The organism is Sphingomonas sp. CFBP 13706 (genome assembly GCF_014842355.1).
Taxonomy (GTDB): Bacteria; Pseudomonadota; Alphaproteobacteria; order Sphingomonadales; family Sphingomonadaceae; genus Sphingomonas; species Sphingomonas aerolata.
Genome location: NZ_JACYVM010000007.1, coordinates 56,246 through 113,365, shown reverse-complemented (window position 1 = coordinate 113,365; position 57,120 = coordinate 56,246). Strand labels below are relative to the sequence as shown.

The following is a 57,120-nucleotide window of genomic DNA, read 5'->3' as shown; positions in this document are numbered from 1 at the left end:
CGGCTGTCGGCGTGGATCGGCACCTATGCGCTGTCGGGCGTGACGATCGTCGCGGCGGGATCGCTGTGGATGCTCAGCCGTCGTCGCGTCGCGATGCCCGCGATCGTCGTCCCGCTGCTCGCGCTCGCCGCGCTGTCGGCGCTGTGGACCGACGCCCCCGCCGCGCCCGCCAACGCCCCGCACGTCCGCGTCGTCCAGCCCGATATCGGCCAGGAGGATCGCAGCGAATCGGACGGCGAACGCGTGCTGTCCGCACTCGAAAAGCTGTCGGGCACCCCCGGCGCCACCCCCCGCCTCGTCGTCTGGCCCGAGGGCGTGGTGCGCGACTATCTGGAGGATGGCTATCCCTTCTACGCCTATGACTGGTCGAGCCCGGCCTCTCTGCGCCGCCGGATCGCGCGGCTGCTCGGCCCCGACGACATATTGCTGACCGGCGGCACGTCGCTCTCGTTCGACCGCGAGGACCGGATTGCGGGCGCGACCAATTCGGTGTTCGCGATCGACGCACAGGCGCGGCTGCGCGGTCGCTATGACAAGGCGCATCTCGTCCCTTACGGCGAATATTTGCCGATGCCGTGGCTGCTGAAACCGCTCGGGCTCGCGCGGCTCGTCCCCGGCGACATCGACTTCACCTCGGGCGACGGGCCGGGCAACCTGACGCTCGCGGGCTTCGGCTCGATCGGCATCCAGATCTGCTACGAGATCATCTTCTCGGGCCAGACGGTCGACCGCGCGCACCGCCCGCGGCTGTTGTTCAACCCCTCGAACGACGCCTGGTTCGGCAGCTGGGGCCCGCCGCAGCATCTGGCGCAGGCGCGGATGCGCGCGATCGAGGAGGGGCTGCCGATCGTCCGCGCGACCCCGACCGGCATCTCCGCGATCATCGCCGCGGACGGCCGCCTGCTCGCCACCGTCGCGCACGAGACCGCGGGCGCGGCCGAGCTGCCGATGCCGCCCGCGCTGCCCGTTACGCTGTTCGCGCGGCTCGGCAATCTGGCGGCGGGGCTGGTCATGGCGGCGATGATCGCCTTGGCCGTTGCCCTGCGCCGCCGCGAACGCTAGAAGGACATATAAAGCTTTCCTTATATGATGCTCCGCGGTGCCCCACCGCCGGGCCTTTTGCGAAGAGGTTTCATGCGCAAGTCCTTTCTCTTCACCTCCGAGTCGGTCTCCGAAGGCCATCCCGACAAGGTCGCCGACCAGATCAGCGACACGATCGTCGACCTGTTTCTCGCCAAGGATCCCGAGGCACGCATCGCCTGCGAGACGCTGACGACCACGCAGCTCGTCGTCCTCGCCGGCGAGATCCGCGGCAAGGGCATCTATGAGAACGACCAGTGGGCCGACGGCGTGCTCGACGAGATCGAGGCGGCCGTCCGCAACACCGTCAAGGAAATCGGCTACGAGCAGTCGGGCTTCCACTGGAACGAGTTCCGCTTCGAGAACAACCTCCACGGCCAGTCCGCAGAGATCGCGATGGGCGTCGACGAGAGCGGCAACAAGGACGAGGGTGCCGGAGACCAGGGCATCATGTTCGGTTACGCGACCGACGAGACGCCGGGCCTGATGCCCGCGACGCTCTACTACAGCCACAAGATCCTCGAGCGGATGGCCGCCGATCGCCATTCGGGCGCAGCCCCGTTCCTCGAGCCCGACGCCAAGAGCCAGGTGACGCTCGCCTATGAGAACGAGAAGCCGGTCCGCGCGACCGCGCTCGTCGTCTCGACCCAGCACGCGCCGGGCTATTCGGAAAAGGGCAAGAATCCCGATCCGGCCAAGTACGCCGAGCTGCGCGACTATGTCATGGGCGTGTTCACCGACGTGCTGCCCGCAGGCTTCATCTCGGACGAGACCGCGATCTACATCAACCCGACCGGCGCGTTCGAGATCGGTGGCCCCGACGGCGACGCAGGCGTCACCGGCCGCAAGATCATCGTCGACACCTACGGCGGCGCAGCCCCGCATGGCGGCGGCGCATTCTCGGGCAAGGATCCGACCAAGGTCGATCGCTCAGCCGCCTATGTCGCACGCTATCTGGCGAAGAACGTCGTCGCCGCCGGGCTCGCCCGCCGCTGCACGATCCAGCTGAGCTACGCGATCGGCATCGCCGAGCCGCTGTCGGTCTATGTCGACACGCACGGCACCGGCACGGTCGAGGAGGCCAAGCTCGAGGCGGTCCTGCCCAAGCTCGTCCGCCTGACGCCCAAGGGCATCCGCGAGCACCTCAAGCTCAACGCGCCGATCTACAAGAAGACTGCGGCGTACGGCCATTTCGGCCGCGAGCCCGAGGGTGACAGCTTCACCTGGGAGCGCACCGATCTGGTCGACAAGCTGAAGGCCGCAACCGCCTGACGCACTTCGCCCGATAGGTGATACAGAAAAGCCTCCCCCGGACCGTCCGGGGGAGGCTTTTTCATGTCCGCTACGCCGGATCGAGAGCAATCAGCCGGGTGCCGACCGGTCGATCCCCGCCGCGTCGCCGACCATCGGCGCGCTCGCGCGCTGCCGATGCCGCTGCTCGGTCAGGATCTGCCACGACGCCAGGAACAGCGCCGCGACCATCGGCCCGACGACGATGCCGCTCAGGCCGATCAGCTCGATCCCGCCCAGCGTCGTGACCAGCACGACGAAATCGGGAATCCCCGTGTCGCGCCCGACCAGGATCGGTCGCAGGATATTGTCCGCCATGCCGATCACGACGACGCCCGAGATGATCACCACCAGCCCCTGCCAGATCGCGGTGGTCGCCAGCAGATAGACCGCGACCGGAACCCACACGATCGCCGGCCCGAGCGCGGGCAGCAGCGAGGTCAGCGCCATCAGCAGGCCCCAGAGCAGGGCCGCGGGCAGCCCGACGATCCAGAAGGTCGCCGCACCCAGCCCGCCCTGGACCAATGCGACGATCACCGTGCCCTTGATCGTCGCGCGCACGACCGACACGAACTTGTCGACCAGCGCGGCGGTGACCGACCGCTCGAGCGGCAGCGCGTCGCAGATCTTTGGCCCGATCGTCTCGCCGTCACGCAGCAGGAAGAACATAACGTACAGCGCGATACCGAAGGCGAGCAGGAAGGCGGCGGCGTTGCGCCCGATCGACAGCGCCTGGCTGGCGATCGTCCGCACGCTGTTGCCCATCGTCTGCGACAGCCGCGCCTGGATCCGCTCGATCGAATCGAACCCGGCCTTGTCGAGCAGCGTCTGCAGACGCGTCGGCAACGCATCATGCACCTGGTTGAAATAGGCGGCGAAATTGATCTCGCCATTCTGGATGCGGGTATAGACCGTGCCCGCCTGGTCGACGATCATCCCGCCGATGATCATGCTCGGCACGACGACCGCGAACAGGATGATCAGCAGCGTCAGTGCAGCGGCGGTGTTGCGACGCGTCGGCATCCGCTCGAGCAGACGCTGGAACAGCGGCTGGAACAGGATCGCGGCAAGCGCGGCCCATAGCAGCGCCAGGGCGTACGACCAGACGACCACGACGAGCGCGATCGTGATCACCACCAGGAATATCAGGAATCCGCCCGTTTCGAGCCGGCGCCGGTTGATCATCATGCATCCCCCCAACATCGTCGGTCGGCCCCAGGCGCCGCCGACGATACCGCCCCCGCCCGAATCGGCGGGGACGGCATCATTGTACTTAGCGCAGCGCGGCGCTGCCGTTGACGAGGGCCGCCTTCTGCTCCTCCGACATCGCGGCGGCGTTCACGTCCGCGTCGTCGACCGCCTCGCCCTGCTTCTCGCCCTGATCGCGAACCGCCTCGGCGCGATCCTCGAGATTGTCGGCAGCCGCCTCGAGCGCGTCGGCGCGGTTCTCCGCGGCGCCCTCGACCTGGCTGCCCAGCTTGTCGTCACCCTTGCCGCCACAGGCTGCGAGCGGAATGGTCAGCGTTGCGAGCATGAGCGCGGTAGCAATGGTCTTCATGTATAAATCCCTCTTGTGAGGCCAACCAAACCGTCACGCTGACGAAACGGTTCCCTCGACCCCGTTCGGTACCGTCGCGGGGTCGTGATCCGCGGATCTTTCCCTGTTTTCAGTAACATGCTCGACGACCGGCGCGACGCGGTCGAACAGCGCGCTGACCGCCGCCTCGGCGATCCAGCCGACCGCCGCGCCGACGACCAGGTCGGACAGATAATGCTTGCCGTTGACCGGTTGCGCCGCCGCCACCGCGACCGTCGCCAGCGCCGACGGCATCGCCGCGCCGTCGATATCGCGCGACGCCGCACGCGCGACCGCGACCGCGCCCGCGGTATGGCCCGACGGGAAGGACGTCTGCTTGTGGTCCTGGCTGTCGCCCGTCTCGAACCGCGCCTTGCCGGTGTCGAGCGCATGGCCCGGCCGCGTCCGGTCAACCGAATGCTTGATCACCGATTTCGCCGCGGTCGCCGCCAGATGCGAGGCGAGCATCCGCGCGCCGCCGCGGATCAGGTCGGGCCGCCGCGCGACCAGCCCGATCACCAGCGTGCCGATCGACGTCGCGATCAGCTGCGGCTGGTCGGCAACCTCGGCGAGGAAGCCGGTCGCCTTCACCACCGGCGCGTCGCGGTGTTCGGCCAGCTTGTAGGTCGCCTTGCGGTCGGCCTCGGCGATCTTGGCCGCCGCACTCTTGCTCTTGCCCGTCATCATCAGTCCTTCTGTCGCATTTCGCCGCGCACCTGCGCATGCGCCAGCAACGCGAACACCCCCGCGCCACCGACGAGATTCCCCATGATCGCCGGCAGCAACAGCCCGGCAAAGGTCCGGACCAGGTCGACATGCCCAGTGAACAGCAGCAGGAACGCCTCGTCCGATCCGACGATCGAGTGGCTGAACCCGCCGATCGCCACCACATAGGTCACCGCGAAGATCACCATGAACGCCTCGCCGCGCGCATTGGGCAGCGACCAGGCGAGGATCGCGATCATAAACCCCGCCGGGATCGCGTTGACGAACGTCGCCCAGGCACCAAGCTCGGTGATCCGCATCGACACCGCGATCATCGCTTCGCGCAGCTCCGCCCCGCCGAGCACACCGCCCGCGATCGCCGCCGCGGTCAGCGCGGTGCCGAGCAGGTTGGCGCCCAGCACGATGCCCCACAGCCGCAACGTCCGCCGCAGCGCCCAGCGCGACGGCTTGGTCACCAGCGGCAGCATCGCGCTGATCGTGCTTTCGGTGAACAACTGCATCCGCCCGAGAATGACGACCAGGAACCCCGCCGGATAGCCGAGCGACACGACCAGCTCGCGCCACGGCGTATCGGGCAGCGCGGCGTGGAGCGCACCCTCGGCGACCAGCGACGCGGTGATCGCCAGTCCCGCCGCGAGCGCGGAGAAGAACAGCGAGACCCCGGGCCGCGCGAGTTCGTCCTCGCCCGCCTCGCGTACCGCGCGGTGGAGATCGCCCGCGTCCGCCGCCTTGAGTTCCTCGACGTCCTGCTCGGGCCCCTCGGGTGCGGACCCGGTGTCCGACGTGGTGGTGCTGTTTTCGGCCATTACGGCCTTGTAACGGACCGCTACGTGCTTTGCTCCCGCGCAATCGACCGCTAAAGCGCGCGGCGATGAACGATCCCGCCACCATTCGCCGCCTCTATGGCCGTCGCCAGGGCCACAAGCTTCGCCAGGGCCAGTCCGCGCTCGTCGAGGAGATGCTTCCGCGTCTGTCGGTTCCCGAGACGGGGATCGTCGACGCCGCGACCCTGTTCGGCGACGACCGTCCGCTGCATGTCGAGATCGGCTTCGGCGCGGGCGAACATCTCGCCGGCCAAGCATCGGCCAATCCGGATGTCGGCTTCATCGGCTGCGAACCGTTCCTCAACGGCGTCGTCGGCGCGCTCGGCCATATCCGCGACGGCGGGCTGACCAATGTCCGGCTCTATATGGGCGACGCGCTCGAGGTGATCGAGCGGCTGCCCGATGCCAGCCTCGACCGGCTCTACCTCCTCCACCCCGATCCCTGGCGCAAGGCGCGCCACGCCAAGCGCCGCATGGTCAATCACGGCCCGCTCGACACGATCGCCGCCAAGCTGAAGCCCGGCGCCGAATTCCGGCTCGGCACCGACGATCCGACCTATTGCCGCTGGTCGATGATGATCATGGACCAGCGCCGCGACTTCACCTGGCAGGCGCGCGTACCGCAGGACTTCCTGACCCGCCCCGACGACTGGCCCGAGACGCGCTATGAGCGGAAAGCCCGGCGCCAGGGCCATGAGGTCTGGTATTTCCGCTATATCCGCGACTAGCGCCCGCCGCTGCGCCGCCACCAGCCGGCCAGCGCGCGACCGGCGAGCGCGGGCAGCCCGGGCCTGAGCAACAGCCAGTCGCGGATCGGTGCGCCCTCCGCCGCGCCGATCACCCGCTTGTAGCCGCTGTCGCCCGCGCCCCAGTCGACCCTGGTCGCGCCGCGCGCCATCGCCGCGACCAGGTTGCGCCAGTAGAGCAGCTTGCCCGGCGAATGCTTGGCGAAACGCGGGTCGTAGCTGTTGGCGATCGCGTAGATCAGCGCCCCCGTGTCGATGTCGAACGAGAAGGCGGCGGGCACGCCGTCGACGCGGAGCAGCGCCGCGCGGAACATCCCTGCCAGCACCGGGTCGACCGCCGCCGCCTGCCAGAAGGCGAGATGGCCGTCGGTCGTGAACTTCATGTCGCGGCGATCGGTCTCCTGCGCGACCCAGCTCGTCTGCTCGACCGCGCCCAGATCGGCGAACCGCGCCGGCCAGTCCGCCCCCGCCAGCGCCTGCCAGTCGAGCGCGCCATGCTCGGCCAGATGCTTTTCGTGAAACCGGTTCTTGCGCAGCGTCGAGTTGCGCGGCCAGCGCTCGCCATCGACGCTCGGCGCGAGGTCGAGCACCCAGGCGTCGCCGAGGTGCCGGTCGATCGCGCACCATCCCGCCGCCCGCGCGCTCGCGATCAGCGCGTCCGCCGCCGGATCGCCGTCCTGGACCGGCCCGATCCGCAGGCCGTTGCACTGCGCGGATAGCCCGCGCAGCGCCGCCGCGCGTGCCGCCTCGCTCGCGCCCATCGCCATGCCGAAACTGCGGAACGGCCAGTAGCAGCCCGGCACCGTCGCCAGCCGCAGCCACGCCGGGCCGAGCGCGACGAACGGCAGCGCGATCGCCGCGACGCCGTCCTCCTCGACCACCAGCGTCTTCGCGCGGCCGCCGTAGGCGCTCAGCGCAGCCGCATACCAGCCATAGCGCAGGAACCGGTGGCTCGGCGCCGCGCGCGCGGCGACCGCGTCGATCGCGATGCTCAGGCCCTCGACCACGCTTGCCTGCACGCTCGGTGGCACCGGCACGCGGTCGGACAGGAGCATCGGTTTCGACATCGCACGCCCCCTAGCAGCAATCCCTTACCAGGTAGTGCAGGATCGCACCCGTCGCCGCGGGGCTTCAGGGCGGGGGCGGGATTGGCTTCCCTCCGGCGCGGTTATTCCGCATGGTGATCAGGATGATACCGCTTCCCGCCGTTTCGACGATCGCGCAGACGATCCAGCTGTCGCTTGCGCCCGTCTTCATGCTCGCGGGCATCGGCCAGCTGCTCAACGTGCTCGCCGGTCGCCTCTCGCGCGTGATCGACCGCGCCCGCCAGCTCGAAAAGCTCCATCCCAGCAGCGCGGGGCCCGAACGCATCCGCCATATCTGGGAGTTGCGGCTGCTCGACCGGCGGATGACGATCATCAACGCCTCGCTCTTCCTCGCGGTGTCGAGCGCGATCATGACCTGTATCGTCATCGCGCTGCTGTTCATCGCCGAACTCGCCAAGCTGCACTTCGGGACCTATGTCGCGGTCTCGTTCATCCTCGCGATGATCCTGCTGATCGCCGCCTTTGCCAGCTTCATGATCGAGGTGCGGATCTCGCTGGTCGCCTTCCGCATCCGCCCCGAACTGCTCGACAACCCCGAACTGCTCGACAAGTTGACATGACGCTCGAACACCGCCTGCTGCAGGGCGTCGTCGCGATCGCCTGCCTCCTGCCGCTGCTCGTCGGCGGTCAGGGGATCGTCCACGGCCCAGCCCCGTTCGGCCACCTCGCCGACGTGCCCCGCGATCTCGACAGCCATTTCCGCTATATTTCGGGCATCTTCTTCGCGACCGGGCTCGGCTTTCTCAGCTGCATTCCGCATATCGAGACAAAGGGCCCGCGCTTCCGGCTGCTCGGCGGGCTGATCGTGGTCGGCGGCCTCGCGCGGCTCGTCTCGCTGATCGATGTCGGCATGCCGTCGCGCGGACATGTGCTGGGGCTCGGCATGGAGATCCTCGTCGTGCCGCTGCTGATGCTCTGGCAGGCGCGCCTCGCCCGTCGGGCCCTTTCCAACGCCGGACCGAATCCCTAGACGAGGCTTGACCATACCCGGTCCTCGAAAGGTCCAAGCATGCGTGAAGCCGCCATCGTCTCGACTGCCCGTACCGCCATCGGCAAAGCCTATCGCGGCGCGTTCAACGCGACCGAGGCACCGGTGCTCGGCGGGCACGTCATGAACGCGGTGGTCGAGCGCGCCGGGATCGATCCCGCGCGCATCGACGAGGTGTTCTGGGGGGTCGGCAACCAATGGGGGACTCAGGGCGGCAATGCCGGGCGCATGGCGCTCTTCGCCGGTGGCCTGCCCGAATCGGTTCCCGCGGTCACGCTCGACCGCAAATGCGGCTCGGGGCTGACCGCGGTCGCACTCGCCGCGCGCACGATCATCTGCGACGAGGCCGATGTCGCGCTGGCGGGCGGGATGGAATCGATCAGCTACACCGTGACGAAGGACGCGCCGCGCTACGTCAACCAGAGTGTCACCGCGCGCGAGCCCGCCGCCTATATCCCGATGATCGAGACCGCCGAGATCGTCGCGCGCAAATACGGCATCAGCCGCGAGGCGCAGGATGCCTATGCCGCGATGAGCCAGCAGCGCGCCGCCGCCGGCCTCGCGAGCGGCGCGTTCGCGGAGGAGATCGTCCCGATCACCGTCGAGAAGGCGCTGTTCGACAAGCAGGGCGCGCGCACCGGCAGCGAGCACGTCACGCTGACCCAGGACGAGGGGATCCGCGCGGGCACCACCGCCGAGGCGCTCGCCGGGCTCAAGACGGTCTGGCCGGGCGGCGATTTCTCCAGCCCGGGGACCAGCGTCACCGCGGGCAATGCCAGCCAGCTCTCCGACGGCGCGTCCGGGCAGCTGCTGATGGACCGCCGGACCGCGGAGGCCGAGGGCAAGGAGATCCTCGGTATCTATCGCGGCTTCCAGTCCGCGGGCTGCGACCCCGCCGAAATGGGCATCGGCCCGGTCTTCGCGATCCCCAAACTGCTCGACCGCGCCGGGCTGACCGTCGCGGACATCGGCCTGTGGGAGCTGAACGAGGCGTTCGCGTCGCAATGCCTCTATTGCCGCGACCATCTCGGCATCGATCCGGAGAAGTACAACGTCAATGGCGGCGCGATCGCGGTCGGCCACCCCTTCGGCATGACCGGCTCGCGCCTCGTCGGCCACGCACTGATCGAGGGCCGCAAGCGCGGCGTCCGCTATGTCGTGGTCTCGATGTGCACCGCGGGCGGCATGGGCGCCGCCGGCCTGTTCGAGATCGTCTGACGCGACGGGGGCGGGAGGGATGACGCACCCTCCCGTCGCTCCGCACCATCCACCCCGCCCCCTCCTGTCATCCTGCCGAAAGTCAGGATCCAGGGTAACCGGCCACAGCGCTCCTGGCTCTGGATCCTGACTTTCGTCAGGATGACGGCGGGTATAGAGGCTCAGCCTGTCCGCGATCGCCGACCCGGCGAAGGCCCCGAATGACAAAGGTCGTGCCCCGTACATGCGTTTCCTCCTCCCGGCCCTAGCCCTGCTGGCCGCCCCGGCCGCCGCCGCCCCCCAGAAACCCACCCCCGCGAAACCCGGCACCGTCCGCGTCCGCCTCACCACGTCCGAAGGCCCGATCACGCTCGCGCTCGACACGCGCCGCGCGCCCAAGACCAGCGCGAACTTCCTCGCCTATGTCGATGACGGCCGCTTCGACGGCACCGATTTCTACCGCGCCGCGCGCGGCAAGAAGGCGCCGAAATTCGGCTTCATCCAGGGCGGCATCCGCACCGATGCGCGGCGCATCCTGCCCGCCTTTCCGCTCGAGACGACGACGCAGACCGGCATCCGCCATCTCGACGCGACGATCTCGATGGCGCGCGGCAGCGAGCCCGGCTCGGCAGGCGGCAATTTCTTCATCACCGTGGGCCCGACCCCCGCGATGGACGCGCGCCCGGGCTATCTCGGCTATGCGGCCTTCGGCCATGTCGTCGGCGGCATGGACACGGTCCGCCGCATCCTCGCCAAGCCGACCGGCGGCGGGCTCGACGCGTTCAAGGGCCAGATGATCCTCAACCGCGTCGCGCTGATCAGCGCGAAGCGGCTCGACGGCACGCCCCGCCCGACCAGCGGCCCGCGACCATGGCTGTTGAAGACCCGCCCCACCCCGCCACGGCCGCGCTGAACCTCAGTCCGCGAACAGCAGGACCGGCGTCTCGAGATACTTTTTCAGCCCCTGGACGAAGCTCGCCGCATCCCAGCCATCGACGACGCGATGGTCGCAGCTGATCGACAGGTTCATCAGCTTCGCACGAACCACCTCGTCGCCCTTAAACACCGGGCGTTCGACGATCTTGTTCGGCCCGATGATCGCGACCTCGGGCCGGTTGATCACCGGCGTCGTCGCGATCCCGCCGAGCGGCCCGAGCGAGGTGACGGTAATCGTGCCGCCACCCATCTCGTTCGGCGCGAGCTTGCCCGCGCGCGCCGCCTCGGCAAGCCGCGTGATCTCGGTCGCGAGCTGCCAGACGTTGCGGTCCTGCGCATCGCGGATCACGGGGACGGTCAGCCCCGCATCGGTCTGCGCCGCCATGCCCAGATGGATCGCCCCGTGCCGCGTCACCACGCCCGCCTCGTCGTCATAGCGCGCGTTGAGCATCGGGAAGTCAGGAATCGTCTTGCAGATCGCGACGATCATCAGCGGCAGCATCGTCAGCTTGGGCCGCCCGCCACGATTGGCGTTCAGATCCGCACGCATCGCTTCCAGCGCGGTGACGTCGATCTCGTCGACATAGGTGAAATGCGGGATCGCGCGCTTCGACGCGGCCATGTTCTCGGCGATCTTGCGCCGCATGCCGATGACCTTGATCGGCTGGTCCGCGCGCGCCCGGCTCGCCCCCGGCGCCTGATAGCCCTGCCCCGCGCCATACCGCAGATACGCGTCGAGATCGGCATGACGGACCCGGTCGGACTCGGTCTTCACCGACGCCAGATCAATCCCCAGATCCCGCGCCCGCGCCCGCACCGCCGGCGACGCCAGCGCATGCGCCTTCGGCTCCGACTCGTTCCCCGGCGCAGGCCGGGGCCCAGTTGGAACGTCCGCAGTAATGGGAGGCCGAGGCTCGTCATCTGCCGCCCCCACCTGGGCCCCGGCCTTCGCCGGGGAACCGAGTGGAAGTGGTAGCGGCGTATCGACCACCTCCTCGACCCCCGGATTCTCCGCCTCATACTGCTCCGCCGTCTCCGCCTGCGCCGCCGTCAACGGCGCCGCCACGACCTCGCCCCCGGCGTCGACCGCATCCGTCTCGATCACCACCAGCGCGGCCCCGATCGACACCTGATCCCCGACCTCGCCCGCCAGCTCGACGACGACGCCCGACACGGGCGACTCCATCTCGACCGTCGCCTTGTCGGTCATCATGTCCGCGACCGGCGAATCCTCCTCGACGCGGTCGCCGATCGCGACGTGCCATGCGACGATCTCGGCCTCCGAGATGCCCTCGCCGATATCCGGCAGTTTGAAGGTAAAGCGAGCCATCAGAAAATTCCGTTCGTTTCGAGCGAAGTCGAGAAACTTGTGTGAGGGATTCCGAAGGCTTCTCGACTGCGCTCGAAGCGAACGGGGGTGGGTGAACGCATCATTATGCGTCCTTCATGATCTTCTTGAGGGCCTCGGTGATACGGACCGGCCCCGGGAAATAGGCCCATTCCAGGCTGTGCGGGTAGGGCGTGTCGAACCCCGTCACGCGTTCGATCGGTGCCTCGAGATGGTAGAAACACCGCTCCTGCACCAGCGCCGACAGTTCGGCGCCGAACCCGCTGGTCCGCGTCGCCTCGTGGACGATCATGCAGCGCCCGGTCTTCTTCACCGACGCCTCGATCGTCTCGATGTCGAGCGGAACGAGCGTGCGCAGGTCGACGATCTCCGCGTCGATCCCCGTCTCGGCGATCACCGCCGCGCAGACATGCACCATCGTGCCGTAGGCGAGGATCGTCAGCGCCTCGCCCGCCCGGACGATCTTCGCCTTGCCGAGCTCGATCTTGTAGTACCCGGTCGGCACTTCACCGGCCGGATGCTTCGACCAGTTCTGCGACGGCCGATCCCAATAGCCGTCGAACGGCCCGTTATAGATGCGCTTGGGCTCGAAGAAGAGCGTCGGGTCATTGTCCTCGATCGCCGCGATCAGCAGGCCCTTCGCATCATAGGGCGTCGACGGAATGACCGTCTTGATCCCCGACATGTGCGTGAAGAGCCCCTCGGGCGACTGGCTGTGCGTCTGCCCGCCGAAGATGCCGCCGCCGAACGGCGATCGCACCGTGATCGGCGAGGTGAACTCGCCCGCCGAGCGATAGCGCAGCCGGGCGGCTTCCGACACCAGCTGGTCGAGCGCGGGATAGATGTAGTCCGCGAACTGGATCTCGGGGACGGGACGCAGGCCGTAGGCGCCCATCCCCACCGCGACGCCGATGATCCCGCATTCGGTGATCGGCGTGTCGAACACGCGCGTCTTGCCGTGCTTGGCCTGCAACCCCGCGGTCGCGCGGAACACGCCGCCGAAATAGCCGACATCCTCGCCCATCACGATCACGTCGGGATCACGCGTCATCATGATGTCCATCGCGGAATTGATCGCCTGGATCATGTTCATCCGGCTGGTCTCGCCGCCGTCCGCTGCGTCGGACCCGGGTGCCTCGATCATGTCGCTCATGCCTTGCGATCCCATGGACGGCCGCTTGCCGCCTCTTCATCGAGCATCTGCTGACGCTGCTCCTTCAGATGCCAGGGCAGTTCCTCGAACACGCCGTCGAACAGCGATTCGAGCGGCTGGTGCAGCCCGTGGCCGAGGATACCGTTCTTCTCGGCCTCCTTCTGCGCGGCCTTCACCTGCTCGGCGAGCTCCTTGTCCTGCGCGGCGTGGCGCTCATCGTCCCATTCGCCGATCGCGATCAGATGGTCCTTGAGGCGCTTGATCGGATCGCCGAGCGGCCACGCATTGGGCTCGCCCTCGCTGCGATACTGGCCCGGATCGTCCGAGGTCGAATGCCCCTCCGCACGATAGGTGAAATGCTCGATCAGCGTCGGCCCCTGATTGGTCCGCGCCCGCTCGGCGGCCCATAAAGTCGCGGCGTACACCGCCAGCGCGTCGTTACCGTCGACCCGAAGCCCGGCAATGCCATAGCCGACCGCGCGCGCCGCAAAGGTCGTCGCCTCCGCGCCGGCGAACCCGGAGAAGCTCGAAATCGCCCACTGGTTGTTGACCACGTTGAAGATCACCGGTGCGCGGTAGACCGCCGCAAAGGTGCACGCCGAATGGAAGTCGCCCTCCGCGGTCGATCCCTCGCCGCACCAGGTCGCCGCGATCCGCGTGTCGCCCTTCGCCGCCGACGCCATCGCCCAGCCCACGGCTTGCGGATACTGGGTCGTGAGGTTGCCCGAGATCGAGAAGAACCCGGCTTCTTTCACCGAATACATGATCGGCAGCTGCTTGCCGCCCAGCCTGTCCGCGGTGTTCGAATAGATCTGGTTCATCATGTCGACGAGGCTCCAGCCCCGTGCGATCAGCAGCCCCTGCTGGCGATAGGAGGGGAAGCACATGTCCTCGTAATCGAGCGCATAGGCCGCCGCGACCGCGACCGCCTCCTCGCCCAGCGCCTTCATGTAGAAGCTCGTCTTGCCCTGCCGCTGCGCGCGGAACATGCGTTCGTCGAACGCACGGAGCAGCGCCATGCTGCGCAGCATACGGCGCAGCATATCGGGCGAAAGCTTGGGATCCCATGGCCCGACTGCGTTGCCCTCGTCGTCGAGAACGCGGACCAGCGTATAGGCGAGATCAGTGAAATCGCTCGCCTTGTCCGCGGTATCGGGGCGCCGCGCCTGCCCCGCGGGCGGCACGTCGACTTCGGCGAAATCGACCGGATCGCCGGGTCGAAACTTCGGTTCGGGCACATGCAGCGTCAATCCGGGTAGATTGCGCAGCGGCTGCGAATCGGCGCGAGGGTGCTCGCTGGCCATCGTCACTCCATCTCCATCGCCCGGCGGCGTACGCGCCGGATCGCTCTTCGCGGCCTTGTTATAAAATTTCAACGGCATTGGCGAGAGGGAGTTTTGCCCGGTTGCCGCATTCGCACCGGCCACGTGCAACGCCGTGCGATCAATGCGATAGCATGAGCCTGCGGGCGCGGGCAGACAGGGGGAGACAGGGCGACATGCTGCAGGACTGGAACGCCGTCGTAGCGATCGGATGCACGCTGCCGGGTGTCGAGCCGGGCACCAGCTACGGCCGGCCCGCACTCAGGTTCCGCGGCAAGACGCTCGCCTCCACCACCGCGCCCGATCCCGGCAGCTTCGTGCTCCATATCGGTCTCGACGAGAAGCAGATCCTGCTCGACACCGACCCCGCGACCTTCTGGCAGACCGATCATTATGACGGCTGGCCGGCGGTGCTGGTCCGCTACGGCACCGGCGCGGGCGAGCGGATCGCGGATCTGCTCGCCCGCGCCTGGTGGGACCGCGCTACCGCGGCTCAGCGCAAGGCCTATGGCGAGCGCCCCTAGCGGGCTCGCGCGCTACTCCACCGTCTGCTCGATCACCCCGAAGATCGGCCGATGCCGGTCGTCCTCCGCCCAGATCCGCACCGTGTCGCCCTTTTTCAGGAACGGGGTCACCGCCGCGCCGCCCGCGATCGTCTCGATCGTCCGCACTTCGGCCAGGCACGAATAGCCGACCCCGCCCTCTGCGATCGGCTTGCCCGGCCCGCCATCCTCGCCGCGGTTCGACACCGTGCCCGACCCAACGATCGTCCCCGCGCCCAGCTTGCGCGTCTTGGCGGCGTGCGCGATCAGCGTGCCGAAATCGAACGTCATGTCCTCGCCCGCCTCGGCGCGGCCAAAGGGCTGGCCGTTCAGGTCGACCATCAGCTTGCGGTGCAGCTTGCCGTCCTGCCACCAGTCGCCGAGCGATTCGGGCGTCACGAACACCGGCGAAAACGCACTGGCGGGCTTCGACTGGAAGAAGCCGAATCCCTTGCCCAGCTCGCCCGGGATCAGGTTGCGCAGCGACACGTCGTTGGTCAGCCCGACCAGCCGCACCGCCGCCAGTGCCTCGTCGCGGCTCGCGCCCATCGCCACGTCGCCGGTGACGACGACGACCTCGCCCTCCATGTCGCAGCCCCAGCTCTCGTCGGAAAGCGGGATCGGGTCGCGCGGCCCGAGAAACCCGTCCGATCCGCCCTGATACATCAGCGGATCGTGCCAGAAGCTGTCGGGCATCTCGGCGGCGCGCGCCTGCCGGACGAGCGCGACATGGTTCACATAAGCCGAGCCATCCGCCCACTGATAGGCGCGCGGCAGCGGCGATGCCGCGTCATGCTCGTGGAACCGCCGCATCGGGATCATCTCATGCTCGAGATCGGTCGACAGATTCTCGAGCATCGGCGCAAGCCGGTCCCAGTCGTCGAGCGCGGCCTGCAGCGTCGGCGCGATATGCGTCGCATCGGCATACCAGGCGAGGTCGTTCGACACGACGACGAGCCGGCCGTCACGGCCCCGGGCTGGATCTGCGTCCTTCAGGCTGGCCAGTTTCATTGCGGATCCTCTCAATGTTTTCACCACCCTACGCCCGCCCGCCGCCGGAAGTCGAGACCGACGGTCCCACGCGCATCCCGACCGCCCGCTGATGCGTTATCCTTGCATCCCCCCGACCCCGGCGCCACACCTGGCCACCGCCTTCGAAAGCTCCGCCATGCCCCTCGACATCGTCCGCGTGCCCGTCCTCAGCGACAACTACGCCTGGCTGATCCACGATCCCGACAGCGGCAAAACGGTCGCGCTCGACCCGGGCGAGGCGGATCCGGTGATCGCCGCGGCGACCGCGCGCGGCTGGCGGATCGATCAGGTCTGGACGACGCACTGGCATCCCGATCACACCGGCGGCAACGCCGCGATCCGCGCTCAGGGCGCGACCGTCACCGGCCCCGCCGCCGAGGCCGCAAAGATCCCGACGCTCGACCACAGCGTGACCGAGGGCGATATCGTCACGCTCGGCACGCACGCCGCGCAGGTGATGACCGTGCCCGGACATACCCAGGGCCATATCGCCTTCCACTTCGCCGACGACGCGGTGATCTTCACCGGCGACACGCTGTTCGCGATGGGCTGCGGCCGGCTGTTCGAGGGCACGCCCGCCGACATGTTCGCCAACATGCAGCGCTACGCCGCGCTGCCCGACGAGACGCAGGTCTATTGCGGCCATGAATATACCCAGTCGAACGGCCGCTACGCGCTGGTCGCCGAGCCCGACAATGCCGCGATCCGCGACCGGATGGCCGAGGTCGACGCGGCCCGCGCGCGCGGCGAGGCGACCGTGCCGACGACGATCGGGCTCGAACGCGCGACCAATCCGTTTCTCCGTGCGACCTCGGCCGCCGAGCTCGGCGAGCGGCGCGCGGCAAAGGATGCGTTCAAGGGCTGAATAGGCTATGCTGTACGCTTGGGGGCGCGAAGGAAACCGCATGCGCATCATGACACGCTTATCGCTGCTCTGCCTGACGATTGCCGCCACCGCCTGTACGGCGACCCCGCGCGAACAGGCGCAGATTGCGCAGCGCGAAACCGAAACGCAGCAGAAACTTGCGACCGCGCTCAAGGGGCTGACCCCCGGCGAGCCGACCCTGTGCCTCAACGCCCTCGGCCAGAAACAGGTGACCAGCTACGGCTCGACCTTCCTCTACCGCGTCAACAACGGCACGATCTACCGGACCGAGACCAATGGCGGGTGCGGCGATCTCGACCGCAACATCCTGATCACGCGGACGCCCTCGGGGCAGCTCTGCCGCGGCGACATCGCCAACACGATCGACCGCGCCAGCCGCTTCCCTAGCGGCAGCTGCAGCTTCGGCGAATTCGTCCCCTATCGGAAGGCCCGATGAGGATGCCGCGCTCCGGCAGGATCGCTGCCCTCGCCGCGCTCGCGCTGACGCTCGTCGCCGGCCGCGACGATCCGCTCGCGGGGCGCATCGCCGGCGCGCCGGTTCGCTGCATCGGCATCGGTCTGGTCCAGGGGCCGACGATCCTCGACGCGACCACCATCCTCTATCGCCAGTCGGGCAAGCGCGTCTGGCGCACCGGCCCGGTCGGCCCCTGTCCGCAATTGCGCCCGCAGTCGACGATCATCGTCGACATCTATGGCGGCCAGCTCTGCCGCAACGACCGGTTCCGGCTGATCGAACCCGGCCTGTCGATCCCCTCCCCCTCCTGCCGCTTCACCGACTTCACCCCCTACGACAAACCCTGACGCCCGGCCGCCCCGGATGATATGTTGCATCATGGCAACAACCAGCCACTCAATTTTCCGCAGCTGCGAACATCTTCTTTGATATGATACATCATTCGCGCTAGGCGGCAGCTCCGGGGTTCAAGGAGCGTTTCTATGCGTAAGACTTTCATCGGGATCAGCGCGCTGGCGGTCTTCGCCGCGACCGCCGCCACCGCCCAGACCGACACGCCGGCGACCGGCGCACCGGCCGATGCGCCCGCCGCAACCCCAGCCCCGACCCGCACCCCCACCCCGCGCGCGGCGGCCGAGATCCTCGTCACCGCCCCCGTCCGCCAGAGCGAGACCGACGTCCTCCAGGGCACGTCGATCCTCTCGGGTGCCGAACTCACCCGCAACCTGCGCCCGACCATCGGCGAGACGCTCGCGCGCCAGCCCGGCGTGTCCGCCACCTCGTTCGGCCCCAGCGCCTCGCGCCCGATCCTGCGCGGCTTTCAGGGCGAGCGCATCCGCGTGCTGACCGACGGGATCGGCTCGATCGACGTTTCGAACACCTCGGTCGACCACGCGGTCATCATCGACCCGCTGCTCGCCGAGCGGATCGAGGTGCTGCGCGGCCCCTCCGCGCTGCTGTTCGGCTCGTCCGCGGTCGGCGGCGTCGTCAACGTCATCGACACGCGCATCCCGCGCAGCGTTCCCGAAAACGGCTACCGCGTGAACGGCATCGCCACCTACGGCTCGGCCGCGAACGAGCGCTCGGGCGGCGCCGCCGGTGACGTCGCGGTCGGCCAGCACCTCGTCCTCCACGCCGACGGCTCCTATCTGAAGTCGGGCAACCTGCGCACCGGCGGCAACATCCTGTCGTCGCAGGCGCGCGCCGCCGCGCTCAGCCAGGTCGGCCTCCCGCAGGACACCGACGAGCCGATCGACTTCGCCGGCTCCGCCGCGCTCCGCGGCAAGCTGCCCAACACCCAGTCCGAGACCTGGACCGCGGGTGTCGGCGCGTCGATCATCACCGATGGCGGCAATCTCGGCGTGTCGTACAGCCATTATGACAGCCTCTACGGCGTGCCGATCCGCTATGCGACCGCGGTCGGCCAGGAGCAGGAGGCGCCCCGCCTCGACGTCGTCCAGAACCGCGTCGACCTGCGCGGCGAGATCAACACCGGCGGCGGCTTCCTCGACAAGATCCGCGTCCGCGCCGGCCACGCCACCTATCGCCATTTCGAGCTCGAACCCGATGGCGGCGTCGGCACCGCCTTCTTCAACAACGGCACCGAAGGCCGGATCGAGCTCGTCCAGGCCAATCGCGGCGGCTGGCAGGGCGCATCGGGCGTGCAATATTTTAACCGCCTGTTCGACGTGAACGGCGACGAAGCCTTCCTGCCGCGCAACGAGACCAACCAGACCGGCCTCTTCACGCTCCAGCAATACAGCGCCGGCGCCTTCCGGGCCGAGGGCGGGCTGCGCTACGAGACGACATCACTCTCCGCCAAGACGCCGCTCGACGATCTCCGCTTCTTCCGCGGCAGCCGCAGCTTCGACGCGGTCTCGGGCTCGCTCGGCGCCTCCTACGGCGTGACCGACGCGGTCCGCTTGGGCGTCAACCTCTCGCACACCGAGCGCGCGCCGTCCGCCGAGGAGCTGTTCGCGAACGGCGGCCATGCCGGCACCCAGGCCTATGAATTCGGCAGCCCCGATTTCAAGCTCGAGAAGAGCTGGGGCATCGAGGGCACGCTCCACGCGCATGGCGACGGCTTCAGCTTCGACGCGTCGGCCTATTACAACGACTTCTCCAACTATATCTCGGAGAATCAGGTCGCGCAGAGCGTCTGCCAGACCGCCGCCGATCCGTCGGGGCGCGAGGTCGACCTGCCCTGCTTCCAGTATCAGCAGGCCGACGCGCGCTATTACGGGTTCGAGGCCAATGCCTCGGTCCGCGTCGCGCAGATCGGCGGCTATGTCCTCAACGCCGACCTGCTCGGCGATTATGTCCGCGCGACGATCGTCGACAACGGCCCCGTCCCCCGCATCCCGCCGATGCGCGTGCTCGGCGGGATCGAGGCACAGGGCGACCGCGTCAACGGCCGGCTCGAGGTCGAGCACGTCTTCGACCAGGACCGCATCGCCGCGTTCGAGACGACCACCAACGGCTATACGATGGTCAACGCGACCTTGGGCTTCAACCCGTTCGGCAAGGACAGCAAGACCTCGATCCTGCTCAGCGCGAACAACCTGTTCGACGTCGAAGCCCGCCGCCACGCCAGCTTCCTCAAGGACTTCGCCCCCCTAGCCGGCCGCGACATCCGCGCGACGCTCCGCTTCGGGCTGTAGCGGGAGGGGCCACTCCCCACGCCCAGAAAAGGAGCACCACCCCGGCGAAGGCCGGGGCCCAGTTGGAGGGACCAGAGTAACCCCGCACCGCCCGCCCCCACGAAAGCCTACCCAACTGGACCCCGGCCCCCGCCGGGGTGGTAGGCAGAGGCGAGCCCCCCCCAAACACCACCCCGGCGAAGGCCGGGGCCCAGTTGGGAGGACCGGAGTAATCAGCCCCAGCCCGCCGTCACGACCGCCTTCCCACCTGGGCCCCGGCCTCCGCCGGGGTGGGGCGAGCGCAAGGTGCCCGCAGAAACCCTCGCGAGCGACGGCGCGCGAACCAGCCCGGAGACGCGCCGTCCCCCGCCCCCTATACCCAACCCATGCTCCCCATCCTCTACAGCTTCCGCCGCTGCCCCTACGCGATCCGCGCCCGCAGCGCGGTCGTCGCCAGTGGCATCGTGGTCGAGCTCCGCGAAATCGTCCTGCGCGACAAGCCCGCCGCGATGCTCGCCGCCTCCCCCAAGGGCACCGTCCCCGTCCTCGTCCTCCCCGACGGCCGCGTCATCGACCAGAGCCTCGCCATCATGCACTGGGCGCTCGCCACAGCCGACCCGCTCGACTGGCTGACCGGAAAGGACGCCGACCTGATCGCGACCAACGACGGCGCGTTCAAGCATCATCTCGACCGCTACAAATATGCCGATCGCCACGGCACGGACCCGCTCGAGCACCGCGCCGCCGCCACCGCGATCCTCGCCGATCTCGACACGCGGCTGCACGCCACCGGCCACCTCGCCGGCCCCCGCGTCACCCTAACCGACATGGCGATCCTCCCCTTCGTCCGCCAGTTCGCGCAGACCGACCGCGGCTGGTTCGACACGCTCCCCCTCCCCGCACTCCACGACTGGCTGGGGCGCTATCTCGCCTCGCCGCTCTTCGCCGCGGTCATGACCAGAGTCACGCCGTGGCAGCCGGATGCGCCGACTGTCATTTTTCCAACATGATCCGCGGCTAGCGCGTCGCCGGGGGGCATTGCGACAGCATGAGCCGCGCGACGGCGATCACGGTCCACGGGGGTGGCCGCGATCGGCGCGCGCGGCTCGTCGGGTGTCCCTTCGGTAAAACCAAGAAGATCATCCAGGGAATATCACCGTGACACGCACCCGTCTGACCACGTCGCTCCTGCGCGGCATCGCACCCGCGACATTGCTGCTCGCCGCCCTGCCCGCCGCAGCCCAAGACACGACCACCGCCCCGGCTGCCACCCCCGCTGAAGACGGCCTGGGCGAGATCGTCGTCACCGCCGAACGCCGCTCGGAGAATCTCCAGCGCGTTCCGCTGTCGGTCGGCGTCGCCTCGGGCGATGCGTTGCGCGCGTTCCAGGCGGGTGGCGACGACACGCTGCTGTCGCTGTCGGGCCGCGTCCCCGGCCTCTATGTCGAGACCACCACCGGCCGCATCTTCCCGCGCTTCTACATCCGCGGTCTCGGCAACATCGATTTCTACCTCGGCGCGTCGCAGCCGGTCACGATCATCCAGGACGACGTGATCCTCGAGCATGTCGTGCTGAAGTCGAACCCGGTCTATGACGTCCGCCAGGTCGAGGTGCTGCGCGGCCCGCAGGGCTCGCTGTTCGGCCGCAACACGACCGCGGGCATCATCAAGTTCGACACGATCAAGCCGACCAACGACTTCGACAGCCGCGCCTCGGCCTCGGTCGGCACCTATGGCAGCGTCAGCGTCGACGCGGGCGTCGGTGGCCCGCTGATCAAGGACCTGCTGTCGATCCGCGTCTCGACGCTGCTCCAGCACCGCGAAAACTATGTCGACAACGTCTATGCCGGCGTCACGCAGGACAGCACCGCGACCCCGCGCAAGAACGCGATGGGCGGGTTCGACGACCGCAACGTCCGCGTCCAGCTCGCGCTGACCCCGGGCAACGCCTTCTCGCTCGACCTGTCGGGCCATGCCCGCTGGTATGACGGCACCTCGACGCTGTTCCACCGCGCCGCGCTGAAGAAGGGCTCGAACGACGTCCAGGCCGAGCCGCGCAACATCGTCGCGCTCGACGAAGGCAATGACAATCCGCAGAGCTACACCACCTATGGCGGCTCGGTCCGCGCGACCTACGATTTCGGTCCTGCCGCGCTCACCTCGATCACCGCGTACGAGACGACCTCGGGCTTCAGCCGCGGCGACACCGATGGCGGCGCGGGCGCGAACTTCCCCGTCCGCGGCACGGCGAACGGCTTCGGCCAGTCGCAGGGCCAGATCCGCGATCTCGACCAGTGGTCGCAGGAGCTGCGTCTGTCGGGCACGCAGGGCGGCCGCTTCAACTGGCAGGTCGGCGGCCTGTATTTCGACACGCGCGACATCACCGATTTCTACCAGCGGACCTTCTTCCTGACGACCGCACAGCGCAACCCGAACAACTGGGTCCGCCTCCACGACGTCAACACCTCCTGGGCCGGCTTCGGCCAGATCAGCTACGAGCTGATGGACCGGCTGACGCTCACCGCCGGCGGCCGCATCACCGAGGACAAGAAGCGCACGCAGTTGCTCAAGCCCGTCCAGAATGTCGCCGGTATCAGCCAGTATCCGGCCAACTTCCGCACCGACGTCACGCTGAAGGCGACCAAGCCGAGCTGGGACGCGAGCCTCCTCTACCAGGCGAGCCCCGACATCAGCCTCTACTCGCGGATCGCGCAGGGCTTCCGCGGACCGACGATCCAGGGCCGCTCGGCGGTGTTCAACTCGGACTTCTCGACCGCCAATTCGGAGACGATCCTGTCGTGGGAGACGGGCATCAAGACCCGCCTGCTCGACAACACGCTCAGCCTCAACGCGACCGTGTTCGGCTACCGCGTCAACGACATCCAGCTGAACGGCAACGATCTCAACGGCAACGGCATCCTGTTCAACGGCAACAAGGCCGAGGCCTACGGCATGGAGGCCGAGGCGAACTGGAAGCCCGTTCCCAACCTCACGCTCGGCGCCGGGCTCAGCCTGCTCCACAGCGCGATTCGCGACAAGACGACCGAGGTGCAGATCTGCGCGCTCAACAACGCGGTCGTCTGCACGCCGTCCGCGGCGGTCCGTCCCGTCCCCGGCGCGTTCGGCACGACCTTCCTCGTCAAGATCGACGGCGAGCCCTTGCCCAATGCGCCGGAGTATAATGTCGACCTGACCGCACGCTACGACCAGCCGCTCGGCAATGGTGGTCGCGCGTTCATCGCGGGCGACTTCAACATCCAGGGCTACACGCAGTTCGTGCTCTACAAGACCAAGGAGTTCACCGCGAACGGCAACTTCGAAGGCGGTCTGAAGATCGGCTATGCCGCGCCCGACGATGCCTATGAACTCGCGGTGTTCGCGCGCAACATCACCGGCGAGAAGAACCTGAAGGGCGTGATCGAGAACTACATGGCCGCGGTGTTCAACGAACCGCGGATCATCGGCGTCTCGCTCAGCGGCAAGTTCCGCTGACAAGGCCGGCGTGGCGGTTCGTCCGCCACGCCACCCCCTTGCGGATCGTGGCGGTTCACCCCGCCACGCCACCCTTGCGGAGCATCTGGCGCTCGCGCGCGGTGCGTGTCAGACATCGGGTTTGACCTTGCCCGAGGACCCGACCGATCCGTCAGATCGCTGCCCTGCCCTACCGGATCACCGCCGACGGATCCGCCGAGATCCTGCTCATCACCTCGCGCGAGACGCGCCGCTGGGTGATTCCCAAGGGCAATCCGATTGCCGGCCTCGCCTCGCACGAGGCCGCCGCGCAGGAAGCGTTCGAGGAAGCCGGGATTCGCGGCATCCCCTGCCCCAGCGCGGTCGGCGATTTCTGCTACGACAAGCGGCGCCGCAGCGGGCGTCTCCGGCCGATGATCGTCAGCGTCTATCCGATGCAGGTCGTCGAACAGGTCGCGGACTGGCCCGAGCGGGATCAGCGCGAGACACGGTGGTTTCCGCCTGATAAGGCCGCCGCCGCGGTCGACGAGCCCGAACTCAAGGCTCTGATCCGAGGATTCCGAAAGCCACCGATCCCGGTGGCGTTCGAACAACGCGTGCTGCCGGTGCTGCGGTCACGAATGAGGAGGCGTTTTCCGATGCTGGGCTGGTTCCAGGCACTCATGCCCAAGCAGGGGCGGTTCTTCGAACTGTTCGACGCGCATGCCGCGACGCTCGTCGCGGGCGCCGACGCGCTCGCCCGGCTGCTCCACGGCGAGGGCTCGATCGAAAGCCAGATCGCCGAGATCGTGCGCCGCGAACACGAGGCCGACGACATCACGCGCGAGGTCCTGCAGGACGTCCGCCGCGTGTTCGTGACGCCGTTCGACCGCAGCGCGATCACCGACCTGATCGGCGTGATGGACGATGCGATCGACCAGATGAACGGCACTGCCAACGCGATCGCGCTGTACGAGGTGACCGAATTCGCGCCCGAGATGCGCGACATGGCGGGCATCATCGTCGAGGCCGCGCGAATCACCGCCGAGGCGATCCCGCTGCTCCGCTCGCTCGGCAGCAACGCCGGCCGTCTCCACGACCTGACCGCCCGGCTGATCCAGATCGAGGGTCACGCCGACGACATCCACGACACCGGCCTGCGCGCGCTCTTCGCCGCGTCGAAGAGCCATGCCGACCCGATGGCCTTCATCATCGGCCGCGAAATCTATTCCAGCCTCGAAAAGATCGTCGACCGCTTCGAAGACGTCGCCAACGAGATCCAGGGACTCGTCATCGACCATGCGTGACGTGTCGTTTCGGCCCGAAGCCTCCCCCAGTTCACCCCCCCGGCGAAGGCCGGGGCCCAGTTGGGGAACGGCCATGGCCGAGGGCAGCGCACCGTTACTGCGACCTCTCCAACTGGACCCCGGCCTCCGCCGGGGCGGTAAACTGGTGGGACCCGCCGCGATGACGCCAATGCAGGCTTGGGGGAGCATCCCCGCATGATCCTCTCGCTCCCGGTCCTCATCGGCCTGATCGGCATCGCGCTGCTGTTCGATTTCCTCAACGGCCTGCACGACGCTGCGAACTCGATCGCGACGGTCGTCTCGACGCGCGTGTTGAAACCCCAATATGCCGTGCTCTGGGCGGCGTTCTTCAACTTCATCGCCTTTGCCGTCTTCGGCCTCCACGTCGCGCAGACCGTCGGCACCGGCATCGTCCATGCGCAGGTGATCGACGCGCAGGTGATCTTCGCCGCGCTCATCGGCGCGATCGCGTGGAACGTCATCACCTGGGTGCTCGGCATCCCCTCGAGCAGCAGCCATGCGCTGATCGGCGGGCTGCTCGGCGCGGGCGTCGCCAAGATCGGCTTCGGCGCGATCGTCTGGAGCGGCGTGATCAAGACCGTGAGCGCGATCTTCGTCTCGCCCGCGGTCGGGCTGCTGCTCGCGCTGCTGCTCGTCCTGCTCGTCGCCTGGACCAGCCTCAAGCTCACCCCGCTCGGCGTCGACAAGCGCTTCCGCAAGCTCCAGCTGATCTCCGCCGCGCTCTATTCGCTCGGCCACGGCGGCAACGACGCGCAGAAGACGATGGGGATCATCGCGGTGCTGCTCTATTCGCAGGGGCTGCTCGGCGGCGAGTTCCATGTGCCCTTCTGGGTCGTGCTGTCCTGCCAGGCGGCGATGGCGCTCGGCACGCTGTCGGGCGGCTGGCGGATCGTCCACACCATGGGGTCGAAGATCACCCGGCTGACGCCCGCACAGGGCTTCTGCGCGGAGACCGGCGGCGCGATCACTTTGTTCGCGGCGACCTTCTGGGGCGTGCCGGTCTCGTCGACGCACACGATCACCGGCGCGATCGTCGGCGTCGGCGCCGCGCGACGCCTGTCCGCGGTGCGCTGGAACGTCGCCAGCAACATCATCATCGCCTGGACCGTGACGCTGCCCGCCGCCGCCGCGATCGGGGCGGCAACCTATTGGCTGACCGGGCTATTTATCTGATAAATGCAGGCACTTACGGTCTGTTAAGCATGATCGGAGGGCAATTGCGCAACCGCTGATGCGGTACGCTTGCGCAATGTTCTCGCGCTCTCCCGCCATTCCCCTCCGCGATCATCCCGACGCCACGAGCCTCATCCTGTTCGGGCTCGTCGAAAGCGACGAGGATGCGTGGAGCGCCGCGCAGCATGTCCGCCTCGCCAAGGTCGGCGCGGTCTGGCCGGTCGCGCTGATCGCGCATCTGGTCGCCGCGGCGATCGTCTTCGGCGTCTCGCTGGCGGCACGGCCGGCGCTGATCGCGGCGGTGGCGGTGCATGCGGGGGTGATCGCCCTGCTGTCCGGCGCGGCCTTCGCGACGGTGCGCAGCAGGACGCTGCGCGAATGGCCGATCCATCGCCGCAATGCGGTGCTCGCGACCTGCGCCGCCGGGCTCTCTGCTGCGCTCCTGTCCTTGCTCTGGGTCACCGTCGAGCTGCCGGGCGGGCCGATCGAGCTCGCCGGGCTGGTCGCGATCGTCGGCGCGATCAGCGTCACCGCGATCACGCTCTATGCCGTGCGCGCCGCGACCCTGGGGTTCGGCATCGGCCTGGCGCTGATGCTGACCTTGCTGTCGGGCGTGGGGATCGCGCCGGTCGTCGCGATCGCCGCCTTTGCCGGCTTTGCCGCGGTCGCCTACCGGATGGCGCGGATCGACTATGCGCTCGCGCTCGATCACGCGGACCAGTCGAGCGAGGGCCGGCTCGCGATGAAGCTGATGGCCGAGTTCGAGAATTACGGCCCCGGCTGGTTCTGGGAAGCCGACCGGCGCGGCCGCATCACCTATATCTCGCCCAAGATGGCGCACGCGCTCCCGCCGCCGTCGGATCCGGAAGAGGGGTGCGACCCGTCGTCCGGGCTGGTCGGCTGCATCCTCACCGACCTGTTCCGCATGGACAGCGAGGCACCCGGCACCGAACGCACGCTCGCCTTCCACCTGTCGTCGCGCACCTCCTTCTCGGACTATTCGGTCTGCGCCGCCGCCGACCCCGCGCCCGAGCGCTGGTGGTCGATGTCGGGCCGACCGGTGATCGACGAGATCGGCCGCTTCCAGGGCTTTATCGGCACCGGCTTCGACCTCACCGAAAAGCGCAAGGCCGATGCCGAGATCAACCGCCTCGCGCTGTTCGACGGGCTGACCGGGCTCGCCAACCGCCAGCGTATGCGGCTGTCGCTCGACAAGACGCTCGCGCAGCAGGCCGGGCCCTACCGGCCGACCGCGCTGTTCCTGATGGATCTCGACCGGTTCAAGGCGGTCAACGACACGCTCGGCCACCAGGCGGGCGACTTGCTGCTCAAGCAGGTCGCGCAGCGGCTCACGCGCGTCGTCGGTGACGCAGGGCTGGTCGGCCGGCTCGGCGGCGACGAGTTCCAGGTCGTCCTGCCCGGTGTCGACAACCGCGACACGCTCAGCACTTTGTCGCGCGAGCTCATCCTCGCGCTGTCGCAACCCTATTTCATCAGCGGCGCGTCGGTCTCGATCGGCTGTTCGATCGGCATCGCGATCACGCCGCAGCATGGCAAGGATTCGGAGACGCTGATCCGCAACGCCGATCTCGCGCTCTATGCGGCCAAGGCCGATGGCCGCGGCGTCCACCGCTTCTATTCGGACGACATGCTGGCGGGGGCGAAGTCGCGCAAGCAGCTCGAGGACGATCTGCGCATCGCGGTCACCGAAGGCGCGTTCCACCTCTGCTACCAGCCCGTCGTCAGCACGAAATCGACGCGGATCGTCGGCTATGAGGCGCTGATCCGCTGGAACCACCCGACCCGCGGCCCCGTATCGCCCGCGGACTTCATTCCGATCGCGGAGGAATGCGGACTGATCGAGGCGATCGGCACCTGGGTCCTGCGCACCGCGTGCAACGCCGCCGCGCGCTGGCCCGCCGACGTCCGCGTCGCGGTCAACGTCTCGCCGATCCAGTTCGCCAATCCCGCACTGCCAGCCCTCGTCACCAGCGCGCTCGCCCAGTCCGGGCTGCCCGCCAACCGGCTCGAGCTCGAGATCACCGAGGGCGTCTTCCTCGACGAAAGCGCGTCCTCGGACCAGATGTTCAAGGCGCTGAAAGGAATCGGCGTCCGGCTCGCGCTCGACGATTTCGGCACCGGCTATTCGTCGCTGGGCTATTTGCGCACCGCGCCGTTCGACAAGATCAAGATCGACCAGTCGTTCGTGAAGGGCGCGGCCGAACCCGGCAACCGCAACGCCGCGATCATCAAGGCGATCGTCATGCTCGCCGACACGCTCGGCATGGAGACGACCGCGGAGGGCGTCGAACTGCAGGACGAGATCGCGCTCGTCCGCGATCTCGGTTGCAGCCATATCCAGGGCTATGTCTATGGCCGCCCGGTCCTCAACGAGGTGGTGATGGAACAGCTTTCCACCGCCGCGGGGGTGGCGACCGCCGCCGGGTTCAAGACCAGCCGTGCGCCGCGCGTGCGGATGCTGCGCTCGGCGCGGCTGCTGGTCGAGGATACGCTCGTCGATGTCCGCGTCCGCGACATCTCGACCAGCGGCGCGATGGTCGAGGGGCTGATGGTCCGCGGCGATCCGACCGGCGCCGGCGTCTCGATCGAGCTCGTCGACGGCCAGATGATCGGCGCGCAGATTCGCTGGCTGCGCGACGGCCGCGCCGGGCTCGCCTTCGACCATCCGGTCGATATCGAACGGCTCGGCCCCCCGCCGCTGGTCCGCGGGATGCGCCGCGCGGGCTGACCGCGGGACCGCGCGGCTCGCTTGAAAATATTTCAAAAGGCGCGAAATCCGCTTGCGTATCGCGAACGCGGCGCAGATCCACGCGTCGCGCCGCCGCCGCCGCGTCCGGACACCCCAATCCACCCTAGGCAGGGCCGCAACGGGCCAACTAGCGGCTTGCACCCGCTGCGGGATTGGCACAGTATCTGGGGGCTACTTACAGCGGCAGGCCCTATCTCTGGTAGAACATGGTGCGCCCCTCGGGCTGCTACCCTGATTGTCGACAGGCGTGACCACGCGCTGCCGATCAGTTTTTGTTCTGCTTTTGATCTGCCCGATGATAGCATGGGATATGCTCCCGATTCGAACGATTACAGAATTTTAGGAGCGGTCTTTTGGATTTCAGAGACAGCAGCCGGGATAGCGACATGACGACCGACACCATCGAACAGACCCTCGACACGCCCGCGGCAGAGGCCCCCAAGGCGCCGCGTCAGGCGCAGGACAGCCATTCCGTGCGCGCGCAGATCTACCCGGTCGAGGTCGATCACAGCCGCGACGCGCTGCTGACCGAATTCGGCAAGGAGACGCTCAAGGATCGCTATCTGCTTCCGGGCGAAAGCTATCAGGACCTGTTCGTCCGCGTCGCCTCTGCGTACGCCGATGACGCCGGCCATGCGCAGCGTCTCTACGACGCGATCTCGAAGCTCTGGTTCATGCCCGCCACCCCCGTTCTTTCGAACGGCGGCACCGGCCGCGGCCTGCCGATCTCCTGCTATCTCAACTCGGTCCCCGACAGCCTCGGCGGCATCGTCGACACCTGGAACGAGAATGTCTGGCTCGCCTCGCGCGGCGGCGGCATCGGCACCTATTGGGGCAATGTCCGCGGCATCGGCGAGCCGGTCGGCCTGAACGGCAAGACCAGCGGCATCATCCCGTTCGTCCGCGTCATGGATTCGCTCACCCTCGCCATCTCGCAGGGCTCGCTGCGCCGCGGTTCGGCCGCCGTCTATCTCGACGTCTCGCATCCCGAGATCGAGGAATTCCTCGAGATCCGCAAACCCTCGGGCGATTTCAACCGCAAGGCGCTGAACCTCCACCACGGCGTGCTGATCACCGACGCGTTCATGGAGGCGGTGCGCAACGGCGAGGAATGGCATCTCCGGTCGCCGAAGGATCAGGCGATCCGCGCCACGGTCGACGCGCGCTCGCTGTTCCAGAAACTCGTCGAGACGCGTCTCCAGACCGGTGAGCCCTACATCGTCTTTGCCGATCACGTGAACAAGGCGATGCCCAAGCATCACCGCGAACTCGGCCTCAAGGTCTCGACCTCGAACCTGTGCTCGGAAATTACGCTGCCGACCGGCAAGGATCATCTCGGCAACGAGCGGACCGCGGTCTGCTGCCTGTCGTCGCTGAACCTCGAAACCTGGGATCAGTGGAAGGACGAGAAGGGCCTGATCGAGGACGTCATGCGCTTCCTCGACAACGTGCTGCAGGACTATATCGACCGCCACGAGCCCGGCATGGAACGCGCCGCCTATTCGGCGGGCCGCGAGCGCTCGGTCGGCCTCGGCGTCATGGGCTTCCACAGCTTCCTTCAGGCACGTGGCATCCCGTTCGAAGGCGCGATGGCGAAGTCGTGGAACCTCCGGATGTTCAAGCACATCAACGCGCAGGCCAACGAAGCCTCGATGCAGCTCGCGATCGAGCGCGGGCCCTGCCCCGACGCCGCCGATGTCGGCGCGATGGAGCGGTTCAGCTGCAAGATGGCGATCGCACCGACCGCATCGATCAGCATCATCTGCGGCGGCACGTCGGCGTGCATCGAGCCGATCCCGGCGAACATCTACACGCACAAGACGCTCTCGGGCAGCTTCTCGATCAAGAACCCGTATCTCGAGAAGATGCTCGCCGAGAAGTCGAAGAACTCGGACGCGGTGTGGAACTCGATCCTCGAACAGGGTGGTTCGGTCCAGCATCTCGACTTCCTCTCGACCGAGGAAAAGGACTGCTACAAGACCAGCTTCGAGATCGACCAGCGCTGGCTGCTCGAGCTCGCCGCGGACCGCACGCCCTATATCGACCAGGCGCAGTCGCTGAACCTGTTCATCCCCGCGGACGTGGAAAAGTGGGACCTGCTGATGCTCCACTTCCGTGCGTGGGAGCTCGGCATCAAGTCGCTCTATTATCTCCGCTCCAAGTCGGTGCAGCGCGCCGGCTTCGCGGGCGGGGTCGAGGCGGACAACACCATCGACCTGCGTCAGATCGACGTCGAATCGAAGGATTATGACGAGTGCCTCGCCTGCCAGTAAACCCCCGACCCATCACCGTGGCGGGCCCGCCCGCCGCCTGATCGAACAGCCTGTCGCGCTCCCCGCGCGACGGGCTTTTTCGTGGGCGCGCGGGCTAGGTCCAAAGCGGGCCGGTCTGCAGCTTGTCGCCCCCGTGCGCGCGGCCTAGCCCGGTCGCCGGGACAGCGCGCTGGGGGGCGTCGATGGGGACAAGGCTCGCGACGCGTCTGGCGATCATGCTGCTGGCCCTCACGCCCGCGCCACCCGCCGCCGCACGGCAGAGAAGCGCGCAGAAGACCGGCTTCACGCTGCCCGCCGGCAGCGGCAGGACCATCCTCCTGGTCCGCCCCAGCATCCGCGTCGGCGCGCGCTCGACCGGCGGGATGTTCGAACCCAATGGCGACTGGACCGACCAGGCCCGCCGCAACATCGAAACCGCACTCGCCGCGCAGCAACAGGCGCTCGGCAACCGCGTGATCCCCGCGCCCAAAGCGGACGGCGATGCGGCGCGGCTGGTGGCGGACTATGCCGCGCTGTTCGCCGCGGTCTCGCAATCGGTGATCCGCTATCAGTTCTTCGCCGGCGACCGGCTGCCGACCAAGAAGCTGGCGACGCAGGCCGGGCGGTTCGACTGGACGCTCGGGCCCGGCATCGCGCGGCTGCCCGGCGCGCGCGACGCCGATTACGCGCTCTTCCTCAGCACCAGCGACGCCTATGGCTCGACCGGGCGCAAGCTGCTGCAGATCGTCGCGATGCTGGGGCCGGGCATCCCGCTCAGCGCGGGCGAACATGCGGGCTATGCCGGGCTGGTCGATCTGCGGACGGGCGACCTGCTCTGGCTCAACGCCGACCGCGCGATGGGCGGCGACCTGCGCACCCCCGAAGGTGCCGCCCGCCGCGTCCGGCAGCTGCTCGCCGATTTCCCCGGCAGCACCCCCGCCCCCCGATGACCGTCACCGCGCTCGCCCTCGCCCTGCTTGCGGCAACCGCCCCCGCCCCGCCCCCCTATGCCGGCGCCTATCAACCGGTCGGCGTCGACGAGATCGGCGCCTGGGCCGAGGCGGACGAGGACGAGCGCCAGCTCGCGTCGTCGCCGCTGCTGATCCGCGACGCCGCGCTTAACGCCTATGTCCGCCGCGCGCTCTGCGACACAGTCGGCGCGGCGCGCTGCGCCGGCGTGCGCGTCTATGTCCTGCGCGTGCCATTGTTCAACGCGAGCATGGCGGCGAACGGGACGATGCGCGTGTTCAGCGGCCTGCTGCTCCGCGCCCGCAGCGAGGCCGAACTGGGCGCGGTGCTCGGGCATGAATTCGGCCATTTCGAACGCCGCCACACGCTCGCGCAGTTCCGGGCGCAGCGCACCGGCTCCGACCTGCTCGGCTGGGGCGCGGTGCTCGCCGCGATGGCCCCCGATGCCGATCTGCGCCGCCGCTTCGCCACGCTCGGCCGATCGGTCTATGGCGCGCTCTACCGCTTCTCGCGCGATCAGGAGCGCGAGGCCGATCGGCTCGGGATCGGTTATCTCAACGCCAGCCGCCTCCGCCCGCAGGCCGCCGCGCAGTTGTGGCAGAACGCGATCGCTGAGGCCGGGGCCTCCGCGGTCGCGCGCGGCGCGCACCGCCCGCGGCTCGACCGCATCGGCTTCTACGCCTCGCATCCGCCCGAGGCCGAACGCGCCGCCACGCTGACCGCGCTCGCTCTGCCCGACGCGGCGGACCGCAACGACGGCGCCGACCGCCATGCCGACGCGCTCGCGCCCTGGCTGCCGCTGTTCCTCGACGACCAGATCAAGCTCAACGACTTCGGCGCCAGCGCCTATCTGATCGCTGCCTGTGCCGCGCGCGGCTGGACTGCGGCGCTGTGGCGCGCACGCGGCGACCTGTACCGCGCCCGTGGCAACCCCCGCGACCTCGTCAACGCCGCGCACTTCTACGCGCAGGCCACCGCGCTCGACCCTAACCTCGCCGCCGCACAGCGCGGGCTGGGGCTGGCGCTGGTCCGGACCGGTCGCCTTGCGGAGGGCCAGGCCGCACTACGCCGCTATCTCGCGCTCGCCCCCGCCGCGGGCGATGCGGGGATGATCGCCGCCCTGATCGCCCGACCGGAGGACCGTTGATGCGCTACCCGCTGCTCCCCGCCCTCCTCATGCTCCTGCCCGCGCCTGCCGACGCCAACGCCTATCGCGCGCAGGGCAAATCGGTCCGCGTCGCCCGGACGATGACCGTCACCCCGCCGCGCGACTGGAACCGGCTCTCCGCCCGACCGGGCCGCAAGGCGGAGGTCTGGACGCTCGACGGTGAGCGGCTCAACGCGGTCACCTGGTTCGGCGGGATCGCACCGGGCGAGGCGCTGCTGCGCGAACCCCGGCGCCGCAAGACCCTCCCCCGCTACAGCGACGCGATGCTGCTCGCCGAAATCCCCGAACTGCTCGAATCGACCTATCGCAGCGCGGGCGGGATCGCGGACTTCACGCTCACCACCGCGGCGCCCGACCCGTTTCTCGGCCATGCCGGCATCCGCTTCGGCTATGCCTATGTCGACGCCGACGACCTGCCGCGCCGGGGCGAGGCGCGCGCGGCGATCGTCGCGGGGCTGCTCTACATCGTCACCTTCGACGCGCCGCGCACCGACTATTTCGACCGGCTGCTCGGCGACGTCCACCGCCTCACCGACAGCGCCGCGCTCTAGAACGCGCCCGCCGCCAGCGGCCGGTCCGCCTCCATCACCGCATGCAGCGCGCGCGCGAGCTCCGCCATCGAATAGGGTTTGTGCAACAGCGCAAAGCCCTGCGCGCCGTCCTTCGAGATCACGTCGCTATAGCCGCTGGTCAGCAGCACGCGCATCGCGGGAAAGTCCCGGCGGACATATTGCGCCAGCGCGACGCCGTTCATCCCCGGCATCACCACGTCGGAGAACATCACGTCGAACGCGTCCACCTCCCGCGCCAGGATCGCCAGCGCCTCCTCGGCATCGCGCGCGAACACGATCGCATGCCCCAGATCGGCGAGCGCGGACATCGCGAAGTCGCCGACCGCGGCATTGTCCTCGACCACCAGGATCCGCAGCGACGGCCCGTCGCCGCGCGCCTCCGCCGCGATGCCGCCCCCCCGCCGGCACGCCGGTCGGATCGTGCGGCAGGTACAGCGTGAACGTCGCGCCCGCGCCCGGCGTGCTCTCGACGATCACCTCGCCGCCCGACTGTTTCACGAAGCCGAACACCTGCGACAGGCCCAGCCCGGTGCCATGGCCGATCGCCTTCGACGTGAAGAACGGCTCGAAGATATGCTCGATATGCGCCGGGTCGATCCCGCTGCCCGTGTCGTGCACGCCGATCGTCACGAAATCGCCGTCGCGCGCGACATGGCCGCGCACCGCCGGGATCCGCGCCGCGCGCCCGACCACGATCCGCAGCGCGCCGCGCCCCGCCATCGCGTCGCGCGCATTGACCGCCAGGTTGACGATCGCGGTCTCGAGCTGGCTCGCATCCGCATGCGTCAGGCACGGCGTGTCGGGCAGGCTCAGCGCGATGTCGATGAACGATCCCGACAGCGTCGCGAGCATGTCGGTCATCCCGCTGACGACGGCGCGGACGTCGAGTACCTCGGGGGTCAGCGACGATCGCCGCGCAAAGGCGAGCAGCTGGTTGGTCAGCTTGGTCGCGCGATCGGCGGTGTCGGCGATCGCGGTGATGTAGCGGTCGCGCCGATCCGCGCTCAAATCGGGACGCCGCAACAGGTCGGTCGATCCGCGGATCACCGTCAGCAGATTGTTGAAATCATGCGCGATACCCCCGGTCAGCTGGCCCAGCGTCTCCATCTTCTGCGCCTGGCGCAGCGCCTCATGCGCCTGGGTCAGCTCCGCGGTTCGCTCCGCCACGCGCTGTTCGAGCGTGTCGTTGACCTCCTGCACCGCCTTGAACAGCTGCGCATTGTCGATCGCGATCGCCGCCTGCGCCGCGACGCCGACCAGCAGCCGCTCGTGCCGCTCGCCGAAACGTCCCGGCTCGGAATGGCCGAACAACAGCCCGCCCAGCACCACCCCGGTGCGCGACGTGACCGGCACCGACAAATAGCTCCGCACCGGCAGATGCCCGCGCGGCATCCCGTAATGCGGCGCGCTCTTCCCGTAGCGCGGGTCGGTGCGGATATCGTCCGAGCGGATCACGCCCTCGTTGCGGAAGGTCGGCCCGAACACCGCGGTCGCGCGCGGCCGCCCGAGCTTCTCGAACGCCGCCCGCTCCGCCCCGGCCAGCGTGAACAGGTGCAGCCGCTCGCCGGTCTCGTCCATCAGGTTGTGGAAATACGCCCCGAACTCCGCCCCGGTCAGCTTGACCCCCGCATCGGTGACCATCTGGATCAGCGGCTCGAGCTCGAGCTCGGCGACCAGCGCCGCGCCGGTGACGTTCAGCGTCTCGAGGCTGTGTGTCTCCCAGCGCAGGCTGCGCTCGGCGAGCACCGCGTCGGTCGTCTCGATCACCACCGCCAGCACGCCCGCAGGCACCCCGTCCGCATCGAGCACGGGCGAGTAATTGAGGTCGAGGAACACCGTCTCGGCCTCGCCGTGGCGGTACAGCGTCAGCTCCTGCCGCGCATAACTCCGCGTCTTGCCGGCCATCCCGGCGCGCACCACGCCGTCGTTGAACGCCGCCGCCTCCGTCCAGGCCTCGCGCACCGGCATGCCGAGGATCGCGGGGTGCTTGTCCTGCGCGATCGTCGCATAGCGCGCATTGTAGAGCAGGATCCCCTCCTCGCCCCACAGCAGCGCCATCGGCACCGGCGCGCGCAACAGGATCGACACCACAGTCCGCAGATGCGGCGGCCAGCCCTCGATCGGGCCGAGCGGGGTCGCCGACCAGTCGAACGCAGCGATCAGCGCCGCGAGCGGTCCGTCGCCCAGGAATCCATGCCGCTCAGTCACGCTGCCCCACCTTGCCCCCACCCCGGGTCCGAAATCCTGCGTCCCTGATCACCCTACACGCACGGGCCTTACCCCATCCTATACACCGCACCGCCACCGCGAAACGCTGCAATGTCCGTCACCTGCGCTACTGCGTCGACTCCGCCGACAGTGCGTCGCCGATCCGCGCCGCGACCTCGCCGATGCGATAGGGCTTCTTCAGCACCGTCTCCGCCGCCAATTCGTCGCCGAACGTCGCGACATCGGCATAGCCGCTGGCGAACAGCAACGGCATGGCGGGCGCGACCGCGCGGATCCGCCGCGCCAGGTCGACGCCCGACATGCCCGGCATCACCACGTCGGTCAGCACCAGGTCGAACGACGCGCGCCCGAATTCGGTCAGCGCCTCGGACCCGCTCGCCGCCGCGACCACCTGATAGCCGATCTCCTCGATCATCTGCGCCGCGACCCCGCGGACGTCATTGTCGTCGTCGACCACCAGGATCCGCTGCCGCGACCCGGTCGCCTGGGCCAGCCGCTCGATCGCGACCGGATCGGCGACCTCGGTCGTCCGCGGCAGGTACAAGGTGATCACCGTCCCCTCGTTCTCCGCGCTGACGATCCGGACCGTGCCGCCCGACTGGCGGGCAAAGCCGTACACCTGCGCGAGCCCCAGGCCCGTGCCCTTGCCCTGCCCCTTGGTGGTGAAGAACGGCTCGAACGCGCGCGCCAGCACCGCGGGCGTCATCCCCGCACCGGTATCGGCGACCTCGATCGAAACATAAGCGCCCGGGTTCAGCTCGGCGGTCAGCGCGTCGGGCACCGCGGCCAGGTTGCGCGTCGCGATCCGCACCACCCCGCCCGACGGCATCGCGTCGCGCGCGTTGATCGCCAGGTTGAGCAGCACGACCTCGAGCTGCGTCGGATCGACCATCGCGCGCCAGACATCGTCCGCCAGATCGAGCTCGACCGTCACCGCCGCCCCGATCGACCGCGCGAGCAGGTCCGCCATCGACGCGACGACCTGGTTGGGCTCGACCGGCACCGGCGACAGATGCTGGCGCCGCGAAAAGGACAGGAGCTGCGCGGTCAGCGTCGCGCCACGCTCGCCCGCCTGCAACGCCATGCTCGCCAGCCGCCGGATCTTCTCGTCGTCGGTGCGCCGCAGCAACAGGTCGAGCGAGCCGATCACCGCGGTCAGCAGATTGTTGAAATCATGCGCGATGCCCCCCGTCAGCTGGCCGATCGCCTCCATCTTCTGCGCCTGGACCAGCCGCGCCTCGGCCCGCTCGCGCTCGGCGATCTCCGCGGTCAGCCGGTCGTTCGCCGCCGCCAGTTCGCGCGTCCGCGCCTCGACCTTCGCTTCCAGCGTGTCGGCCAGATCGCGCAGCTCGGCGCGCGCCTTTTCGCGGTCCTCGAAATGCCGCGCCGCCAGCCGCTGGCGTTGCCGCGCGCGCAGCGCCGCGCGCGCCGCGCTGACCAGCGACGCAGGATGCAGCGGGCGTTCGAGCAGCGTGACGTTGGCGACCGCCTCGACCTCGCGCGCACCGCGTCGCGGCTCGCCGCGCTTGCTCAGCAGGATGAACGGAAAGTCGGACCAGGGCGCCTGCGCCGCGATCGCCGCGAGCAGCCGTTCCTGGTCGAGCCGCGACAGCGCGTCGTCGGTCAGGATCGCGCCGGCATGCGTGCCCCCCGCGATCGCCGCGAACAGCGCGGTCCCGTCGGCATCCGCCACCGCAGCGATATCGGCAGAGCGCAGCACCTGCGCGGTCACATCGGCGTCGCGGCCGGTCGGCGCGACCACCAGAAAGTCATCGGTCATCACGGCCGGTCGGTCAGGATTCGTCACGGTTCGTCAGCAGGGCGGCGCTGCCCCCATATTCGGGCGTCCCGGTCAGCACGCCGCGAAACCCGGTCAGCTGCGGCCCGACGCGGATCCCGCCACTGTCGATCCGGAACTCGCGCAACGTCCCCTCATGCGGGCCCATGCGGCGTTTCAGGAACGACATCACCCGCCGGATCGCGCCATCCGCCTCGAAGAACCTGAGCAGCATCACCGAATCCGCGAGATAGGTCAGGTCGACCGGCGACTGCATCGTCCCGATCATCCCCGCCTGCGTCAGCACGAGCAGCCCCAGCACGCCCTGCTGGTTCAGATAGGTCACGACCTCGTGCATCTGCAGCAGCATGTGCTGCTCCTCGGGCATCGCGAGCTGATAGCCCGACAGCGAATCGAGCACGACCACCGTCGCGCCGACCCGCTCAACCTGGTCGCGGATGATCCCGGTCAGCTCGCCCGGCGACAATTCGCCCGGATCGACCTGGCGGAAACACAGCCGCCCCGCCGCGACATGGTCGCTGAGGTCGAGGTCCATCCCCGCCGCGCGGCGCATGAACACGCGCTCGGTCTCGTCGAAGCTGACGAACAGCGCCTTTTCCCCGCGTTCGAGCGCGGCGAAGACATATTGCAGCGACAGCGTCGTCTTGCCCGATCCCGACGGCCCGATGATCAGCGTCGTCGTTCCGTAGTCGAGCCCGCCGCCCGACAGCGTGTCGAGCTCCTCGATCCCGCTCGACGCCAGCCGGTCGATGAAACCGGTATCGGGATGCGCGACCGCGGTCAGCCTCGGGAATATCTGCAGCCCGCCGCGCCGGATCACGAAATCATGGAAGCCGCCGCGAAACGCGCGCGCGCGCATCTTGTAGACGCGCAGCCGCCGCCGCTCGGATCCATAGGGCAGCGCGATCTGTTCGAGCCGGACGACGCCGTGCGCCAGGCTGTGCAGGCTGAGATCGTCCTCGGTCTGCGTCAGATCGTCGAGGAACAAGGCGGTGCAGCCGCGCTGCGCGAAATAATGCTTGAGCGCGAGCAGCTGCCGGCGGAACCGCAGCGGCCCCTGCGCGAGCAGGCGGATCTCGGACAGGCTGTCGAACACGATCCGCGTCGGCTCGACCTTGCTGACCGCCTCCATCACCATGTTGACCGTCTCGCCGAGTTCGAGATCGGACGAATAGACGATCGACTGTTCGCGATCGACGTCGAGGCTGAGCTCGGGCGGCACCAGTTCGAAGATGTCGACCCCGGTCATGTCCCAGCCATGCGTCCTGGCGACATGGAGCAGCTCGTCGCGGCTTTCCGACAGCGTGATGTACAGGCACCGCTCGCCCGCATCGCGCCCGGCGAGCAGGAACTGCAGCCCGAGCGTGGTCTTGCCCGACCCCGGCTCACCCTCGATCAGGTGGACGCGGTTATACGCATAGCCGCCGTCGAGGATGTAGTTCAGCGGGTCGAGGCCGGTCGATACGACGCTCCCGTCGGAGGGTGATGACGGTTCTTGACGCACGCGACATTTCTCCAGGCCAGTCCGGGCGCCGCGCCGGACCATGTCCGGTTCGAGAGCCCCCGCCCAACAACCCCCCGGCAACGCACAAGTTTCCGCTGCGGAATTTTTGCAAAAGTCACCGCGGTCCGGCGGCGTTGGCGGGGGGCGGCGGGCTGGAGAACTGGGGGGCCTAAGCCCCCGCCCCCGTCCGGCGCACCACGCGTTCGAGGATCGCGAGCGGCATCGCCCCCTTCAGCAGCACCGCATGGAAGTCCTTCGGCGTATATCCCGGCCGCGTCTTCGCCTCGTCGCGCAGGCGGGTCCACACCGTGTGGCCGATTTTGTAGCTGCACGCCTGGCCGGGCCACACCGTGTAGCGGTCGATCTCGCCCTGGCTGCGACCGCGCGCGATCCCGGTCGTCGCGATCAGGTAATCGGTCGCCTTTTCGCGGCTCCAGCGTTTCGCGTGCATCCCGCTGTCGACCACCAGCCGCGTCGCGCGGAACAGCAGCGACTGGAGATAGCCGACCTGCCCCAGCGGATCGCCCTCATACATCCCCATCTCGTCGGCGACCTGTTCGGCATAGAGCGCCCAGCCCTCCGAATAGCCGCTGAAGAAGCCGCGCCGGCGGATCAGCGGGATCTGCTCGCTTTCGAGCGCGAGGCTGACCTGAAGATGATGCCCCGGCACCGCCTCGTGATGCGTCAGCGTGGCGAGCCCGAATTTGGGCCGGTCGAATGTGTCGCGCAGGTTGATATAATAGATCGCCGGTCGCGACCCATCGAGCGAGGCGTTCTGGTAATAGCCGCCCGGCGCGCCCGCCTGGATCGTCGGCGGCACGCGGCGCACCTCGACCGGCGCCTTGGGCAGGCTGGCGAACGCCTCGGGCAGCCGCGCCTGCATCGCGACGATCTGCCGGTTGAGATGCGCGAGCAGCGCGTCGCGGCCCGCATCGGTGTTGGGATAGAGCTGGTCGGGCCGCTTGTTGAGCGCCACCAGCCGCTCGCCGACGGTGCCTTGCGTCATCCCCTGCGTCTTCAGGATGCCGTCGATCCGCGCGCTGATCTCGGCGACCTGCGCAAGGCCCAGGCGGTGGATCTCGTCCCCGCTCATCGCTACCGTCGTCGCGGCTTCCGCCGCCGCGGCATAATAGGCGTCGCCATCGGGCAGCCGCCAGCACCCCGCATCATGCACCGCCTTGGCACGCAACTCCGCGACCAGCGCACGCTGCCGCTCGAGCGCGGGGCGGACGTCGCGCTCGACGATCGCGGTCGCGCGCGCGACGCGGTCGTCGGGCAGCCCCGCGGCCTTCAGCTTGGTGGCGAAGCTCGTCACCATCACGCTCTGCGCGGCCGCGCCCTCCATCGCGCTGCCCAGCTGTTTCAGCGTCGTGTCGAGGATATAGTCCGGCGCGAACACGCCTCGCGCCGCGTCGCTGCGCTGCTGCTCGCTGCTGTCGTCGATCGCCTTGGGCAGCGCGGACAGTCGCTGCAGATACGCATCCGCCTCGCCCGCATCGCGCACCCGCGTCTGCGATTCGAGGAAATCGGGCACGTCGCGATACGGCCCGGTCAGCTGGCTCAGCACATAGGGCGCGAACCGCCCGAGGCTGCTGCCATAGGTGAACCGCTTCGCGCCCGCGACCGCGCGCGTCAGCTGATAGGTCACGATCTCGTGGTCGAGCGCGGCGTCGCTCGACAGCCCGCTCGTCCCGAACGCGCGCAGCTCGGCGAGTTCCTTGGTCGCCTGCGCCAGCTCGCGCGCACGCCCCGCCGCCGACTGGTCGTCGAGCCGCGCCTTCAGCCCGCTGCGCGTTCCCGTGTCGAGCCCCAGCCGCGTCGCCTGTTCGGGCGAGTCGTCGAGCCGCGCATAGAAGAACCGGTCGAGCATCGTGCGCAGCGCCGCGTCGCGCGATCCCGCCGCGGCGGCCCCCTTCAGCGGGACCGCACCGATGACGGACGCGGCAGCGGCACTCGTTAGAAACCGACGACGATGCATGGACTACTCCCCTGATTCGGGGAGGGTGTAGCATCCGGGCGGTCTCGATCCACCCCGGGCCTGCTCTTAGACGGGCGAGACGCCGTCCGCGTTGACTAGGTCGTCACCGACCAGCGTGCCGACCAGCCGGACGCGCTTCTCGACCAGGTCGACCGGCGTGCGGTGGAGCTCGAGCTCATAGCGCCCGCCCATGTCGCGGCGGAGATAGAACGCACCGCCGTCACGGATCAGCGTCCCCGTCTCGTCGATCTTGGTTCCGATGGTCGTCATGGCGCGCGGCCTCCTGCCAGCGGCGATACCGCAGGTGACGCGCGACGCAACCCCCGGCGGCGTCGGTCCGCCGGCAGAAGTGTCCCACGCGCCCAAGGGATAGGGCAAGGGATACGACAGGCGGTCTGCACCGTTATACCCGCACGCGCGTCCTGCCGACGCGATCCTGGAACATCATGGCCCTCACCCCCCGTCTCTCCGGCAAGCTGGCGGCGCGCGCGCATCATTCGCCCGCCGCCGCCGGTTTCCTCCACCGCCTCGCACCGTTCTTCGCCGCCGATCAGGTCGTCGGCGGGCCGCTGCTCATCGCCACGATCGTCGCTTTGGTCTGCACCAACCTGCCGATCGCGCATGACTATCAGACGATGTGGGACAGCACGCTCGAGATCCGGCTCGGCAGCTTCCGCGCCGCGCACCCGCTCGCCGACTGGGTGAACGAGGCGCTGTTGCCGCTGTTCTTCCTGATCATCGGCGCGGAGGTGAAGCGCGAATTCACCAAGGGCGCGCTCTCGACCGTGCGCACCGCGATGTTCCCTCTCGCCGGCGCGATCGGCGGGATCCTCGTCCCCGTCGCGGTCTATCTCGCGTTCAACTACGGCACCGAGGCGGCGAGCGGCTGGGGCACCGTCATCACCTCCGACACCGCCTTCGCGCTCGCGATCATCGGCATGTTCGCGACCCGGCTGCCGGTGTCGATCCGCGCGGTGCTGCTGGCGTTTGCCGCGATCGACGATGTCGGCGGGCTGCTCGTCATCGCGGTCGCCTATACCGGCACCCTGGTCCTGCCGATGCTCGTCGTAGCGGCGGTCGCCTATGTCGCGATCTTCGTGCTGCTGCGGCTGAAGCTCGTCTCGCCCATCCCCTATGTGCTGCTCGGGCTGATCGTCTGGGCGGGCGTCTATGCGTCTGGCATCCATGCGACGATCGCCGGGGTGATGCTCGGGCTGTTGTCGCCGACCCAGTCGCGGCTGTCCGAACGCCGCTTCGCCGAGCGCGTCCAGGCCCCGATCGACCGCTTCAAGCAGGCGGTCGACGAGGCGGAGTCGGGCGACCCCGAGGAAAACGAGGAAATCCAGCGCAAGGCGCAGCAACAGCTCGGCTATATCCAGGAAATGACCGAGGCGACCGACGAACCCGCCGAACGCCTCGTCCAGATGCTCAATCCCTGGGTGTCCTATGTCGTCCTGCCGCTGTTCGCGCTGTCCGCGGTGCGGATCCATTTCTCGTCCGACCTGCTCGCCGACGCCGCGGGATCGCTGCTCGGGATCGGCGTGTTCGCCGGGCTCGCGTTCGGCAAGCCGCTCGGCTTCGTCACCGCGACGTGGCTGGCGGTCAAGGCGGGCGCCGCCGAACTGCCCGACGCGGTCACCTGGCGGATGGTGCTTGCGATCGGCGCGCTGTCGGGGATCGGCTTCACCATCTCGCTGTTCATCGCCAATCTCGCCTTTCCCGATGCGCAGCGGACCGAAATGGCGTCGCTCGCGGTGCTTGCCGCGTCGCTCGCCTCGGGTGCGCTCGGCTATGTCCTGCTGCGCACCGCCGCGGCGCGGACCGAGGCCGGCTGACCACGGAACCTCCGCCGGGCACCGGGCGCTTCCATCTGGTTCTCGCGTGATGGAGGTATGACGATGACCGAAGCCTATTGGGGCGACACGACGCCGCCCGACATCGACTGGCGGATGAGCGCCGCGCTCGAAAACGTACCCCGCGGCGACACCGACGTCGCCGAGGTGACCAACCTGGAGACCGCGGTCCGCACCTGGACCACGCTCGATCCCGAGCATCAGCGCGCCGCGACGCTGACGCCCGAGCATGCGCTCCAGATCGGCCCCGAGGGCGCGGTCCGGCACTTCACCGGCGACGCGATCGCAGCACTCGCCGCGCTGCTCCCGACCGCAGGGCGCGCGGCCCCGGTCGACGACGACCCCGAAGCCGCCTGATCGCGTCGTTTCGGGGCCCGGACAACGCCTGTCCGGCCCCGAAACCCGCGGAATTCCGCGGGCTCGCAGGGGTCTCGACCACCCGACCGCGCCCCGACGCCCGATCCCGTATCTGGTGTCGACACGCGCCCGACCACACCATCCCTAGGTGCAAGTCGGATAATTCGCGGCTCTTATCGAAATAAGTGCATAGCGATATCCGGCCCGATCATGTAGATAAATGGCGTCACGCAGCGCCGCCCATCGGCGACGCCGGGCCCAGCTAGGACGGAGACGACATGCGCAGCAAATCGCACTCTGCCGCCGGGCGGACACCGGCCGACGCCACCCCGATTCGGGTACCCTGTGCCACGGCCCGCAGCCGTGCGCGCGCGACGCGAAAAGGGCGCCCCGGATCGCTCCGGAACGCCCCTGTCGTGCACTCGGCGCGCCCCCTCCGTTCGGGAGAGGGCGCCACGCGGTTACTCGCTCTCTTCGAACGTCAGCGCGTTCGCGCCGGTCGCGCTCAGGCGAACCTTGTCACCCTCGATCTCGGCAACGAGGCCGAGCGAGATATAGTGATGCTTGGCGCCCTGCCCGTCCTGCGACTGCGGCGAATCATTCTTGGTCAGCTTGATGCGGTCGCCGTCGACATGATCGACGGTACCGACATGAACGCCGTCCGCGCCGATGACTTCAGCGTGTTCCTTGATCTGGGTTGCGTCGACCATTTTGCGTCTCCTGTGGTGGGTCCGGGTGCAGAACGCGCGTCTCGGGCATTGGTCGCATGACCTATGGCAGCGCCATCATGTTTGTCGTCGCGGCCCTGCTCGGGATCATCGGCGTCGCGATGCTGTTGCGGCTGCGCAGCCCCGATGTCAGCGACAAGCAGGTCTATGCTTTCCGGATGATCGGCATCATGCTCACCTCGGGCGCGATCGTGCTCGCGCTGTCGGCGGGCGCGATGTGGCAATGGACGCTCGAATCGTGAACACGCTCGTCCTGATCCTCGCGGTCGTCGGCATCTGCGCGGCGAACATGATCCTCGGCCGTCACTGGAGCCGGCTCGACCATAATCCCTGGTCGGGCGACTTTCGCGGCGAGACCTTCTGGGGTCCGACACCCGGCTGGAACCCCGGCGCGCTCGACATCGGCAAGATCCGCCAGCGCGGCCGCGTGCTGATGATCGCCGCACCGATCGCGTCGCTGCTGTTCCTCGTCGTCGTCATCACCAGTTCAAGCCGTTTCTAGCTTCACCAGTTTCCGCAATTTCCTAAATTTGTCCCGGAGTATCCCATGTCCCTCCTCGAAGCCCGCAAGCAGTACAAGCCGTTCGAATACCCCTGGGCGTTCGAATTCTGGAAGCGCCAGCAGCAACTCCACTGGCTCCCCGAGGAAGTGCCCTTGGGCGAGGATTGCCGCGACTGGGCGCAGAAGCTCAGCGATCACGAGCGCAACCTGCTGACGCAGATCTTCCGCTTCTTCACCCAGGCGGACGTCGAGGTGCAGGATTGCTACCACGAGAAGTACGGCCGCGTGTTCAAGCCGACCGAGATCAAGATGATGCTGGCCGCGTTCAGCAACATGGAGACGGTGCACATCGCCGCCTACAGCCATCTGCTCGACACCATCGGCATGCCCGAGAGCGAATATGGCGCCTTCCTCGAATATGCCGAGCTGAAGGACAAGCATGACTACATGCAGAGCTTCGGCGTCGACAATGACGAGGATATCGCGCGCACGCTCGCGATGTTCGGCGGCTTCACCGAGGGCGTCCAGCTCTTCGCCTCGTTCGCGATGCTGATGAACTTCCCGCGCTTCAACAAGATGAAGGGCATGGGCCAGATCGTCACCTGGTCGATCCGCGACGAATCGCTGCACTGCGAGGGCATCATCAAGATGTTCCACACCTTCTGCGCCGAGCGTCAGTGCCTGACCAAGGCGGTCAAGGACGACATCGCCGACGTCTGCCAGACGACGATCCGCCTCGAGGACAATTTCATCGATCTCGCCTTCGAAATGGGTCCGGTCAACGGCATGACCCCCAAGGAGATCAAGAAGTATATCCGCTTCATCGCCGACTGGCGCATGACTCAGCTCGGCCTGAAGCCGATCTACATGATCGACGAGCACCCGCTCCCCTGGCTCGCCCCGATGCTCAACGGCGTCGAGCACGCCAACTTCTTCGAACAGCGCGCCACCGAATATTCGAAGGCCGCGACCAAGGGCCAGTGGAACGACGTCTGGGACAGCTTCGACAAGCGCCAGACCGCCAAGAAGGGCCCGGCGGCCAACGAGGACCTCGCCGACGGCGGCGACATGTTCTCGCTGGCTGGGGTTGCTGCGGAGTAAGTCGCATGCAGATTTCCGAAATCGATAAAAGTGATGCCGATGACATTTTAGCTCGCTCGGAGAGCCACTTTTTCGATTTCAAATCGAAGCGGATTCAGCCGGCTAAACTCTCGCGCTCCCTCTCCGCCTTCGGCAATGCCGAAGGCGGAGAGATATACGTTGGCATAGAGGACCCCTCCGTTTCGGGGCCGCGTTGGGATGGGTTTGTGGATGAAGAAGCCGCAAACTCAGTTCTGGCAGTTCTTCAGGACTTATTCCCAAGCGGAGAAACGTTTTCTTATAGGTTTATAAGATGCGTAGATTACCCTAGTCTCGTTCTATCATGCGAGGTTTTTAAAAACCAATTTATCTGGAAAGATTCCCAAGGCGATGTCTACCTTCGGAGAGGCGCTCAAAGCTTAAAGCAAGACAGCTTCGAAAAACAGGAACGACTTCGTCTCAATAAAGGGATCGCGTCTTACGAGGACTCAAAGGTCGACATGACAGCCGAGGAACTCGCAACCTCTGAGGCGTTCCTTGGATTTTATGGCGTCATTGTGCCTCGGGCGGAACCAGTCAGTTGGCTTAAAAAGCAAAAGGTCGCCCGAGAAGACCAAGCGACGGTTGCGGGCTTGATACTTTTTGCGGATGAGCCACAAGCAGTTTTACCCAAAGCCGCTATAAAGATTTCCAGATACAGAACATCTGACGAACCAACACGAGCAACCCTTGAGGGACAGCCGTCTACAATTGAGGGCTGCGCTGTAGTCCTGATTAAGGACACTGTGGACCGGATAGTGGAGACGGTCGAGCGCATACCAGTTATGAAAAACTCGGGGCTAAAGTCGGTTCAATATCCGAGGAATGCTATCCATGAAATCATCACCAACGCGGTTATACATCGCGATTATAGTGTGAATGATGATGTTCATGTTCGTATATTTGATAATAGAATTGAGATTTACAGCCCTGGTCCACTACCAGCTCATGTGACCGTAGAGAATATTTTAGATGAGCGTTTTGCACGCAATCAAAAGATTGTGCGCCTTACAAACAAGTTCCCTGATGCTCCAAACAAGGATGTTGGAGAAGGATTAAATACCGCGTTTCAAGCAATGAGAGAGCTACAGCTTAAAGATCCAATCGTTAGCCAAGTTAACAACGGTGTTCTTGTGACCCTGAGACACGAAAAGCTGGCAGAACCTGAGCAAGCTATTATCAATTATTTACGAACGAATGATGAGGTAAATAACTCAAAGGCAAGGGCTGTCACCTTCATTGGATCGGAAAATAAGGTTAAGAATATTTTCCGAAAAATGATGACTGCCGGCATAATCGAGCGGATACCGGGAAGATCACAAGCTAAGACTGGCTATATGAAAGGGCCTAATTTTCCCTCCAGCTGAGTGAATCGACCGCCGATCCTGATCTAGCCGGCCAAGGCCATCTGCCCCCCTCAGCACCACGGCGACCGCTTCCCCCCGCCATAACGCCGCGCGAGCCCCTCACGGACGAGCGTGTCGCCCAGCGACCGCCCGTCGCGCTGCACCAGCCGCAGCTTGCGCCCATATTTGTCGACGTCGCGCTTGATCCGCGTCAGCGTGAACGGCCCGGCATTGAGCAGCGCCTGCATCCGGAGCGTCGCGCGCTGGCCCGCGCGTGCCTCGGCCTTGCAGCGCGGCGGGTGCGTTTCGGGGGTGTCGATATCGGCGATGCGGATCTTGGTGCGGTTCATCCAGAAGGTGTCGCCGTCGACCATGCAGTTGACCCGCTTCGCCCGGCCGCAGATCGTGAAGCGCGCCGATACCGCCTTCCCCGCCCCCACCGCGCCGGCCCCAGCGCCAGACCCGGCCCCAGCCCCAGACCCGGCCCCGACGATCAGCCCGCCCGCCGCGCCCGCCGCCGCAGCCGCCGCAGTCGCGGCCGCGCTGCCCAGACCCGTAGCGGACGGCGCGACGTCGGCGGCGGTATCGCGCAGCCGCCCCCAGCCGCCCGGCACGTGGAGCTGCCCCGCGGGCCAGGTCACGCCGAACCCGGTCGGCCATTCGACCTTCAGCCCCGGCGGGCCGAGCGGCGACCAGTCGATCTTGCGCAGCGTCGGCACCATCAGCCCGATCAGCACACCGTAGAACACCAGGCGGAGCTGTAGCGCGAGACCCGGACCGCTCCGACGCCGGGCGCCACCCGTCCCGCGATTGCCGCTCAGCAACCGCATAAAATCAAACACATACTCCATCGCCTTTCGCGCCTACGCGGCCACGAGTCGATGTCACTCGCCCGTCGACTCACATGCGGCGAAGCGAGTCGGAAATGCGCCAGAACGCATCGGGAACATCAGGAGGACGTCATGGCACCGCCCGACGCCTCTCCACGCGGCCCGGCCGATCCGCGCCGGACACAAAAAAGGGCGGGGTGCGATCGCTCGCACCCCGCCCGATTTCACGTACCTAAGCCAAGGCTCAGAAGTGCGTGACGATACCCAGCATCGGGCGGAAGCTTTGCGCGTCGCCGAAGGTGTTGACCTCGGCGCGGATGCGGAAGCCGGCGTTGCCGGTGATGCCCTTCAGGCCGATGCTCTGCGGACCGACTTCGGCGCCGATGCCGTAGGTGATCGCGCTATAGTCGCGGTTCGTGTTGGGAACCGTGTTCGACAGGCCCGAGAAATGGTCGAAGTTGACCCACTGGTAGCCGACCTTGCCGTAGATCAGGCCGCTGTCGCCAGCGCGGAGACCGAAACGGCCTGCTGCGCCATACTGCCAATCGATGTTGCCATCGATGCCCTTGATCACGTTACCTTCTGCGCCGACGAAGACCGGGCCCAGCGGAACGTTGACGCCCAGAACGCCCTGAACGAGCGAACCCGAGGGCTTGTAGCCGCGACGCAGCGTGCCGTTGGCGTTCAGCGCCTGCGGGATGCCGTGGCCGGCTTCGTTGTCGAACTGCTCCCAACCGCCCATGACGCCGAAATACGGTTCGATCCCGAAGGCCTTCGAGCCGTCCGGTGCAGCGGCTTCGCCGGGCGCTGCGCTGTTGTCGGTGGGGGCAGGAGCCGACATGTCCTGCGCGAACGCCGGAGCGGCGAGGGCGGCTGCTGCGATGGCGACTGCGATGGAAAGCTTACGCATATTCGAATGACCTTCTTGTTTCGTTCTGGGTCCCGCCGCCCCGGACAACCCGTGGCGCGTGACACTCAGGCCCTCCAAACAGGTCGATGACGAAAATGTTGCACCGCCGTGCGTCGATTTCGGGAACAATCGCCGGCTGTGGCAAGATGGCAACGGTTTCTGACGGTCGGATGAACGAACATGGGCGAAACCGCGGCCATCGTGGCGGCTTCGTGGCTTTTCCCGGGCTTCAGCAAGACGCTACGGATAGCCGGGTTTCAGCGGCTTAGCGGCGTGCGGGCGCGCTGGTGGCGGGCGCGCGCGGCGGCGGGATCACCGGGTCGACCGCGGTGGATTCGATCCGCCAGAGATGTGCCTCGGCGCTCGCGGTCTCGATCCCGTCATTGACGCGGTGCAGCAGAACCATGCCGTCATCGGCAAAGCGCGTCCCGTCGCGGAGCGTCCCCGTCACGCGTACCGGCACCGAAATGTGCAGCTGGCCCGCCCCTGCATCGACGCTGCCCGGTGCCGCAATGCTCGCGTCATAACGGGCATAGCGCGCGAACCGGCCAGCGAACCCCGCGCGGTCGAGCGTCGAGGATTCGCCATCGCGACACCAGAGCGCGCGCGCCCCGACAAAGTCATGCGCCGCGATCCGCTGGTAATAGCGTCGCACCACCGCCGCCGCCGCCTCGGGCAAGGTCTCGGGCGCCGCCGCCGCGATCTTGGTGGTGCCGACGGGATGCCGGCCGGGACGGCTGTCTGCGGCATAGCGCGCGATGTTCTGCTGTGCGCGTGCCGCCGCCGCGGTGACGTCGAGCTGCTGCTGCTTGGGGTCCGAGCAGCCGCCAAGGCCGCACCCCAGAAGGATCGGCATCACGCCGCCGGTTGCGATCACGATACGCACGCGCGCCTCCTACATCGAAGCGGGACGCGCGTGCGGGGATCGCTGCCGCACGCGCGTCGGGGGATCGCAGGGGTCAGGGCTTCAGCGCGACGTCGTCGGCATCGTCCAGCTCGTCATCGTCGATGCTGCCATCGTCGAGCTCGTCCTGGACATCGTCCTCGTCGATATCGTCCTCGTCCATCGTCACGGTCGAATCGGTCTGGCCGACCGCTTCCGAATCCATGTCGATGTCGTCGATCGGCTCGTCCTCGTCGTCGTCCGTGCCCAGATCGGGGCTCAGATCGGTGACGATCGCGCCGTCGACCGGGCCGCTGCGCGTCGCCTCGAGGATCTCGGCGCGCTGGCTCTCGTCATAGCCGTCCTCGTCATACCCGTCGTCGCCCGTGCCCATGCCGGGAACCTGATGTCCGCCCATGCTATCGCTCCTGCTCAGGCCGCGTCGTGCGGTCTCGCGTCAAGGAACGGCGGGCACTCGTGCCCGGTTCCGTCACTCCGCCGGTTTGACGACGATCGCAGGCCGGAACAGGCGGCCCCGTTCCGTCAGCGCGACGACTGCCAGCGCCGCGAGCCCCGCGAGCAGGAAGCCGAGCACCAGCGGCACCGTCGTCCCGTCGAACGCCTGGCCGATCACCGCGCCGATCACCGCGCCCGCGGTGACGCTGACGAACCCCTGCACGCTCGACGCGGTGCCGGCGATCCGCCCCATATTCTCCATCGCCATCGCCGAGAAATTCGACGTCGCCAGCCCGAAACAGCCGAGCGTCAGCGCCTGGAACACCGCAAAGCTGGTGAGCGATTCCCAGTTCGCCTCGATTGCGCCCAGATGCACCAGCGACACCAGGATCAGCCCCGACAGCGCGCAGTGGCTGATCAGCCGCGTGCCGAGCTTCATCACGATCCGCGAATTCATCAGATTGGCCGCCGCCATCGTCACCGAGGTGACCGCGAAGATCAGCGCGAGCAGGTCGGGCTTTGCGAACACGTCCGCCATGATCTGCTGGATCGAGTTGAGATACCCGTACAGCGACCCCATCAGCGCGGTCGCCGCCAGCGTATAGCCGAGCGACAGCCGGTCGCTGAGCGTCTGCCGCCAGTCGGACAGGATCCGCGCCGGCGTGATCGGCAGGACGTTCTCGAGCGCCAGCGTCTCGGGCATCCGGACCCAGAACCAGGCGAGCACGACCAGCGTCAGGCCTGCGATCACCCAGAAGATCGCGCGCCAGTCGCCGAACTGCAGCACGCTCCAGCCGAAGGTCGGCGCCAGGATCGGCACGATCATGAACACCATGAACGCGATCGACATCACCCGCGCCATCGCCCGCCCGTGATAACAGTCGCGCACCAGCGCGATCGTCGCGACCCGCGCCGCCGCGATCACCGCACCGCCTGCGACCCGCGCGATCAGCAGCAATGTGAAGCTCCCCGCCAGCGCGCAGGCGACATTGGCGAGCGCATACAGCCCCAGCGACCAGAGCAGCACCGTGCGGCGCCCGAACCGGTCGGCGAGCGGCCCGTGGACGAGCTGCGCGACGCCGAAGCCGATGACGAACGCGGTCACGATATATTGCCGGCTGTTCTCGCTCGCGATCCCCAGCGACTCGCCGATCGCGGGCAGCGCGGGCAGCATCGAATCGATCCCCAGCGCGGTCAGCGACATGAGGGCTGCGACCAGCGCCACGAACTCGACAAAGCCGATCGGCGCGCCGCGCATCGCGGGCGCGTCGGATACTAAGGTTTCTGCGGTCATGATGCGGCGCCCTACCGCGTTATCGCTACCTACGAAACCCGCTATCCACCCTGCCACAGCCACCACGCGAAATCCCGCCAGGCAATTGGCACCGCCCCCCCGCGTCGCTATATCGGCGCTCCCCTATCCGGACATCCTTCCATGCTCGACAGCCCCGCCGCCCAGGTTCCCACACTCAGCCTCGCCGATCAGGCGCGCGACCCCGATGGCTTTGCCGCCGCACTCGGCAACTCGTTCGAACGCTTCGGTTTTGCGATCGTCGCCGATCACGGCATCCCGACCGATCTGATCGACCAGGCCTGGGCCGAGACCAAGGCGCTGTTCGAGCTGCCCGAGGACGAGAAGCGCGGCTATTTCGCCCCCGGCGGCGGCGGCGCGCGCGGCTATACGCCGTTCAAGACCGAGATCGCCAAGGACGCGAAAGTCGTCGACCTCAAGGAATTCTGGCATGTCGGCCGCGAGCTCCCCGCCGGCCACCGCTACGAAGCGCAGATGTCGCCGAACGTCTGGCCGGCCCGTCCCGAGGGCTTCAAGCCGGTCTTCCTCGACCTGTTCAAGGCGTTCGACACCGCGGGCGACAAGCTGCTCTCCGCGATCGCGCGCCACCTGAAGCTCGCGCCCGACTGGTTCGACCCCGCGGTCAAGGACGGCAACAGCGTCCTGCGCCTGCTCCACTACCCGCCGATCCCCGCCGATGCCGAAGGCGTCCGCGCCGGCGCGCATGAGGACATCAACCTCATCACGCTGCTGCTCGGTGCGGAAGAGGCGGGCCTCGAACTGCTCGACCGCGCGAACGGCCGCTGGCTGTCGATCAAGCCGCCCGAGGGTGCAATGGTCGTCAATGTCGGCGACATGCTCCAGCGGCTGACCAACCACGTCCTGCCCTCGACCACGCACCGCGTCGTCAACCCGCCGCCCGAGCGCCGCGGCCATTCGCGCTACTCGATGCCGTTCTTCCTGCATCCCGCGCCGGATTTCCTGATCGAGACGCTGCCGGCGACGATCACCGCGGAAAACCCCAACCGCTACCCCACCCCGATCACCGCGCACGACTATCTCTACGAACGCCTGGTAGAGATCGGCCTGATCAAGAAGTAACCGGCCCCGCGCGCTACCACCCCGGCGAAGGCCGGGGCCCAGTTGGGGAACGGCAATAACCGCGGACACCGCTCCGTTACGCCGACCTCCCACCTGGACCCCGGCCTTCGCCGGGGAGGGGCAACAGGATGGCGCGCACGCTCCCCCGGATCAGTCCGGCGAAACGCACGCCCCCCCTCAATCGAACCCATTCGCCAGAAACCGCTCCGCCACCGCGCAGTGTACCGCGATCCCGTGCGCCATCACCCGCTCGTCGATCGTCATCTTCGTATTGTGCAGCGGCGGGTTGGTCCGCGGGTCGCTCCCCTCGGGCGCCGCGCCGATGAACGCCATCGCGCCGGGCAGCTTCTGCAGCACGTAGGAGAAATCCTCCGCCCCCATCATCGGCGGCATCACCTGATACGCGCCCTCGCCGCCGATCGTCGTCGCCACCGCCTTGATCAGTTCGGTCGCGCGGGCATCGTTGACCGTCACCGGATAGCCCTGCTCGATCGTCGGCGTCCCGACCGCGCCATGCGCTGCGGCGATCCCCTCGACCATCCGCACGAACGCGGCGCGCAGCTGTTCGCGCGTCCGCTCGGACAGCGTCCGCATCGTCCCCAGCATCTCGACGCTCGACGGGATGACGTTGTGCGCGCTCCCCGCATTCAGCTTGGTGATCGACAGCACCGCCGGATCGGTCACCGCCACCTGCCGCGCGACATAGGTCTGCAGCGCGGTGACGATCTCGCACGCGATCGGCAGCGGATCGAGGCAGTCGTGCGGCATCGCCGCATGCCCGCCGCGCCCGGTGATCGTCGCGCGCAGCGTGTCGGTCGACGCCATCAGCGTCCCCGACCGGCTGACGACATGCCCCATCGGCATGTTGGGCGAGATGTGCAGCGCGAACCCCGCCTCGGGCAATGGCGCATCGAGCAGCCCGTCGGCGATCATGTGCCGCGCGCCGTGATGCCCTTCCTCGCCCGGCTGGAACATGAACACGACCGTCCCCGGCAGATCGTCCCGCCGCGCGCACAAGGCCTTGGCCGCCCCGACCAGCATCGCGGTATGCGAATCATGCCCGCACGCATGCATCGCCCCGTCGACCTTCGACGCGAACGGCAGCCCGGTCTCCTCCTGCATCGGCAACGCATCCATGTCGCCGCGCAACAGCACGGTCCGCCCATTGCCCCCCGCGGTACCACCGCCCCGCCCGCCGCGCAGGATCGCGACGAAGCCCGTGGTGGACGTCCCCTCGCGGATCTCGAGCGGCAGCCCGGCCAGCGCCGCCTTCACCTTGTCCGAGGTGCGCGGACAGTGCAGCCCGACCTCGGGATCCGCATGGATCGCGCGCCGCAACTCGATCGCCGCATCGAGGCTCTCCTTACCGATCGCGGCCCAGTCGGTGGTGGATTCGAAATCGAGCGACATGATCGGGTACCTTTGCAAGACGTGGTGCACCGGCCCGGCCAACGCCCGGCCCGTGCCGATTCCGCCCTATACCACAGCACCCCACCCCCTCCACCACCCCGGCGAAGACCGGGGGAGGTGCACGCGAGATCGGACCCGCCAGCCCCCACACCCCCCACCACCCCGGCGAAGGCCGGGGCCCAGTTGGGGGACGGCAGTGATGCAGGACAGCGCTCCGTTACTCCAACCTCGCCAACTGGACCCCGGCCTCCGCCGGGGAGGCGGCTTCAGGGGCTGGGCAGCTTGGGAGGGCGGGGCGGCTTCGCACGGTAGGGCGCTTCGGGTGCGACGACCGTCCGCGCCCCACCCCCATCACCCCCGAAACAACCCCCCCAGCACCCCGCGCAGCACGCTCCCCACAAGCCCACCCCCCGACGCCCCGCCGCGCGACCGCGACCGGCTCCGGCTGCTCGTCCCGAACACCTGTTTCCCGATCTCGTTCGCCACCTGCCGCCCGATCGACGAGCTCGCCGCGCGCGTCGCGGACGACGCCATCTTCGCCCAGGGCGAGTCCGCCGCCTCGCGCTCGGCCGCGCGCTCAACCCGCTCAGCCTCACGCTCCGCCGCCCGCGCCTCGCGCGCCGCCTTCGCGTCGAGCTTCGCCTGCGCCACCGCCGCCTTCTCCGCCGCGGTCGTCGCCTTCGCCTCGGCCGCCGCCGCGCTCGCCGCCTCGGTCTTCGCCGCGAGCAGTTCCTCCGCCGACTCCCGATCCACCAGCGTGTCGTATTTCGCCCCGATCGCATCCGTCTCGATCATCACCGCGCGCTCGGCGGGCGTGATCGGCGCGACCCGCGAGACCGGCGGCTTGATCAGCGTGCGCGCGACCGGCGTCGGCGACCCGTCCGCCTGCAACAGCGACACCAGGGCCTCGCCCACCTTCAGCTCGGTGATCGCGGTCGCGACATCGACCCCCGGATTCGCCCGGAACGTCTCCGCCGCCGAGCGCACCGCTGCCTGGTCGCGCGGCGTGAACGCGCGCAGCGCATGCTGCACCCGGTTGCCGAGCTGCCCGGCGATCGTCTCGGGAATGTCGATCGGGTTCTGCGTGATGAAATACACCCCCACGCCCTTCGACCGGATCAGCCGCACGACCTGCGCGATCGTGTCGAGCAGCGCCTTGGGCGCGGCATCGAACAGCAGATGCGCCTCGTCGAAGAAGAAACACAGCACCGGCTTGTCGGGATCGCCGATCTCGGGAAGCTGCTCGAACAGCTCGCTCATCAGCCACAGCAGGAACGTCGAATAGAGCTTGGGGCTCGCCATCAGCTTGTCCGCGGCGAGGATGTTGACCAGCCCCCGCCCCCGATCGTCCACGCCGATGAAGTCGCGCAATTCGAGCGCGGGCTCGCCAAAGAAATGCTCCGCGCCCTGGCTGCGCAACTGGAGCAGCGCCCGCTGGATCGCACCGATCGACTGTTTCGACACGTTGCCATAGGTCGTCGTCAGCTCGTCCGCCCGCCCCGCGCACTCGCTCAGCATCGCCTGCAGATCGTCGAGATCGATCAGCAGCAGCCCTTCCGTGTCCGCGACGTGGAAGGCGATCGTCAGCACCCCCTCCTGCACCTCGTTCAGATCGAGCAGCCGCGCGAGCAGCACCGGCCCCATCTCGCTGATCGTCGTGCGGATCGGATGCCCCTGCTCGCCGAACAGGTCCCAGAACTGCACCGGCGTGTCGGCATAGGCCCAGCCGTCATCGCCGATCGCCCTGGCGCGCTCGGCAAAGATCGCATGCGTCTTCGCGGTCGGCGACCCCGCCATGGCGAGCCCCGACAGGTCGCCCTTCACGTCCGCGACGAAGCACGGCACGCCGTTTGCCGAAAACCCCTCGATGATCCCCTGCACGGTCACGGTCTTGCCCGTCCCCGTCGCGCCCGCGATCAGCCCGTGCCGGTTCGCGCGTCTGAGCTCGAGCGTCTGCCGCGTACCGTCCGCGCTCGCGCCGATGAAGATGCCGTCGCCCATGCTGCTATGTCCTCGCTGTCGATCCCGATCCTAACCCCGCGCCCCGCAAAGAAAAAGGACCGCCGCTCGGGTGAGCGACGGTCCTTCGGGACACGCGAGTGTCGGGTGGATTACTTGATCTTGACCGGCAGGAACTGCGCCGGCCCACGCCCGCGCTTGACCTGCAACAGCACCTGCGGACGCCCGGCGGCCTTCGCCGTCGTGACCGCGCCCTGCAGCTCCGTTGCGCTGCGCACCGGCGTACCGTTGACCGAGATGATCACGTCGCCGCGCTTGAGCTTGCCGAACGCATCGCTCGTCTGCGCGACCGCCGCGATCACCACGCCCTGCGTGCCCGCCTCGACGCCAACCGCCTGCGCGATCGCCGGGGTCAGCGGCTGGACGCCGATCCCGAGTGCCGCACCCGCGGTGGGTGCCGCGCCGGTCGCTGCGTCATCGTCATCGCCGTCGTCGGTGCCAAAGCCCTGCGCGTCGCCGCCCAGGGTCGCCGCCAGCTTGTCCGCGCTCGGCCGCGGCACGACGACCACGTTCGCGCTCGTCGGCTTGCCGTTGCGCAGGATGTCGAGCCGCGCGGTCTGGCCGGGCTTCACGTTCGACACGAGATAGGACAGCGACTGGTCGACCGTGACGACCTGGCCGTTGACCTTGGTCACCACGTCGCCCGCGCGCACGCCGGCGCGCGCCGCGGGCCCGCCCGCGGTGACGTCGTTGATCAGCTCGCCCTGGTTCTTGGCGATGCCGAGCGCCGCTGCGGTATCCTCGTCGATCGTGCCACCACGGCCCAGCGTCACGCCGATATAGCCGCGCTCGATCGTGCCGCCCTTCATGAAGGTCGCGATGATCGGCTTGGCGGTCGCCGCGGGGATCGCGAAACCGATGCCGATATTGCCGCCCGACTGGCTGAAGATCTGCGAATTCACGCCGATCACATTGCCGTTCAGGTCGAACATCGGCCCGCCCGAATTGCCCTGGTTGATCGACGCGTCGGTCTGGATGAAGCGGTCATACGCGCCGCCTTGCCCGGTGACGCGGTTGATCGCCGAGATGATCCCCGCGGTCACCGTGCCGCCCAGCCCGAACGGCTCGCCGATCGCGACGACCCAGTCGCCGACGCGCGCGCCGTTCGAATCGCCGAACTTGACGAAGGGCAGGTTCGGCGCGTCGATCTTCAGCAGCGCCAGGTCCGATTCCTGGTCCTTGCCGATGACCTTGGCGACATATTCCTTCTTGTTGCTCAGCGTCACGGTGATCGAATCGACCGTCGCGCCCTGCGCGCCCGGCGAGATCACGTGGTTGT

The 57,120-nt window shown here is 68.0% G+C and carries 51 protein-coding genes and 1 pseudogene (2 of these 52 only partly in view); 28 read left to right on the top strand and 24 right to left on the bottom strand.

The genetic code is table 11. From position 1 onward, the window contains the following. Positions 1–1,062: the 3' portion of an apolipoprotein N-acyltransferase gene (gene lnt / locus IFS44_RS14155; protein WP_192098900.1), read on the top strand. It extends 498 nt beyond the left edge of the window; 1,062 of the gene's 1,560 nt are visible here — the last part of the coding sequence; its start codon lies off the left edge, out of view; its stop codon occupies positions 1,060–1,062. 72 nt (positions 1,063–1,134) lie between these two features. Then, positions 1,135–2,352, top strand: coding sequence for a methionine adenosyltransferase (metK, locus tag IFS44_RS14150; RefSeq protein ID WP_031438941.1), 1,218 nt, complete (start codon positions 1,135–1,137; stop codon positions 2,350–2,352). A gap of 90 nt (positions 2,353–2,442) precedes the next feature. Here metK and IFS44_RS14145 read toward each other — a convergent pair whose 3' ends face one another. The 4 genes from IFS44_RS14145 to IFS44_RS14130 form a co-directional block, all read right to left on the bottom strand. Then, positions 2,443–3,555 carry an AI-2E family transporter gene (locus tag IFS44_RS14145; RefSeq protein WP_192098899.1) on the bottom strand — a complete coding sequence of 371 codons (1,113 nt, stop codon included), beginning with the start codon at positions 3,553–3,555 and terminating at the stop codon, positions 2,443–2,445. A gap of 88 nt (positions 3,556–3,643) precedes the next feature. Next, positions 3,644–3,928, bottom strand: coding sequence for a hypothetical protein (locus tag IFS44_RS14140; protein ID WP_192098898.1), 285 nt, complete (start codon positions 3,926–3,928; stop codon positions 3,644–3,646). A gap of 33 nt (positions 3,929–3,961) precedes the next feature. After that, positions 3,962–4,630: a phosphatase PAP2 family protein gene (locus tag IFS44_RS14135; protein WP_192098897.1), complete on the bottom strand. Its 669-nt coding sequence runs from the start codon at positions 4,628–4,630 to the stop codon at positions 3,962–3,964. Positions 4,631–4,632: 2 nt separating this feature from the next. Further along, positions 4,633–5,478 carry a formate/nitrite transporter family protein gene (locus IFS44_RS14130; RefSeq protein ID WP_107931909.1) on the bottom strand — a complete coding sequence of 282 codons (846 nt, stop codon included), beginning with the start codon at positions 5,476–5,478 and terminating at the stop codon, positions 4,633–4,635. 65 nt (positions 5,479–5,543) lie between these two features. Here IFS44_RS14130 and trmB point away from each other — a divergent pair, with 65 nt between their 5' ends. Next, positions 5,544–6,224, top strand: a complete 681-nt coding sequence (gene trmB / locus IFS44_RS14125) for a tRNA (guanosine(46)-N7)-methyltransferase TrmB (RefSeq protein ID WP_192098896.1) — start codon at positions 5,544–5,546, stop codon at positions 6,222–6,224. On the opposite strand, the gene IFS44_RS14120 is transcribed toward trmB, so the two are convergent. Then, entirely contained in the window at positions 6,221–7,309 is a 1,089-nt protein-coding gene (locus IFS44_RS14120; RefSeq protein ID WP_192098895.1) for a GNAT family N-acetyltransferase, read from the bottom strand. The genes trmB and IFS44_RS14120 overlap by 4 nt on opposite strands. A gap of 122 nt (positions 7,310–7,431) precedes the next feature. On the opposite strand from IFS44_RS14120, the gene IFS44_RS14115 reads away from it, so the two are divergent. The 4 genes from IFS44_RS14115 (at position 7,432) to IFS44_RS14100 (ending at position 10,446) form a co-directional block, all read left to right on the top strand. After that, on the top strand, positions 7,432–7,908 hold the full coding sequence (locus IFS44_RS14115) for a DUF2721 domain-containing protein (protein WP_031440529.1): 477 nt from the start codon (positions 7,432–7,434) through the stop codon (positions 7,906–7,908). Beyond that, on the top strand, positions 7,905–8,318 hold the full coding sequence (locus IFS44_RS14110; protein WP_056679477.1) for a DUF4345 domain-containing protein: 414 nt from the start codon (positions 7,905–7,907) through the stop codon (positions 8,316–8,318). The genes IFS44_RS14115 and IFS44_RS14110 overlap by 4 nt, the downstream gene beginning before the upstream one ends. Before the next feature lie 39 nt (positions 8,319–8,357). Beyond that, positions 8,358–9,554, top strand: coding sequence for a thiolase family protein (locus IFS44_RS14105; protein WP_192098894.1), 1,197 nt, complete (start codon positions 8,358–8,360; stop codon positions 9,552–9,554). Positions 9,555–9,777: 223 nt separating this feature from the next. After that, positions 9,778–10,446, top strand: coding sequence for a peptidylprolyl isomerase (locus IFS44_RS14100; protein WP_192098893.1), 669 nt, complete (start codon positions 9,778–9,780; stop codon positions 10,444–10,446). A gap of 3 nt (positions 10,447–10,449) precedes the next feature. Here IFS44_RS14100 and IFS44_RS14095 read toward each other — a convergent pair whose 3' ends face one another. From IFS44_RS14095 to IFS44_RS14085, 3 genes are all read right to left on the bottom strand, one after another. Continuing rightward, on the bottom strand, positions 10,450–11,799 hold the full coding sequence (locus IFS44_RS14095; RefSeq protein ID WP_192098892.1) for a dihydrolipoamide acetyltransferase family protein: 1,350 nt from the start codon (positions 11,797–11,799) through the stop codon (positions 10,450–10,452). Positions 11,800–11,902: 103 nt separating this feature from the next. Then, positions 11,903–12,910: an alpha-ketoacid dehydrogenase subunit beta gene (locus IFS44_RS14090; RefSeq protein WP_031394420.1), complete on the bottom strand. Its 1,008-nt coding sequence runs from the start codon at positions 12,908–12,910 to the stop codon at positions 11,903–11,905. Positions 12,911–12,966: 56 nt separating this feature from the next. Next, positions 12,967–14,274: a thiamine pyrophosphate-dependent enzyme gene (locus tag IFS44_RS14085; RefSeq protein WP_192098891.1), complete on the bottom strand. Its 1,308-nt coding sequence runs from the start codon at positions 14,272–14,274 to the stop codon at positions 12,967–12,969. A gap of 152 nt (positions 14,275–14,426) precedes the next feature. On the opposite strand from IFS44_RS14085, the gene IFS44_RS14080 reads away from it, so the two are divergent. Next, positions 14,427–14,816, top strand: a complete 390-nt coding sequence (locus tag IFS44_RS14080; RefSeq protein WP_244650320.1) for an MmcQ/YjbR family DNA-binding protein — start codon at positions 14,427–14,429, stop codon at positions 14,814–14,816. Between the two features lie 12 nt (positions 14,817–14,828). Here IFS44_RS14080 and IFS44_RS14075 read toward each other — a convergent pair whose 3' ends face one another. Further along, positions 14,829–15,845, bottom strand: a complete 1,017-nt coding sequence (locus IFS44_RS14075) for a fumarylacetoacetate hydrolase family protein (RefSeq protein WP_107045643.1) — start codon at positions 15,843–15,845, stop codon at positions 14,829–14,831. Between the two features lie 157 nt (positions 15,846–16,002). On the opposite strand from IFS44_RS14075, the gene gloB reads away from it, so the two are divergent. From gloB to IFS44_RS14010, 13 genes are all read left to right on the top strand, one after another. Beyond that, positions 16,003–16,731, top strand: coding sequence for a hydroxyacylglutathione hydrolase (gene gloB, locus IFS44_RS14070; RefSeq protein WP_192098889.1), 729 nt, complete (start codon positions 16,003–16,005; stop codon positions 16,729–16,731). Positions 16,732–16,771: 40 nt separating this feature from the next. After that, positions 16,772–17,188: a hypothetical protein gene (locus tag IFS44_RS14065; RefSeq protein ID WP_192098888.1), complete on the top strand. Its 417-nt coding sequence runs from the start codon at positions 16,772–16,774 to the stop codon at positions 17,186–17,188. Continuing rightward, positions 17,185–17,553 (top strand): hypothetical protein, encoded by a 369-nt coding sequence (locus tag IFS44_RS14060; protein ID WP_244650319.1) that lies wholly within the window; start codon positions 17,185–17,187, stop codon positions 17,551–17,553. Before IFS44_RS14065 ends, IFS44_RS14060 begins: the two co-directional genes overlap by 4 nt. 135 nt (positions 17,554–17,688) lie before the next feature. Further along, the gene (locus IFS44_RS14055; protein ID WP_192098887.1) at positions 17,689–19,866 is read left to right on the top strand and encodes a TonB-dependent receptor; all 2,178 of its coding nucleotides are present in this window, start codon (positions 17,689–17,691) and stop codon (positions 19,864–19,866) included. Positions 19,867–20,231: 365 nt separating this feature from the next. Then, complete coding sequence (locus tag IFS44_RS14050) at positions 20,232–20,855, top strand: glutathione S-transferase (RefSeq protein ID WP_192098886.1); 624 nt, start codon at positions 20,232–20,234, stop codon at positions 20,853–20,855. Between the two features lie 142 nt (positions 20,856–20,997). Further along, positions 20,998–23,337: a TonB-dependent receptor domain-containing protein gene (locus tag IFS44_RS14045; RefSeq protein WP_192098958.1), complete on the top strand. Its 2,340-nt coding sequence runs from the start codon at positions 20,998–21,000 to the stop codon at positions 23,335–23,337. 146 nt (positions 23,338–23,483) lie between these two features. Then, entirely contained in the window at positions 23,484–24,602 is a 1,119-nt protein-coding gene (locus IFS44_RS14040) for a DUF47 family protein (RefSeq protein WP_056679450.1), read from the top strand. A gap of 195 nt (positions 24,603–24,797) precedes the next feature. Then, positions 24,798–25,796, top strand: a complete 999-nt coding sequence (locus IFS44_RS14035; protein WP_031394897.1) for an inorganic phosphate transporter — start codon at positions 24,798–24,800, stop codon at positions 25,794–25,796. 76 nt (positions 25,797–25,872) lie between these two features. After that, positions 25,873–28,545, top strand: a complete 2,673-nt coding sequence (locus IFS44_RS14030; RefSeq protein WP_107931877.1) for an EAL domain-containing protein — start codon at positions 25,873–25,875, stop codon at positions 28,543–28,545. A gap of 407 nt (positions 28,546–28,952) precedes the next feature. Then, positions 28,953–30,839 (top strand): ribonucleoside-diphosphate reductase subunit alpha, encoded by a 1,887-nt coding sequence (locus IFS44_RS14025; protein WP_409349135.1) that lies wholly within the window; start codon positions 28,953–28,955, stop codon positions 30,837–30,839. A gap of 182 nt (positions 30,840–31,021) precedes the next feature. Further along, positions 31,022–31,768: a hypothetical protein gene (locus tag IFS44_RS14020; RefSeq protein ID WP_192098885.1), complete on the top strand. Its 747-nt coding sequence runs from the start codon at positions 31,022–31,024 to the stop codon at positions 31,766–31,768. Further along, a complete protein-coding gene (locus IFS44_RS14015; protein WP_192098884.1) occupies positions 31,765–32,934 on the top strand; it encodes a M48 family metallopeptidase in 1,170 nt (389 codons plus the stop codon). The genes IFS44_RS14020 and IFS44_RS14015 overlap by 4 nt, the downstream gene beginning before the upstream one ends. After that, a complete protein-coding gene (locus IFS44_RS14010; RefSeq protein ID WP_192098883.1) occupies positions 32,934–33,506 on the top strand; it encodes a hypothetical protein in 573 nt (190 codons plus the stop codon). The genes IFS44_RS14015 and IFS44_RS14010 overlap by 1 nt, the downstream gene beginning before the upstream one ends. Here the strand turns inward: IFS44_RS14010 and IFS44_RS22285 are convergent. The 6 genes and pseudogenes from IFS44_RS22285 to IFS44_RS13980 all read right to left on the bottom strand — a co-directional run bounded on the left by IFS44_RS22285 (position 33,503) and on the right by IFS44_RS13980 (position 41,306). Continuing rightward, positions 33,503–33,835, bottom strand: coding sequence for a response regulator (locus IFS44_RS22285; protein WP_244650318.1), 333 nt, complete (start codon positions 33,833–33,835; stop codon positions 33,503–33,505). The genes IFS44_RS14010 and IFS44_RS22285 overlap by 4 nt on opposite strands. 169 nt (positions 33,836–34,004) lie before the next feature. Beyond that, positions 34,005–35,585 (bottom strand): annotated as a pseudogene (locus IFS44_RS14000) (GAF domain-containing protein); the annotation flags it as partial. Between the two features lie 277 nt (positions 35,586–35,862). Further along, entirely contained in the window at positions 35,863–37,536 is a 1,674-nt protein-coding gene (locus IFS44_RS13995; protein ID WP_192098880.1) for a response regulator, read from the bottom strand. 13 nt (positions 37,537–37,549) lie between these two features. Then, entirely contained in the window at positions 37,550–39,058 is a 1,509-nt protein-coding gene (locus tag IFS44_RS13990; protein ID WP_342366428.1) for an ATPase domain-containing protein, read from the bottom strand. A 169-nt stretch (positions 39,059–39,227) separates the two neighbouring features. Beyond that, positions 39,228–41,036, bottom strand: coding sequence for a DUF885 domain-containing protein (locus tag IFS44_RS13985; protein ID WP_192098878.1), 1,809 nt, complete (start codon positions 41,034–41,036; stop codon positions 39,228–39,230). Between the two features lie 66 nt (positions 41,037–41,102). Continuing rightward, positions 41,103–41,306: a DUF5818 domain-containing protein gene (locus IFS44_RS13980; RefSeq protein ID WP_031440577.1), complete on the bottom strand. Its 204-nt coding sequence runs from the start codon at positions 41,304–41,306 to the stop codon at positions 41,103–41,105. Positions 41,307–41,482: 176 nt separating this feature from the next. On the opposite strand from IFS44_RS13980, the gene nhaA reads away from it, so the two are divergent. Together nhaA and IFS44_RS13970 are read left to right on the top strand one after the other, a co-directional pair. After that, positions 41,483–42,871 (top strand): Na+/H+ antiporter NhaA, encoded by a 1,389-nt coding sequence (gene nhaA, locus IFS44_RS13975; protein WP_192098877.1) that lies wholly within the window; start codon positions 41,483–41,485, stop codon positions 42,869–42,871. Between the two features lie 63 nt (positions 42,872–42,934). Continuing rightward, the gene (locus tag IFS44_RS13970) at positions 42,935–43,246 is read left to right on the top strand and encodes a hypothetical protein (RefSeq protein ID WP_192098876.1); all 312 of its coding nucleotides are present in this window, start codon (positions 42,935–42,937) and stop codon (positions 43,244–43,246) included. Positions 43,247–43,707: 461 nt separating this feature from the next. Here IFS44_RS13970 and IFS44_RS13965 read toward each other — a convergent pair whose 3' ends face one another. After that, positions 43,708–43,956 carry a DUF2171 domain-containing protein gene (locus tag IFS44_RS13965; RefSeq protein WP_031396615.1) on the bottom strand — a complete coding sequence of 83 codons (249 nt, stop codon included), beginning with the start codon at positions 43,954–43,956 and terminating at the stop codon, positions 43,708–43,710. 56 nt (positions 43,957–44,012) lie between these two features. On the opposite strand from IFS44_RS13965, the gene IFS44_RS13960 reads away from it, so the two are divergent. The 4 genes from IFS44_RS13960 to IFS44_RS13945 are packed head-to-tail and all read left to right on the top strand — an operon-like array spanning position 44,013 to position 46,962. Beyond that, a complete protein-coding gene (locus IFS44_RS13960) occupies positions 44,013–44,216 on the top strand; it encodes a hypothetical protein (RefSeq protein WP_031396614.1) in 204 nt (67 codons plus the stop codon). After that, positions 44,213–44,476 (top strand): hypothetical protein, encoded by a 264-nt coding sequence (locus tag IFS44_RS13955; protein WP_031396613.1) that lies wholly within the window; start codon positions 44,213–44,215, stop codon positions 44,474–44,476. Before IFS44_RS13960 ends, IFS44_RS13955 begins: the two co-directional genes overlap by 4 nt. A 45-nt stretch (positions 44,477–44,521) precedes the next feature. Then, positions 44,522–45,577, top strand: coding sequence for a ribonucleotide-diphosphate reductase subunit beta (locus IFS44_RS13950; RefSeq protein WP_056409090.1), 1,056 nt, complete (start codon positions 44,522–44,524; stop codon positions 45,575–45,577). Between the two features lie 5 nt (positions 45,578–45,582). Continuing rightward, complete coding sequence (locus tag IFS44_RS13945; protein WP_192098875.1) at positions 45,583–46,962, top strand: ATP-binding protein; 1,380 nt, start codon at positions 45,583–45,585, stop codon at positions 46,960–46,962. Positions 46,963–47,012: 50 nt separating this feature from the next. Here IFS44_RS13945 and IFS44_RS21825 read toward each other — a convergent pair whose 3' ends face one another. The 5 genes from IFS44_RS21825 to IFS44_RS13920 form a co-directional block, all read right to left on the bottom strand. Continuing rightward, a complete protein-coding gene (locus tag IFS44_RS21825; RefSeq protein ID WP_342366427.1) occupies positions 47,013–47,783 on the bottom strand; it encodes a thermonuclease family protein in 771 nt (256 codons plus the stop codon). 232 nt (positions 47,784–48,015) lie between these two features. After that, on the bottom strand, positions 48,016–48,681 hold the full coding sequence (locus IFS44_RS13935; RefSeq protein ID WP_056409088.1) for a hypothetical protein: 666 nt from the start codon (positions 48,679–48,681) through the stop codon (positions 48,016–48,018). 265 nt (positions 48,682–48,946) lie between these two features. After that, entirely contained in the window at positions 48,947–49,567 is a 621-nt protein-coding gene (locus tag IFS44_RS13930) for a hypothetical protein (RefSeq protein WP_192098874.1), read from the bottom strand. A gap of 73 nt (positions 49,568–49,640) precedes the next feature. Next, the gene (locus IFS44_RS13925; protein ID WP_037530490.1) at positions 49,641–49,982 is read right to left on the bottom strand and encodes a hypothetical protein; all 342 of its coding nucleotides are present in this window, start codon (positions 49,980–49,982) and stop codon (positions 49,641–49,643) included. Between the two features lie 72 nt (positions 49,983–50,054). Beyond that, positions 50,055–51,314 carry a multidrug effflux MFS transporter gene (locus IFS44_RS13920; protein ID WP_192098873.1) on the bottom strand — a complete coding sequence of 420 codons (1,260 nt, stop codon included), beginning with the start codon at positions 51,312–51,314 and terminating at the stop codon, positions 50,055–50,057. A 141-nt stretch (positions 51,315–51,455) separates the two neighbouring features. Here IFS44_RS13920 and IFS44_RS13915 point away from each other — a divergent pair, with 141 nt between their 5' ends. Continuing rightward, positions 51,456–52,412: an isopenicillin N synthase family dioxygenase gene (locus IFS44_RS13915; RefSeq protein ID WP_192098872.1), complete on the top strand. Its 957-nt coding sequence runs from the start codon at positions 51,456–51,458 to the stop codon at positions 52,410–52,412. A 177-nt stretch (positions 52,413–52,589) separates the two neighbouring features. On the opposite strand, the gene IFS44_RS13910 is transcribed toward IFS44_RS13915, so the two are convergent. The 3 genes from IFS44_RS13910 to IFS44_RS13900 form a co-directional block, all read right to left on the bottom strand. Next, positions 52,590–53,822, bottom strand: coding sequence for a M20 metallopeptidase family protein (locus IFS44_RS13910; protein WP_192098871.1), 1,233 nt, complete (start codon positions 53,820–53,822; stop codon positions 52,590–52,592). A gap of 351 nt (positions 53,823–54,173) precedes the next feature. Next, a complete protein-coding gene (locus tag IFS44_RS13905) occupies positions 54,174–55,823 on the bottom strand; it encodes a helicase HerA-like domain-containing protein (protein ID WP_192098870.1) in 1,650 nt (549 codons plus the stop codon). 110 nt (positions 55,824–55,933) lie between these two features. Further along, positions 55,934–57,120: the 3' portion of a Do family serine endopeptidase gene (locus tag IFS44_RS13900; protein ID WP_031439387.1), read on the bottom strand. 379 nt of this gene lie beyond the right edge of the window; only the last 1,187 of its 1,566 coding nucleotides appear in the window; its start codon lies beyond the right edge, outside the window; its stop codon occupies positions 55,934–55,936.

Bases quoted from the DNA above. Each gene is read 5' to 3' on its own strand.
- metK (WP_031438941.1), top strand. From the start codon at position 1,135: ATGCGCAAGTCCTTTCTCTTCACCTCCGAGTCGGTCTCCGAAGGCCAT.
- IFS44_RS14145 (WP_192098899.1), bottom strand. From the start codon at position 3,555: ATGATCAACCGGCGCCGGCTCGAAACGGGCGGATTCCTGATATTCCTG.
- IFS44_RS14140 (WP_192098898.1), bottom strand. From the start codon at position 3,928: ATGAAGACCATTGCTACCGCGCTCATGCTCGCAACGCTGACCATTCCG.
- IFS44_RS14135 (WP_192098897.1), bottom strand. From the start codon at position 4,630: ATGACGGGCAAGAGCAAGAGTGCGGCGGCCAAGATCGCCGAGGCCGAC.
- IFS44_RS14130 (WP_107931909.1), bottom strand. From the start codon at position 5,478: ATGGCCGAAAACAGCACCACCACGTCGGACACCGGGTCCGCACCCGAG.
- trmB (WP_192098896.1), top strand. From the start codon at position 5,544: ATGAACGATCCCGCCACCATTCGCCGCCTCTATGGCCGTCGCCAGGGC.
- IFS44_RS14120 (WP_192098895.1), bottom strand. From the start codon at position 7,309: ATGTCGAAACCGATGCTCCTGTCCGACCGCGTGCCGGTGCCACCGAGC.
- IFS44_RS14115 (WP_031440529.1), top strand. From the start codon at position 7,432: ATGATACCGCTTCCCGCCGTTTCGACGATCGCGCAGACGATCCAGCTG.
- IFS44_RS14110 (WP_056679477.1), top strand. From the start codon at position 7,905: ATGACGCTCGAACACCGCCTGCTGCAGGGCGTCGTCGCGATCGCCTGC.
- IFS44_RS14105 (WP_192098894.1), top strand. From the start codon at position 8,358: ATGCGTGAAGCCGCCATCGTCTCGACTGCCCGTACCGCCATCGGCAAA.
- IFS44_RS14100 (WP_192098893.1), top strand. From the start codon at position 9,778: ATGCGTTTCCTCCTCCCGGCCCTAGCCCTGCTGGCCGCCCCGGCCGCC.
- IFS44_RS14095 (WP_192098892.1), bottom strand. From the start codon at position 11,799: ATGGCTCGCTTTACCTTCAAACTGCCGGATATCGGCGAGGGCATCTCG.
- IFS44_RS14090 (WP_031394420.1), bottom strand. From the start codon at position 12,910: ATGAACATGATCCAGGCGATCAATTCCGCGATGGACATCATGATGACG.
- IFS44_RS14085 (WP_192098891.1), bottom strand. From the start codon at position 14,274: ATGGCCAGCGAGCACCCTCGCGCCGATTCGCAGCCGCTGCGCAATCTA.
- IFS44_RS14080 (WP_244650320.1), top strand. From the start codon at position 14,427: ATGAGCCTGCGGGCGCGGGCAGACAGGGGGAGACAGGGCGACATGCTG.
- IFS44_RS14075 (WP_107045643.1), bottom strand. From the start codon at position 15,845: ATGAAACTGGCCAGCCTGAAGGACGCAGATCCAGCCCGGGGCCGTGAC.
- gloB (WP_192098889.1), top strand. From the start codon at position 16,003: ATGCCCCTCGACATCGTCCGCGTGCCCGTCCTCAGCGACAACTACGCC.
- IFS44_RS14065 (WP_192098888.1), top strand. From the start codon at position 16,772: ATGCGCATCATGACACGCTTATCGCTGCTCTGCCTGACGATTGCCGCC.
- IFS44_RS14060 (WP_244650319.1), top strand. From the start codon at position 17,185: ATGAGGATGCCGCGCTCCGGCAGGATCGCTGCCCTCGCCGCGCTCGCG.
- IFS44_RS14055 (WP_192098887.1), top strand. From the start codon at position 17,689: ATGCGTAAGACTTTCATCGGGATCAGCGCGCTGGCGGTCTTCGCCGCG.
- IFS44_RS14050 (WP_192098886.1), top strand. From the start codon at position 20,232: ATGCTCCCCATCCTCTACAGCTTCCGCCGCTGCCCCTACGCGATCCGC.
- IFS44_RS14035 (WP_031394897.1), top strand. From the start codon at position 24,798: ATGATCCTCTCGCTCCCGGTCCTCATCGGCCTGATCGGCATCGCGCTG.
- IFS44_RS14030 (WP_107931877.1), top strand. From the start codon at position 25,873: ATGTTCTCGCGCTCTCCCGCCATTCCCCTCCGCGATCATCCCGACGCC.
- IFS44_RS14025 (WP_409349135.1), top strand. From the start codon at position 28,953: ATGACGACCGACACCATCGAACAGACCCTCGACACGCCCGCGGCAGAG.
- IFS44_RS14020 (WP_192098885.1), top strand. From the start codon at position 31,022: ATGGGGACAAGGCTCGCGACGCGTCTGGCGATCATGCTGCTGGCCCTC.
- IFS44_RS14015 (WP_192098884.1), top strand. From the start codon at position 31,765: ATGACCGTCACCGCGCTCGCCCTCGCCCTGCTTGCGGCAACCGCCCCC.
- IFS44_RS14010 (WP_192098883.1), top strand. From the start codon at position 32,934: ATGCGCTACCCGCTGCTCCCCGCCCTCCTCATGCTCCTGCCCGCGCCT.
- IFS44_RS22285 (WP_244650318.1), bottom strand. From the start codon at position 33,835: ATGTCCGCGCTCGCCGATCTGGGGCATGCGATCGTGTTCGCGCGCGAT.
- IFS44_RS13995 (WP_192098880.1), bottom strand. From the start codon at position 37,536: ATGACCGATGACTTTCTGGTGGTCGCGCCGACCGGCCGCGACGCCGAT.
- IFS44_RS13985 (WP_192098878.1), bottom strand. From the start codon at position 41,036: ATGCATCGTCGTCGGTTTCTAACGAGTGCCGCTGCCGCGTCCGTCATC.
- IFS44_RS13980 (WP_031440577.1), bottom strand. From the start codon at position 41,306: ATGACGACCATCGGAACCAAGATCGACGAGACGGGGACGCTGATCCGT.
- nhaA (WP_192098877.1), top strand. From the start codon at position 41,483: ATGGCCCTCACCCCCCGTCTCTCCGGCAAGCTGGCGGCGCGCGCGCAT.
- IFS44_RS13970 (WP_192098876.1), top strand. From the start codon at position 42,935: ATGACCGAAGCCTATTGGGGCGACACGACGCCGCCCGACATCGACTGG.
- IFS44_RS13965 (WP_031396615.1), bottom strand. From the start codon at position 43,956: ATGGTCGACGCAACCCAGATCAAGGAACACGCTGAAGTCATCGGCGCG.
- IFS44_RS13960 (WP_031396614.1), top strand. From the start codon at position 44,013: ATGACCTATGGCAGCGCCATCATGTTTGTCGTCGCGGCCCTGCTCGGG.
- IFS44_RS13950 (WP_056409090.1), top strand. From the start codon at position 44,522: ATGTCCCTCCTCGAAGCCCGCAAGCAGTACAAGCCGTTCGAATACCCC.
- IFS44_RS13945 (WP_192098875.1), top strand. From the start codon at position 45,583: ATGCAGATTTCCGAAATCGATAAAAGTGATGCCGATGACATTTTAGCT.
- IFS44_RS13935 (WP_056409088.1), bottom strand. From the start codon at position 48,681: ATGCGTAAGCTTTCCATCGCAGTCGCCATCGCAGCAGCCGCCCTCGCC.
- IFS44_RS13925 (WP_037530490.1), bottom strand. From the start codon at position 49,982: ATGGGCGGACATCAGGTTCCCGGCATGGGCACGGGCGACGACGGGTAT.
- IFS44_RS13920 (WP_192098873.1), bottom strand. From the start codon at position 51,314: ATGACCGCAGAAACCTTAGTATCCGACGCGCCCGCGATGCGCGGCGCG.
- IFS44_RS13915 (WP_192098872.1), top strand. From the start codon at position 51,456: ATGCTCGACAGCCCCGCCGCCCAGGTTCCCACACTCAGCCTCGCCGAT.
- IFS44_RS13910 (WP_192098871.1), bottom strand. From the start codon at position 53,822: ATGTCGCTCGATTTCGAATCCACCACCGACTGGGCCGCGATCGGTAAG.
- IFS44_RS13905 (WP_192098870.1), bottom strand. From the start codon at position 55,823: ATGGGCGACGGCATCTTCATCGGCGCGAGCGCGGACGGTACGCGGCAG.